47 protein-coding genes (1 of these 47 running past the window's edge) are annotated in these 57671 nt (G+C 61.0%); 28 read left to right on the forward strand and 19 right to left on the reverse strand.

Translation table 11 applies throughout. The annotated features are described in order from the left end of the window. Window positions 1–249: 249 nt before the first annotated feature. The 6 genes from HX786_RS15465 to cobA all read left to right on the forward strand — a co-directional run bounded on the left by HX786_RS15465 (window position 250) and on the right by cobA (window position 9592). Window positions 250–1461: a NarK/NasA family nitrate transporter gene (locus HX786_RS15465; protein WP_003215029.1), complete on the forward strand. Its 1212-nt coding sequence runs from the start codon at window positions 250–252 to the stop codon at window positions 1459–1461. Continuing rightward, the gene (locus tag HX786_RS15470) at window positions 1461–3131 is read left to right on the forward strand and encodes a bifunctional protein-serine/threonine kinase/phosphatase (protein WP_008432642.1); all 1671 of its coding nucleotides are present in this window, start codon (window positions 1461–1463) and stop codon (window positions 3129–3131) included. The genes HX786_RS15465 and HX786_RS15470 overlap by 1 nt, the downstream gene beginning before the upstream one ends. Window positions 3132–3363: 232 nt before the next feature. Then, window positions 3364–5817, forward strand: coding sequence for a nitrite reductase large subunit NirB (gene nirB / locus HX786_RS15475; protein ID WP_003215025.1), 2454 nt, complete (start codon window positions 3364–3366; stop codon window positions 5815–5817). Continuing rightward, the gene (gene nirD, locus HX786_RS15480; protein WP_003215022.1) at window positions 5814–6131 is read left to right on the forward strand and encodes a nitrite reductase small subunit NirD; all 318 of its coding nucleotides are present in this window, start codon (window positions 5814–5816) and stop codon (window positions 6129–6131) included. The genes nirB and nirD overlap by 4 nt, the downstream gene beginning before the upstream one ends. After that, window positions 6131–8839, forward strand: coding sequence for a nitrate reductase (locus tag HX786_RS15485; RefSeq protein WP_003215020.1), 2709 nt, complete (start codon window positions 6131–6133; stop codon window positions 8837–8839). Before nirD ends, HX786_RS15485 begins: the two co-directional genes overlap by 1 nt. Window positions 8840–8848: 9 nt before the next feature. Next, entirely contained in the window at window positions 8849–9592 is a 744-nt protein-coding gene (gene cobA / locus HX786_RS15490) for a uroporphyrinogen-III C-methyltransferase (protein WP_003215019.1), read from the forward strand. 60 nt (window positions 9593–9652) lie between these two features. On the opposite strand, the gene HX786_RS15495 is transcribed toward cobA, so the two are convergent. From HX786_RS15495 to ppsA, 8 genes are all read right to left on the reverse strand, one after another. Then, on the reverse strand, window positions 9653–10636 hold the full coding sequence (locus tag HX786_RS15495) for an OmpA family protein (RefSeq protein WP_003215016.1): 984 nt from the start codon (window positions 10634–10636) through the stop codon (window positions 9653–9655). Window positions 10637–10743: 107 nt separating this feature from the next. After that, window positions 10744–11334, reverse strand: coding sequence for an RNA polymerase sigma factor SigX (gene sigX / locus HX786_RS15500; protein ID WP_003215014.1), 591 nt, complete (start codon window positions 11332–11334; stop codon window positions 10744–10746). A gap of 87 nt (window positions 11335–11421) precedes the next feature. Then, a complete protein-coding gene (locus tag HX786_RS15505) occupies window positions 11422–12246 on the reverse strand; it encodes a mechanosensitive ion channel domain-containing protein (RefSeq protein ID WP_008432650.1) in 825 nt (274 codons plus the stop codon). Window positions 12247–12248: 2 nt separating this feature from the next. Then, window positions 12249–12494 (reverse strand): hypothetical protein, encoded by a 246-nt coding sequence (locus HX786_RS15510; protein ID WP_003215011.1) that lies wholly within the window; start codon window positions 12492–12494, stop codon window positions 12249–12251. Between the two features lie 86 nt (window positions 12495–12580). Then, window positions 12581–13576, reverse strand: coding sequence for a zinc transporter ZntB (locus HX786_RS15515; RefSeq protein ID WP_003215009.1), 996 nt, complete (start codon window positions 13574–13576; stop codon window positions 12581–12583). Window positions 13577–13601: 25 nt separating this feature from the next. Continuing rightward, on the reverse strand, window positions 13602–14093 hold the full coding sequence (rraA, locus tag HX786_RS15520) for a ribonuclease E activity regulator RraA (RefSeq protein ID WP_003215007.1): 492 nt from the start codon (window positions 14091–14093) through the stop codon (window positions 13602–13604). Window positions 14094–14315: 222 nt separating this feature from the next. Continuing rightward, window positions 14316–15305 (reverse strand): alpha/beta fold hydrolase, encoded by a 990-nt coding sequence (locus HX786_RS15525; protein WP_178912304.1) that lies wholly within the window; start codon window positions 15303–15305, stop codon window positions 14316–14318. Between the two features lie 107 nt (window positions 15306–15412). Further along, window positions 15413–17788 carry a phosphoenolpyruvate synthase gene (gene ppsA, locus HX786_RS15530; protein WP_178912305.1) on the reverse strand — a complete coding sequence of 792 codons (2376 nt, stop codon included), beginning with the start codon at window positions 17786–17788 and terminating at the stop codon, window positions 15413–15415. A gap of 178 nt (window positions 17789–17966) precedes the next feature. Between ppsA and HX786_RS15535 the strand changes: the two genes are divergently transcribed. Then, window positions 17967–18785: a pyruvate, water dikinase regulatory protein gene (locus tag HX786_RS15535; protein ID WP_003215001.1), complete on the forward strand. Its 819-nt coding sequence runs from the start codon at window positions 17967–17969 to the stop codon at window positions 18783–18785. A gap of 190 nt (window positions 18786–18975) precedes the next feature. Here the strand turns inward: HX786_RS15535 and HX786_RS15540 are convergent, their stop codons facing one another. After that, window positions 18976–20400 (reverse strand): PLP-dependent aminotransferase family protein, encoded by a 1425-nt coding sequence (locus HX786_RS15540; protein ID WP_102370226.1) that lies wholly within the window; start codon window positions 20398–20400, stop codon window positions 18976–18978. Window positions 20401–20550: 150 nt separating this feature from the next. Here HX786_RS15540 and HX786_RS15545 point away from each other — a divergent pair, with 150 nt between their 5' ends. From HX786_RS15545 to HX786_RS15575, 7 genes are all read left to right on the forward strand, one after another. Then, window positions 20551–21444 (forward strand): DMT family transporter, encoded by an 894-nt coding sequence (locus tag HX786_RS15545; RefSeq protein ID WP_178912313.1) that lies wholly within the window; start codon window positions 20551–20553, stop codon window positions 21442–21444. Between the two features lies 1 nt (window position 21445). Then, window positions 21446–23305: a molybdopterin-synthase adenylyltransferase MoeB gene (gene moeB, locus HX786_RS15550; RefSeq protein WP_178912306.1), complete on the forward strand. Its 1860-nt coding sequence runs from the start codon at window positions 21446–21448 to the stop codon at window positions 23303–23305. 24 nt (window positions 23306–23329) lie between these two features. Next, window positions 23330–24244: a PLP-dependent cysteine synthase family protein gene (locus HX786_RS15555; protein ID WP_043225528.1), complete on the forward strand. Its 915-nt coding sequence runs from the start codon at window positions 23330–23332 to the stop codon at window positions 24242–24244. Between the two features lie 22 nt (window positions 24245–24266). Beyond that, window positions 24267–25259: a serine O-acetyltransferase gene (locus HX786_RS15560; RefSeq protein ID WP_003214992.1), complete on the forward strand. Its 993-nt coding sequence runs from the start codon at window positions 24267–24269 to the stop codon at window positions 25257–25259. Between the two features lie 2 nt (window positions 25260–25261). Further along, window positions 25262–25990 carry an alanyl-tRNA editing protein gene (locus HX786_RS15565; protein ID WP_003214990.1) on the forward strand — a complete coding sequence of 243 codons (729 nt, stop codon included), beginning with the start codon at window positions 25262–25264 and terminating at the stop codon, window positions 25988–25990. Between the two features lie 227 nt (window positions 25991–26217). Further along, window positions 26218–27963 (forward strand): ABC transporter permease subunit, encoded by a 1746-nt coding sequence (locus tag HX786_RS15570; protein WP_003214988.1) that lies wholly within the window; start codon window positions 26218–26220, stop codon window positions 27961–27963. Window positions 27964–27977: 14 nt separating this feature from the next. Further along, window positions 27978–29300 (forward strand): AAA-associated domain-containing protein, encoded by a 1323-nt coding sequence (locus tag HX786_RS15575; protein ID WP_178912307.1) that lies wholly within the window; start codon window positions 27978–27980, stop codon window positions 29298–29300. 113 nt (window positions 29301–29413) lie between these two features. Here HX786_RS15575 and prpD read toward each other — a convergent pair whose 3' ends face one another. The 6 genes from prpD to HX786_RS15605 form a co-directional block, all read right to left on the reverse strand. Continuing rightward, the gene (gene prpD / locus HX786_RS15580; RefSeq protein ID WP_178912308.1) at window positions 29414–30898 is read right to left on the reverse strand and encodes a 2-methylcitrate dehydratase; all 1485 of its coding nucleotides are present in this window, start codon (window positions 30896–30898) and stop codon (window positions 29414–29416) included. Between the two features lie 161 nt (window positions 30899–31059). Beyond that, on the reverse strand, window positions 31060–32250 hold the full coding sequence (gene prpF, locus HX786_RS15585; RefSeq protein ID WP_178912309.1) for a 2-methylaconitate cis-trans isomerase PrpF: 1191 nt from the start codon (window positions 32248–32250) through the stop codon (window positions 31060–31062). Between the two features lie 42 nt (window positions 32251–32292). After that, on the reverse strand, window positions 32293–34887 hold the full coding sequence (gene acnD / locus HX786_RS15590) for a Fe/S-dependent 2-methylisocitrate dehydratase AcnD (protein ID WP_134325935.1): 2595 nt from the start codon (window positions 34885–34887) through the stop codon (window positions 32293–32295). Between the two features lie 201 nt (window positions 34888–35088). Continuing rightward, complete coding sequence (gene prpC / locus HX786_RS15595; RefSeq protein WP_008432675.1) at window positions 35089–36216, reverse strand: 2-methylcitrate synthase; 1128 nt, start codon at window positions 36214–36216, stop codon at window positions 35089–35091. A 40-nt stretch (window positions 36217–36256) separates the two neighbouring features. Then, complete coding sequence (prpB, locus tag HX786_RS15600; protein ID WP_003214976.1) at window positions 36257–37150, reverse strand: methylisocitrate lyase; 894 nt, start codon at window positions 37148–37150, stop codon at window positions 36257–36259. Then, entirely contained in the window at window positions 37147–37860 is a 714-nt protein-coding gene (locus HX786_RS15605) for a GntR family transcriptional regulator (RefSeq protein WP_008432676.1), read from the reverse strand. Before HX786_RS15605 ends, prpB begins: the two co-directional genes overlap by 4 nt. 272 nt (window positions 37861–38132) lie before the next feature. Between HX786_RS15605 and HX786_RS15610 the strand changes: the two genes are divergently transcribed. The 6 genes from HX786_RS15610 to HX786_RS15635 all read left to right on the forward strand — a co-directional run bounded on the left by HX786_RS15610 (window position 38133) and on the right by HX786_RS15635 (window position 43422). Further along, window positions 38133–38666, forward strand: a complete 534-nt coding sequence (locus HX786_RS15610) for an ATP-dependent zinc protease (protein WP_023659091.1) — start codon at window positions 38133–38135, stop codon at window positions 38664–38666. A gap of 5 nt (window positions 38667–38671) precedes the next feature. Further along, entirely contained in the window at window positions 38672–40204 is a 1533-nt protein-coding gene (locus tag HX786_RS15615) for an inactive transglutaminase family protein (protein WP_003214971.1), read from the forward strand. Continuing rightward, window positions 40204–41190 carry an alpha-L-glutamate ligase-like protein gene (locus HX786_RS15620; protein WP_003214969.1) on the forward strand — a complete coding sequence of 329 codons (987 nt, stop codon included), beginning with the start codon at window positions 40204–40206 and terminating at the stop codon, window positions 41188–41190. The genes HX786_RS15615 and HX786_RS15620 overlap by 1 nt, the downstream gene beginning before the upstream one ends. Before the next feature lie 5 nt (window positions 41191–41195). Then, window positions 41196–42536, forward strand: a complete 1341-nt coding sequence (gene pabB, locus HX786_RS15625; protein ID WP_178912310.1) for an aminodeoxychorismate synthase component I — start codon at window positions 41196–41198, stop codon at window positions 42534–42536. A 227-nt stretch (window positions 42537–42763) separates the two neighbouring features. Beyond that, window positions 42764–43066, forward strand: coding sequence for a type II toxin-antitoxin system HigB family toxin (locus tag HX786_RS15630; RefSeq protein ID WP_003214964.1), 303 nt, complete (start codon window positions 42764–42766; stop codon window positions 43064–43066). After that, window positions 43066–43422, forward strand: a complete 357-nt coding sequence (locus HX786_RS15635) for a type II toxin-antitoxin system HigA family antitoxin (protein ID WP_177080139.1) — start codon at window positions 43066–43068, stop codon at window positions 43420–43422. The genes HX786_RS15630 and HX786_RS15635 overlap by 1 nt, the downstream gene beginning before the upstream one ends. Before the next feature lie 115 nt (window positions 43423–43537). Here the strand turns inward: HX786_RS15635 and thrH are convergent, their stop codons facing one another. Further along, window positions 43538–44155, reverse strand: coding sequence for a bifunctional phosphoserine phosphatase/homoserine phosphotransferase ThrH (gene thrH / locus HX786_RS15640; RefSeq protein ID WP_010176441.1), 618 nt, complete (start codon window positions 44153–44155; stop codon window positions 43538–43540). A gap of 152 nt (window positions 44156–44307) precedes the next feature. Between thrH and HX786_RS15645 the strand changes: the two genes are divergently transcribed. The 3 genes from HX786_RS15645 to HX786_RS15655 all read left to right on the forward strand — a co-directional run bounded on the left by HX786_RS15645 (window position 44308) and on the right by HX786_RS15655 (window position 47666). Continuing rightward, the gene (locus HX786_RS15645; protein WP_003214958.1) at window positions 44308–45042 is read left to right on the forward strand and encodes a phosphoadenylyl-sulfate reductase; all 735 of its coding nucleotides are present in this window, start codon (window positions 44308–44310) and stop codon (window positions 45040–45042) included. 352 nt (window positions 45043–45394) lie between these two features. After that, window positions 45395–46924: an NCS1 family nucleobase:cation symporter-1 gene (locus HX786_RS15650; protein WP_008432689.1), complete on the forward strand. Its 1530-nt coding sequence runs from the start codon at window positions 45395–45397 to the stop codon at window positions 46922–46924. Window positions 46925–46937: 13 nt separating this feature from the next. Next, window positions 46938–47666: an aspartate/glutamate racemase family protein gene (locus HX786_RS15655; protein WP_003214954.1), complete on the forward strand. Its 729-nt coding sequence runs from the start codon at window positions 46938–46940 to the stop codon at window positions 47664–47666. A gap of 118 nt (window positions 47667–47784) precedes the next feature. Here HX786_RS15655 and HX786_RS15660 read toward each other — a convergent pair whose 3' ends face one another. Beyond that, entirely contained in the window at window positions 47785–48708 is a 924-nt protein-coding gene (locus HX786_RS15660; protein WP_102605104.1) for a LysR family transcriptional regulator, read from the reverse strand. A 114-nt stretch (window positions 48709–48822) separates the two neighbouring features. On the opposite strand from HX786_RS15660, the gene HX786_RS15665 reads away from it, so the two are divergent. Next, a complete protein-coding gene (locus HX786_RS15665) occupies window positions 48823–49569 on the forward strand; it encodes a 3-oxoacyl-ACP reductase family protein (protein WP_178912311.1) in 747 nt (248 codons plus the stop codon). Between the two features lie 120 nt (window positions 49570–49689). Then, window positions 49690–53160, forward strand: coding sequence for a PAS domain-containing hybrid sensor histidine kinase/response regulator (locus HX786_RS15670; RefSeq protein ID WP_003214948.1), 3471 nt, complete (start codon window positions 49690–49692; stop codon window positions 53158–53160). A 102-nt stretch (window positions 53161–53262) separates the two neighbouring features. On the opposite strand, the gene rmuC is transcribed toward HX786_RS15670, so the two are convergent. Both rmuC and HX786_RS15680 read right to left on the reverse strand, forming a co-directional pair. Beyond that, window positions 53263–54627, reverse strand: a complete 1365-nt coding sequence (gene rmuC / locus HX786_RS15675) for a DNA recombination protein RmuC (RefSeq protein WP_173883039.1) — start codon at window positions 54625–54627, stop codon at window positions 53263–53265. Window positions 54628–54802: 175 nt separating this feature from the next. Continuing rightward, complete coding sequence (locus HX786_RS15680) at window positions 54803–55126, reverse strand: sel1 repeat family protein (protein ID WP_023659092.1); 324 nt, start codon at window positions 55124–55126, stop codon at window positions 54803–54805. A gap of 846 nt (window positions 55127–55972) precedes the next feature. Between HX786_RS15680 and HX786_RS15685 the strand changes: the two genes are divergently transcribed. The 3 genes from HX786_RS15685 to HX786_RS15695 form a co-directional block, all read left to right on the forward strand. Further along, window positions 55973–56197: a hypothetical protein gene (locus HX786_RS15685; RefSeq protein WP_003214941.1), complete on the forward strand. Its 225-nt coding sequence runs from the start codon at window positions 55973–55975 to the stop codon at window positions 56195–56197. Window positions 56198–56462: 265 nt separating this feature from the next. After that, window positions 56463–56945: a hypothetical protein gene (locus HX786_RS15690; RefSeq protein WP_177036358.1), complete on the forward strand. Its 483-nt coding sequence runs from the start codon at window positions 56463–56465 to the stop codon at window positions 56943–56945. Between the two features lie 146 nt (window positions 56946–57091). Beyond that, window positions 57092–57671, forward strand: the 5' end (the start) of a protein-coding gene (locus tag HX786_RS15695) for an OmpP1/FadL family transporter (RefSeq protein WP_177008960.1). It continues 710 nt past the right edge of the window; the window shows 580 of its 1290 coding nt (coding positions 1–580); its start codon is at window positions 57092–57094; the stop codon falls past the right edge of the window.

Here is a 57671-nt window from a genome sequence, read left to right on the forward strand (position 1 = left end):
CGGATATGTACACCACACCACACCACAACGCCCCCACCCCCTGTTGGCCCACCTCTTGCTAAAGAATCCCCACAGGTAGCCAACGGCGGTTGCCCCCTCCACGACAAAGACGTCGCACACCCGGTTTGCCCCAGCGAACCCGGTGGCGGCGTTTTTTCGTTTTGGCCCCATAGCCCGGGGCCGATGGGGCGGCCACAGCCGTTCCATCACCAGGCCTTCTCATAAGACCCCTTACCGCTGAGGTGCGTGATGAAATCAAGCTTCTGGAAATCCGGTCACACCCCGACCCTGTTCGCCGCGTTCCTGTATTTCGACCTGAGCTTCATGGTCTGGTACCTGTTGGGCCCATTGGCGGTACAAATCGCCGCCGACCTGCACCTCACCACCCAACAACGCGGCCTGGTGGTCGCCACCCCCATCCTGGCCGGCGCAGTGCTGCGGTTCCTGATGGGCATGCTCGCCGACAAACTTTCCCCCAAGACCGCCGGCCTGATCGGCCAGGTGATTGTCATCGGCGCCTTGTTCGTCGCCTGGAAACTCGGAATCCACAGCTACGAGCAAGCCCTGCTGCTGGGCATGTTCCTCGGCATGGCGGGAGCCTCGTTCGCCGTCGCCCTGCCCCTGGCGTCCCAGTGGTACCCCGCCGAGCACCAGGGCAAGGCCATGGGCATCGCCGGCGCCGGCAACTCCGGGACGGTGTTTGCGGCCCTGCTGGCACCGGTGCTCGCCGCCGCGTTTGGCTGGAGCAATGTGTTCGGCTTCGCACTGATCCCGCTGATCCTGACGCTGATCGTCTTCGCCTGGCTCGCCCGCAACGCCCCGCAACGACCCAAGGCCAAGTCCATGGCCGACTACTTCAAAGCCCTGGGCGACCGCGACAGTTGGTGGTTCATGTTCTTCTACAGTGTGACCTTCGGTGGTTTCATCGGCCTGGCCAGCGCCCTGCCCGGCTATTTCAACGACCAATACGGCCTGAGCCCGGTCACCGCCGGCTACTACACCGCCGCCTGCGTATTCGGCGGCAGCCTGATGCGGCCTCTGGGCGGCGCCCTGGCCGACCGTTTCGGCGGGATTCGCACCCTGCTCGGCATGTACGGCGTGGCAGCGATCTGCATCGCGGCGGTGGGGTTCAACCTGCCAAGCTCCTACGCAGCACTGGCGCTTTTTGTGTGCACCATGCTCGGTTTGGGTGCCGGTAACGGTGCAGTCTTCCAACTGGTGCCCCAACGCTTTCACCGCGAGATTGGTGTGATGACCGGCCTGATCGGCATGGCCGGCGGCATCGGCGGTTTCGCCCTGGCGGCGGGCATGGGCGCGATCAAGCAAAGCACCGGCAGCTATCAGTTGGCGCTGTGGTTGTTCGCCAGCCTGGGCGTGCTGGCCTGGTTCGGCCTGTACGGCGTCAAGCGTCGCTGGAGAACCACTTGGGGCTCGGCTGCGGTGACGGCTGCACGGGTCTGATGAGCCTGCAACTGAGCTTCGCGCAGGCCAGCGCCACCGGCCCGCGGCAGGAAAACCAGGACGCCTTGCGCCTGGTCACTCCCGCCCCGGAGCTGGCCGCCAGCAAAGGCTACTTGTGTGCCATCGCCGATGGCGTCAGCCAATGCGCCGATGGCGGACTGGCTGCACGCTCGACCTTGCAAGCGCTGGCCCTGGACTATTACGCCACGCCGCAAACCTGGGGCGTGGCCCAGGCCCTGGAACGCTTGCTGGTGGCCCAGAATCGCTGGCTGCAAGCCAACGGCGGCGGCCAGCCGTTGCTGACCACCCTCAGCGCCCTGGTGTTTCGCGGCCAGCGTTTCACCCTGGCCCATGTGGGTGATTGCCGGGTGTACCGCTGGCTCGATGGCCAGTTGCAGCGCCTGAGCCAGGAGCATGTGTGGGAGCAACCGGGCATGCAGCATGTGCTCAAGCGCGCCATGGGCCTGGATCAGCATCTGGTGCTGGATTTCCTCGACGGCGAGTTGCAGGCAGGCGAGTGTTTCCTGCTGCTCAGCGACGGCGTGTGGGCGACCCTGGATGACAACAACATCAGCGCAATCCTGCGGGAACAGTCGGACCTGGACCTCGCGGTAAACACCCTGGTCAGCGCCGCGCACCTGGCCGGTAGCCAGGACAACGCCAGCGCCCTGCTGGTCCGCGTCGACCAGCTTGGCGCCGCCACCCTCGGCGATGCGCTGGTGCAGTTGCAGCAATGGCCACTGCCGCCCCCTCTGAAACCCGGCCAGCGCTTCGAAGGCTGGCACGTAGAGTCGCTGTTGGGGCAAAGCCGCCAATCCTTGCTCTATCGGGTGCGCGATGCCCATCAACAGGCGTGGCTGCTGAAGACCTTGCCGCTCAGCCACGACGATGACGTGTTCGCCGCCCAGGCATTGCTGTCAGAGGAATGGTTCCTGCGCCGGGTCGCCGGCCGCGCGTTCCCTGAAGTCCATCCAGCCAGTGGCCGTCAGCATTTGTACTACGTGATGCGTGAATACTCCGGCCAAACCCTGGCCGAACTGTTCAAGCACCAGGGCCCATTGCCCCTGGCGCAGTGGCAAACCCTGGCCGAGCGCCTGTTGCGTGCCGTCGGGCTGCTGCACCGCCGGCAGATCCTGCACCGCGACATCAAGCCGGAAAACCTGCTGCTGGGAGAGGATGGCGAATTGCGTGTGCTGGACTTCGGCCTGGCCTACTGCCCCGGGCTCTCGGAGGATCGCGCGCACCTGTTGCCTGGCACGCCAAGCTTTATCGCCCCGGAAGCCTTCAACGGCGAACGCCCTACCCCGCAACAGGACTTGTATAGCGTCGGTGTGACCTTGTATTACCTGCTCACCGGGCATTACCCCTACGGCGAAATCGAAGCTTTCCAGCGTCCCAGGTTCACTACGCTTGTCGGCGCCAGCCGCTACCGCCCCGACCTGCCCGACTGGCTGCAACAGAGCCTGGAGCGCGCAGTCGCCGCGCAACCCGAGCAACGTTATGAAACTGCCGAGGAATGGTTGCTGGTACTGGAGCAGGCGGATCGCCGCGAGTTGAGCACGCGACCAAAACCGCTGCTGGAGCGCGAACCGCTGAAGGTCTGGCAAACGTTGGCCGTGCTGTCGTTGCTGATCAATCTGGTGCTGTTGTACTGGCTGTTGCACCACTAAGAGGCGAAATTTCTTGATACATCACCGCCTCACTTAACAAAACCGGCCAAAATCCTACTTGGCACAACCGCTGCATTAGCTTTCCCATCAACACACATATAGCCGCACCTTCAACGTCGAAGGTCGGGCTTCCCGAGAGAACGGGACCAGGACAAAGGCGTCCTCGCTACTTACGTAGCGGGGACGCCTTTTTTTGTTGCGCACGATTTGTCGAGCCACTGCGGAGAACGACATGAAGAAACTCAAACTGGTGATGATCGGCAACGGCATGGCCGGGGTTCGCACCCTTGAAGAATTGCTCAAGCTGAGCAGCGACCTGTACGACATCACCGTTTTCGGCGCCGAGCCCCACACCAATTACAACCGCATTTTGCTGTCGCCGGTGCTGGCCGGTGAGCAGACCTTCGAAGAGATCGTGCTCAATGATTTGAGCTGGTACCTCGATAACAACATCAAGCTGTTGCTTAACCGCAAAGTGGTGCAGATCGACCGGGTCAAACGCAAAGTCATCGCCGAAGACGGCAGCGAGGCCGAGTACGATCGCCTGCTGATCGCCACCGGCTCCACGCCGTTTATCCTGCCGATCCCGGGCAATACGTTGCAGGGTGTGATCGGCTACCGCGACATCGCCGACACCCAGGCCATGATCGACACCGCCAAGACCCACAAGCACGCGGTCGTCATCGGCGGCGGCCTGCTGGGCCTGGAGGCCGCCAACGGCCTGATGCTGCGTGGCATGCACGTGACCGTGGTGCATATCGGCGAGTGGCTGTTGGAACGGCAACTGGACAAGACCAGCGGCCAGTTGCTGCAAACCGAACTGGAAAGCCGTGGCCTGGTGTTTCGCTTGAAGGAGCAGACCGAGGCGCTGCATGACGCCGGCAACGGCCGCGTCGGCTCGGTGCAATTCAAGAATGGCGATGTGATCCCCGCCGACCTGGTGGTGATGGCTGCGGGCATCCGCCCCAACACCGAACTCGCGGAAAAATCCGGCATCCCGTGCAACCGCGGGATTCTGGTCAACGACACCCTGCAAACCTACGACCCGCGCATCTATGCCATCGGCGAATGCGCCAGCCATCGCGGGATCGCCTATGGCCTGGTGGCGCCGCTGTTCGAACAGGCCAAGGTCTGCGCCAACCACCTCGCCCAGCTGGGTTTCGCGCGTTACCAGGGTTCGGTGACCTCCACCAAATTGAAAGTCACGGGCATCGACCTGTTCTCCGCCGGGGATTTCATGGGTGGCGAAGGCACCGAAACCATCACCCTTTCCGACCCGATTGGCGGCGTCTACAAGAAGCTGGTGATCAAGGACGACATCCTCGTCGGCGCCTGCCTGTACGGCGATACGGCTGACGGCGGCTGGTATTTCCGGCAGATCCGTGAGAACCATGCCATTGGCGAGATCCGCGATCACCTGATGTTCGGTGAAAATGCTTTGGGCGATGTAGGCCACCAAGGCCAGGACAAAGCCATGAGCATGGCCGACACCGCCGAAGTCTGCGGCTGCAACGGCGTGTGCAAGGGCACCATCGTCAAGGCGATTCAGGAACACGGGCTGTTCAGCGTCGACGATGTGAAGAAGCACACCAAGGCTGCGAGTTCCTGCGGTTCCTGCGCCGGGCTGGTGGAACAGATCCTGATCAACACCGTGGGCGGCGCGGCGGACGTCAAACCGAAAAGCGAAAAAGCCATCTGCGGCTGCAGCGACCTCAACCACGGGCAAATCCGCCAGGCCATCCGCGACCAGCACCTGCTGACCATCGCCGGCACCATGAGCTACCTGAACTGGCGCACCCCGAACGGCTGTGCCACCTGCCGCCCGGCACTCAACTACTACCTGATCTCCACTTGGCCCGGCGAGGCAAAAGACGATCCGCAATCGCGCCTGATCAACGAACGCGCCCACGCCAATATTCAGAAAGACGGCACCTATTCGGTAGTCCCGCGGATGTGGGGTGGTGTGACCAATCCGTCGGAACTGCGGCGCATCGCTGATGTGGCCGACAAGTACAACGTGCCGATGGTCAAGGTCACCGGCGGGCAGCGCATCGATTTGCTCGGCATCAAGAAGCAGGACTTGCCCGGCGTATGGAAAGACCTCGATATGCCATCCGGCCACGCCTACGGCAAATCCATCCGCACCGTGAAGACCTGCGTCGGCAGCGAGTTCTGCCGCTTTGGTACGCAGAATTCCACACAGCTGGGGATTGAGCTGGAACATGACCTGTTCAATATGTGGTCGCCCCACAAGGTCAAGCTGGCAGTGTCCGGCTGCCCGCGCAACTGCTCGGAAGCGGGGATCAAGGACGTGGGAATCATCGGCGTCGATTCCGGCTGGGAGATGTACATCGGCGGTAACGGCGGGATCAAGACCGAGGTCGCCGAGTTCTTCGTCAAGCTGAAAACCGCCGAAGAAGTGCGCGAATACAACGGCGCTTTCCTACAGCTCTACCGGGAAGAAGCCTTCTACCTGGAGCGCACCGTGCACTACCTGCAACGGGTCGGCATGGAGCACATCAAGAAGGCTGTACTGGAAGACCCCGCGCGGCGCCAGGCGTTGAATGAACGCCTGCAATTCTCCCTGTCGTTCGAGCAGGACCCATGGAAAGAACGCCTGGAACAGCCGCTGCTGAAAAAGGAATTCGACACCATCCCCGTCAAACTGCTGGAGGTGCCGGCATGAACTGGCTGGATATCTGCGCCCTCGAAGAAATCAACGCCCTGGGCTCGCGCATCATCAGCGGGCCAAAAGGCGACATCGCGATTTTTCGTACCAGTGACGACGAGGTTTTCGCCCTCGACGACCGCTGCCCGCACAAGGGTGGCCCGCTGTCCCAAGGCTTGATCTACGGCAAGCGCGTGGCCTGCCCGCTGCACAACTGGCAGATCGACCTGGAGTCCGGGGAGGCCCAGGCACCGGACGTCGGCTGCGCCCATCACCACCCGGCCCGTGTGGAAAACGGCCGGGTGATGTTGGCCCTGCGGGACGCCGGTTGATGAACCGCCAGACCACCGCGTCCACCTGCTGCTACTGCGGGGTCGGTTGCGGCGTACTGATCGAGCATGATGGCTCGCAGATCCTCGGCGTCAGTGGCGATCCGAGTCATCCGGCCAACTTCGGAAAATTGTGCAGCAAGGGCTCCAGCCTGCACCTCACCGGAGACCTCGCGGCCCGCGCGTTGTACCCGGAACTGCGGCTGGGCAAAGGCCTGGCCCGCAGCCGCACCGACTGGGATACCGCCCTGGAGCACGCGGCGAACGTGTTTGCCGAAACCATCGCTGAACACGGGCCGGACAGCGTCGCGTTCTATATTTCCGGGCAGTTGCTGACCGAGGATTACTACAGCTTCAACAAACTGGCGCGGGCGCTGGTGGGCACCAACAACATCGACAGCAACTCGCGGCTGTGCATGTCTTCGGCGGTGGTCGGCTACAAGCGCAGCCTGGGGGCCGACGCGCCACCGTGCAGCTACGAGGACCTGGAGTCGAGCGACTGCGTGATGATCGTCGGCAGTAACATGGCCTACGCGCATCCGGTGTTGTTCCGACGCCTGGAGGAAGCCAAGGCCCGCCGGCCACAGATGAAAGTGCTGGTAATTGATCCCCGGCGCACCGACACCTGCGACTTGGCGGACCTGCATCTGGCGATTCTGCCGGGTACGGATGTCGCATTGTTCCATGGGATCCTGCACTTGCTGTTGTGGGAAGACTGGATCGACCGCGACTTTATCCAGGCCCATACCGACGGCCTGGTCGAACTCAAACGCCTGGTTCACGACTACACACCGCAAATGGTCACGCAGTTGTGCGGGATCAGTGTCGAGCAACTGCGTCTGTGTGCGGAATGGGTCGGCACCTCGGCGAGTTTTCTGTCGTTGTGGTGCATGGGGCTCAATCAGTCCACCGCCGGCAGCGCGAAGAACAGCGCCTTGATTAACCTGCATTTGGCGACCGGCACCATCGGCCGCCCTGGCTGCGGACCTTTCTCCCTGACGGGTCAGCCGAATGCCATGGGTGGGCGGGAAACCGGCAGTTTGTCGAATTTACTGCCTGGCCATCGTGAGGCTGCCAACCCCGAACATCGGGCAGAAGTAGCCGCGTATTGGGGGGTCGACCAACTGCCGGCCAGCACCGGGCTGACCGCCATCGAATTGTTTGAACAGATGCAGGCCGGCAAGATTAAGGCCTTGTGGATCGCGTGCACCAACCCCGCCCAATCCCTGCCCGACCAGAACACCGTGCGCCAGGCCCTGGAAGCGTGTCCGTTCGTGGTGCTACAGGAAGCCTTTCGTACAACCGAGACGGCGCGTTACGCCGACCTGTTGCTGCCAGCCGCGAGCTGGGGCGAGAAGGAAGGCACAGTGACCAACTCTGAGCGGCGCATTTCCCACGTTCGCCGAGCCATCGCCCCACCTGGGGAAGCGCGGCCGGACTGGGCAATCACCGTGGATTTCGCCCAACGCCTGGAGCAGCGTCTTTGTCCCGGAAAACCGGGGCTTTTTGCCTTTGAGCAACCGGCACAGATCTTTGATGAATACAAGCTGCTGACCCGTGGCCGGGACCTGGACCTGTCGGGTATCAGCCACGCGCTGCTGGACCGGATAGGCCCGCAGCAATGGCCATTCCCGGCCGATGCGGTGGGCGGAACACCAAGGCTGTACACCGACGGATTTTTCCCTACGGAGACTGGCCGCGCGCACTTTGTCGCCGACCCTTATCGCGCCGCCAAGGAGCAGCGTGACGCGCGCTTCCCACTCACCCTGATCACCGGCCGCCTGCGGGACCAATGGCATGGCATGAGCCGCACCGGCACCGCTGCGCAGCTGTTCGGCCATGTCAGTGAAGCAGTGCTCAGCCTGCACCCGGACGAACTGCGTCGCCATCGCTTGAAGGAAGGTGATCTGGTCAGCCTGAAAAGCCGGCGCGGCAGCGTGATTGTGGCCGTCGGCAGCGATGACAGCGTGCGTCCCGGCCAGGCTTTCCTGCCGATGCACTGGGGCGACCGTTTTCTTAAAGGCGGCGTAAATGCGCTGACCCAGCCGGCATTCGACCCGCTGTCCAAACAGCCGGAACTCAAGCACAGCGGCGTGCGCCTGGAGGCGGTGCGGCTGCCCTGGCACTTGTTTGCGCTGATTGAAGGCGATGTGCAGCAACACTTCGAAGCGTTGCGACCGCTGTGTGACGGCTTTGCCTACGTCAGCCTGAGCCTGACCGGACGCGAGCGGCCTGCCCTGCTGATTCGTGCGGCGCATCACGAGGCGCCCGCCCTTGAACTGCTCAAGCAGATCGACCAACTGCTGGGCCTCAACGACGGCCCCGTGATGGCGTACGACGACCCGCGGCGCTCCATTGGCAAGCGGGTAAAGATTGAAAAAGGCCGTATCACCGCGATCCGCCTGGCTGGCGAAACCCTGGCTCGCCACTGGCTGCAAAGCCTGTGGCTGGAAGGTCGCACCGATGAGCAGTTACGCCGCTGGTTGTTGGCGCCATTGAGTGCGCCACCGGGGGGCGGCTCAAGCAGCAACAAGACGCTGTGCAACTGCAAGAACGTCAGCGAAAGCGCGGTCTGCGCCGGCATTGCCCGGGGCCTGGACCTGAACGGGCTGAAGCAGGAACTGGGTTGCGGCACGCAATGCGGCTCCTGTGTGCCGGAAATCAAACGGTTATTGGCGAGTGGCAAGCAGCCAATCGCGATCAGAGTGTGAGGCAAGCATATGAGCGCAAAAGTCTGGCTGGTGGGCGCAGGCCCCGGCGATCCGGAACTGCTGACACTCAAGGCGGTGAGAGCCCTGCGGGAAGCCGATGTGGTGCTGATCGATGATCTGGTCAACCCGGCGCTGCTGGAGCATTGCCCCGCTGCACGGCTGATCACCGTGGGCAAACGCGGTGGCTGCCGTTCCACCCCACAGGCATTTATCCATCGCCTGATGTTGCGTTATGCCCGGCAGGGTAAGTGCGTGGTGCGGCTCAAGGGCGGCGACCCGTGCATTTTTGGTCGCGGCGGCGAAGAGGCGGCGTGGCTCAGGCAGCAAGGGGTGGAAGTGGAGTTGGTCAACGGCATTACGGCAGGGCTGGCCGGGGCAACGAACTGCGATATCTCGCTGACGTTGCGCGGTGTCAGCCGTGGCGTCACGTTGGTCACGGCCCATACCCAGGACGACAGCAGCCTCAATTGGCGGGCCCTGGCCGAGGGCGGCACGACGCTGGTGATCTATATGGGGGTGGCGAAACTGGGGGAAATCCGCCGGCAATTGCTGGAAGGTGGCATGAGCGATGACATGCCGGTGGCGATGATTGAAAACGCTTCACTGCCACAACAGCGCGAATGCCGCAGCAGCCTCGCCCGGATGCAGGATGATGCGCACGAATTCGCGCTCAAGAGCCCGGCTATCCTGGTGATTGGCCGGGTTGCGCAAGCGACGCAGGCGCTTGCGGCCCTGGCCAGCGCCACGGCCTGAGGCAAATTGCAGGCGAAAAAAAGCCCGGCCTAAGCCGGGCTTTTTTCTACAACTCAGTAATTACTGAGCTGCTTGTGCTTCTACCGAGGCTTCTACGCGACGGTTGATAGCACGGCCAGCTTCAGTTGCGTTGTCAGCAACTGGGCGGGATTTGCCATAACCAACCGAGCTTACACGGTTAGGAGCGATACCGTCTTTGACCAGGACTTGCTTAACAGCGTCAGCACGACGCTGGGACAGCTTCTGGTTGTAAGCGTCAGGACCGACGGAGTCAGTGTGACCTTCAACAACGGTGGTGGTTTGTGGGTACTGTTTCATGAAGTCAGCGAGGTTTTTCACGTCGCCGTAGCTGTTAGGCTTAACAACAGACTTGTCGAAGTCGAACTTCACGTCCAGCTCAACACGAACAACCTGAGCAACCGGAGCTTCTGGCTCTGGGGTTGGCTCTGGAGCTGGTGCTGGGGTAGGAGCTGGAGCAGTTTTGCCAGCGTTGCCGCCGAAGTTTACGCCCAGGCCAACCAGTGCGGAGTAGTCCCACTTGCCGTTGTCGATAGCGTAGTCAGCTTCAACACCAGCACGTGCGAACAGGTTGTCGGTGAAGTAGTACTTCACACCAGCGCCAGCGATAGCCAGGGTCGATTGATCGCGACCTTTGTGACCATCAGCTTCAACGTTGGTACGGCTCTGGTGGCCGAAACCGCCCTCTACGTATGGACGCAGGGAGTCGACGCCAGCTTGACCGAAGTGGTACTGGGCAGTAACGCTGCCGGTATCACCTTTGATCTTCTGGTTGCCAGTACCGTCGTTCGAACGGGTGTGGTTGGTAGTGTCGTAGTTCAGGTTGATCGACACGTCGTCGGTCAGGAAGTAACCGATGCTGGCGCCAGGATTGAAGCCGTCTTCGATATGTTTGACGCTATCGTTGAACTGCTTTTTGTAAAACAGCTGGCCTTCAACTGCGCCTTGGCCTTGTGCCAGAGCGCCGACAGAAGTGGCAGCAATAAGAGTACCAATGGCCAAGCCCAAGGTGTTTTTCAGTTTCATCCGTTAAATCCCCATCTGGTGATTGTAAAGCAGTCCCACATACCGGGGGACAACTCGGCGACAAGTCTAACAGAACTTGCCTACACGTAAGAGATATTTGCCACGCACTAAGTTTCAGTGCTGCCCGCAAATTTCTCACGTAATTTATCAAGAGCGCGTTTGTAACGCATTTTTGTAGCACTCAAACCCATATGCATGATGTCAGCGATCTCCTGAAACTCCAGCTCTGCGACAAATCGTAGCACCAGAATTTCCCGGTCAATCGGATTCACATGCACCAACCAGCGATCGAGTCCGCCCTTTTCTTCCGGGGTAGGCGCCTTTTCCTCAGACGCTTCCTCAAGGGGGTCCAGACTCAAAGCATCCATCAAGCGACGCTTTCGCCGTTCCTTCCGATACTGCGTGATGCACTCGTTGTACGTGATGCTATAGAGCCATGTCTTGAACTTCGATTTTCCCTCGAAGTTCTTCAGGCCGTATAGCACCTTGAGCATCACTTCCTGACAGACATCATCCGCATCTCTATCGTTCCCTAAATACCTTGAACAAACGTTGAACAGAGTGCGTTGATACCTGCGCATCAATTCTTCGTACGCGCGTGTTACGTGAAACAGCTCCGTGTGCGAGCGCGCGACCAACTCCTCATCAGAGAGCTCACGGGGGTCATAGCGCGTGGACAGCGTTTGGGCTTTATTCAAAACAAGTCGTGCCGACAGTCAGGTCAATGTCCGCCATGGCCTGGATACCCAGGTTTGCGGCGGCGTACATTAGCAGGATTCGCCGGGTTAGCGGCTAGTCACATGCTGTTCCAGCAGGATCCGGTTCGAAAGCGAAACCAGTTCGCCATCGTCCGTCAGCACTGTCGTCTTGACCGTGCCGATCTCCTCGATCTGCCCTTCGACCTCGCCCACACGCACTTGTTGCCCAACCTGATATAGCTCACGCACATAGATTCCCGCAAGAATCTGCCCGGCAATTTCCCGGCTTCCCAGTCCCATGGCCAGCGCAACGGCCAGACCAACGGTAATCAAAACAATCACAATCACATGGTTCAGCAGGTCGGTCTTGACCTCCAGCTGGCTGATCGCGACCGAAATACTGATGATAATCACCAGACCCTGGGCAATTCGCCCCAGGCCGCTGGCGTAATCCAGACCCACGCCTTCAGCCGCGCCACGCACCAGGCCATTGGCCAGTTGCGCCAGCAAAACCCCTACCAGCAACACCAGCGCGCCACCGAATACTTTCGGCAAATACAGCGCCAGCATGTCGAGCGTAGCTGAAACTCGCTCAAGTCCAAGGGATTCAGCCGCAGAAACCAGAAAAATCAGCAAAACAAACCAATAAACGATCTTGCCGATCAGTGTCGAGATCGGCACTTGCAACCCGGCACGCCCCAAAATCTTGGTCAGGCCGGTGCCACCCATCAATCGATCAAGACCCAGCTTAGCCAGCAATTTGGAAAGCAGGGTGTCGAGCAGCTTGGCCACGACAAAACCCAGCAGTACCACCACCAGTGCACCAAACAGGTTGGGAATGAAATTCGCCACCTTGGTCCACAACGCAGTCATTGCAGTTACCAGACTCTGGGTCCAGAGATCGAGTTCCATATTCATTCAGCCTTATCAGCAGTGCGAGCAAGAGGTTTACGACGGGAAACCGGTGAGACATGGGCCGAACCATTGTTCAAGGCCATCATCAACGCCGGCAACCAGCGGCCAAGCAGACCGAACAGATCCCCCGCCCCGACCTGGCGGTTGGCGGTTTTCAAGACGCGACCCAGGCAAGCATCGTCGTCCCGGTTGGACGGCGAGGCATTGAGCATGTCACGCAAAGACTGTTCGAACGGATCGTGCATAAAAAACCTCTCGCAAGTGATTTAAAAGACGAGGGTAAAATTCTTCGGGTCACATGACCTCTTTCCACGTTCAGGTCACATTCAGCTCAAACCCAACGTAACCGTCGAAACAACCACCATTGCCCGACCGCCACTGTGACCATCATCAGGCAGGCAATCAGGAACCCGTAAGGGCTGGAAGAGAACGGAATTCCGCCTACATTGATGCCCAGCAAACCGGTCAGGAAACTCATCGGCAGGAAGATCCCGGTGATGATCCCGAAGCGGTACATGGTGCGGTTCATGCGCAGGCTCAAACGCCGGTCTTCGGTCTCCAGCACAAGCCCCACGCGCTCCCGGGCCAGCTCAAGCTCTTCCAGGTAGCGGGTCAGGCTGTTGTTCAATTCGTTCCAGTAGTCAGCATCGTCGTCACAGAACCAGGGCAATTTGATCCGGGTCAACTGCGCGAAAATATCCCGCTGCGGCGACAGGAAACGTTTAAGCCCGGCGGCGCGCCGACGGATCTGCAAAACGCTGCCGTGCTCCGGAGTATACCGTTCGTCGGCATCCAGTTTTTCTTCTTCGATATCGACGATTTCGGACAAGTCGCTGACCAGATCCTGAACCTTGTTGGTCAGGTACTGCGCCATATACAGGACCAGTTCCGAGGAAGTCTTCGGCCCCTTGCCGTCTGCCAGTTGCACCAGCAACTCGTCGGTGGCGCGCAATGGGCGCAAACGCAGGGAAATCACCCGCGCTGCCGAGGCAAAGATCCGCACCGAGACCATGTCTTCCGGTTCGGCGCCGGGATTGAGGTTGACCCCGCGCAAAAACAGCAGCAGTTCGGCATCCGGCAGCGGCAACAGGCGTGGGCGAGTGTTCTCCTCCAGCAGCAGGTCACAGGCGAATTCGCTGAGGCCGCTGGATTTGCGCAACCAGGTCTGGGTCTGGGGATGGCTACGGTCCCAATGCAGCCACAGGCTTTCCTGAGGCTGCAGTTGCAGCTCATCAAGCTCTGTCCGGGCAATCGAACGCGCACCACCTTTACCGTCCAGCACCAGGGCATGCACCAGCCCCCACTGCGCGTTTTCTTCCTCGAACATCCTCACCCCTGTCGGCTACTGCTGTTTATTCAGGCATCTTCAGCGGGCTGGGGGAGACGATCACACCGTTATTGTCGGCGTACACGTACTCGCCCGGGCGGAAGGTCACGCCGGCGAAGGTCACCGCCACGTTCAAATCGCCAATACCGCGCTTATCAGTCTTCATCGGGTGGCTGGCCAGGGCCTGCACGCCCAGGTCGGTCTGGGCGATTACGTCGACATCGCGGATGCAGCCGTAGATCACCAGCCCTTCCCAGCCGTTTTTCGCGGCTTTCTCGGCGATCATGTCGCCCAGCAACGCGCGGCGCAGGGAACCCCCACCATCGACCACCAGCACCTTGCCGGCCCCATTGAGTTCGGCTTGTTCCTTGACCAGGGAATTGTCTTCAAAGCACTTGATGGTCACGATCTCGCCACCAAAGGAGTCCCGGCCGCCGAAATTGCTGAACATCGGCTCAACCACCTGCACCAGCTCCGGATAGGCGTCACACAGGTCGGGGGTAAGGTAATGGTTCATCGAGAAACTCCTGTAGGTGAAAGAAGGTGTCAAACATCCCACTGTTTACTTACATCTGGAAACGCTTTGCCGTGAAGGTTCTTTAATCCGGGCCGAATAGTCAGGCCCATCGGATAGCAACGCAAGACCCACTGCGCGACTGAATATGACCAGAACCACCCAACGCGTCATATCTTAGCCTCTACGGCAAACAAGCGAAACGCCCCTGATAGAGCATCGCGCTCAAACCGCTGCCAGTTCCTGCGCCTGCGCCCCCAGCAAAGGTGTAAGCGGATTTTTCAACCAGCGCGTCACCAGCGGCCACACTTCAGCCTGGGCGGCCTTGCTGACGAGCATCTCGACATGCCCGAAATCCCCGCTGAACCCTTGCTGGCGCCCCAGGCACAGGTATTGGCGATGCTCGGAGCCGACCTGCTCAAAGAGCTTGCGACAGGCCCAGTCCGGGTCCTGGTGATCGCCGGCGGCGCTCACCGCCAACAGCGGCACGTCAACCTCGGCCAGGCCTTTCCACCAATCCTGCTTACCTTCGCCAAAGCGGCCGAACAGCCCATTCCAGCGCATGGCTTCAATCAATACACCCGCCGGCTCGTCCTCCGGGCCGCGTTTCCACCGAGCGCCGGACAATTGGCCGAAACGTTTCAAGAGCAGGCGACCGGTCCACTCCACCGGTGGCAACTTCAACGGCCAATGCGTGCGACTGACCTGGCAGCCAAACAGCGCCACCGAGGCCACTGCCGGCGCGCCAAGGTGCTGCCCACCCAGGGCCGCAGCCAGGGTTGTGCCACCCAGGGAATGCCCGATCCAGTGGGGAATCTGCCCGCTTTGCTCACGCACGAAGGCGGCAATGGCCGGCAAGTCGTAGCGAGCATAGTCGGCGACACGATTCCTGGCGTAGTCCTGATTGCGCCGGGACAGCCCGTGACCGCGCATTTCCGGGATCCAGACGTCAAACCCTCCGCGCGCCAGGTAGGCGCCCAGGCCGATCCCCTTGGGCGAGTACCAGAAGCGGCGGTTGGAAAAACTGCCATGCAACAAAACCACCGGCACGCCCCGGTTTTCCGGGACGTCAGCCAGGCCGAGGCGGGTCACGGCCAGCTCGACGGTACCGTCAGGGCTGTTGCCGGGTTTCAGCCGATACACATCTTCACTCAGGTCGCCACGACGCTCAGCGCTGATCAAGGCGACGGGAAACAGGTTGCTGCTGCTTTGCATAATGCTCTTGCACAAAAAAGGGCGGCGTCCGGAAGGAGTTCCGCCCTGTACAGAATGAGAAATGCCGGCCAACCGCAAGGTTGACCGGCACTTTTGGGTGTTGCGTATTACGCCTGGGCTTGACCTTCAGCCAGGAAGAACCAGGTTTCCAGTACGGAATCGGGGTTCAGCGAGACGCTTTCGATGCCCTGCTCCATCAGCCACTTGGCCAGATCCGGGTGATCGGAAGGGCCCTGGCCGCAGATCCCGATGTACTTGCCGGCCTTGTTGCACGCCTGGATGGCGTTGGCCAGCAGCTTCTTGACCGCAGGGTTACGCTCGTCGAACAGGTGGGCGATGATCCCGGAGTCGCGGTCCAGGCCCAGGGTCAGCTGGGTCAGGTCGTTGGAACCGATGGAGAAGCCGTCGAAGAACTCCAGGAATTCTTCAGCCAGGATGGCATTGGATGGCAGCTCGCACATCATGATGACGCGCAGGCCGTTCTCGCCACGGGACAGGCCGTTTTCAGCCAGCAGGTCCACCACCTGGCTCGCTTCACCCAGGGTGCGCACGAACGGCACCATGATTTCGACGTTGGTCAGGCCCATCTCGTTGCGCACGCGCTTGAGGGCACGGCATTCCAGCTCGAAGCAGTCGCGGAAGGCTTCGCTGATGTAGCGCGAGGCGCCACGGAAGCCGAGCATCGGGTTTTCTTCTTCCGGCTCGTAAAGCTTGCCGCCGATCAGGTTGGCGTACTCGTTGGACTTGAAGTCCGACAGGCGCACGATGACCTTTTTCGGGTAGAACGCCGCTGCCAGGGTGCTGATGCCTTCCACCAGCTTCTCGACGTAAAAGCCCACCGGGTCGTTGTAGCCGGCGATGCGCTTGTCGACGCTTTCCCTGATGTCCGGCGGCAGGCCGTCGTAGTTCAGCAGGGCCTTGGGGTGCACACCGATCATGCGGTTGATGATGAACTCCAGGCGGGCCAGGCCCACACCGGCGTTCGGCAATTGCGCGAAATCGAAGGCGCGGTCCGGGTTGCCGACGTTCATCATGATCTTGAACGGCAGGTCGGGCATGGCGTCGATGGAGTTTTGCTTGATATCGAAGCCCAGCTCACCTTCGAAGATGAAGCCGGTGTCGCCTTCAGCGCAGGACACGGTTACGCCCTGGCCGTCTTTCAACAGTTGGGTGGCGTTACCGCAACCGACCACTGCCGGAATCCCCAGCTCGCGGGCGATGATCGCCGCGTGGCAGGTACGCCCGCCACGGTTGGTGACGATGGCGCTGGCGCGCTTCATCACCGGTTCCCAGTCCGGGTCGGTCATGTCGGAGACCAGCACGTCGCCTGGCTGGACCTTGTCCATCTCGGACACGTCCTTGATGATCCGCACCTTGCCGGCGCCGATGCGCTGGCCGATGGCACGGCCTTCCACCAGCACGGTGCCGGTTTCTTTCAACAGGTAGCGTTCCATGACGTTGGCCGAGGTGCGGCTCTTCACGGTCTCAGGGCGGGCCTGGACGATGTACAGCTTGCCGTCGTCGCCGTCCTTGGCCCATTCGATGTCCATCGGGCACTTGTAGTGCTTCTCGATGATCATCGCTTGTTTGGCCAGTTCGCTGACTTCGGCGTCGGTCAGGCAGAAACGCGCGCGTTCGGCCTTGTCGACATCAACGGTTTTCACCGAGCGACCGGCCTTGGCCTCGTCGCCGTAGATCATCTTGATCGCCTTGCTGCCCAGGTTGCGGCGCAGGATGGCCGGGCGGCCGGCTTCAAGGGTGTGTTTGTGGACGTAGAATTCGTCCGGGTTCACCGCGCCTTGTACGACGGTTTCGCCGAGGCCGTAGGCGCCGGTGATGAACACCACGTCGCGGAAGCCCGATTCGGTGTCCAGGGTGAACATCACGCCGGCGGTGCCGGTTTCCGAACGCACCATGCGCTGCACACCGGCAGACAGGGCCACCAGCTTGTGGTCGAAACCCTGGTGTACGCGGTAGGAAATAGCACGGTCGTTAAAGAGGGAGGCAAACACTTCCTTGGCTGCGCGGATCACGTTTTCCACGCCGCGGATGTTCAGGAAGGTTTCTTGCTGGCCGGCAAAGGAGGCGTCCGGCAGGTCTTCGGCGGTGGCCGAGGAGCGCACGGCGACAGCCATGTCGGGGTTACCGGCCGACAGCGTGGCAAACGCGGTGCGGATCTCGGCGTTGAGCTTCTCGGGGAATTCGGCTTCCATGATCCATTGACGGATCTGGGCGCCAGTCTTGGCCAGGGCGTTGACGTCATCGACGTCCAGCGCATCGAGGGCGGCATGGATCTGATCGTTGAGGCCGCTCAACTCGAGGAAATCACGGTAAGCCTGGGCAGTGGTGGCAAAACCACCTGGCACCGATACACCGGCACCCGCAAGATTACTGATCATCTCGCCCAGGGATGCGTTCTTGCCCCCTACGTGCTCTACATCATGGACGCCGAGCTTATCGAGGGAAACTACGTACTCTACCAAGGTGATCTCTCCACTTTCTGTGTTGGAAAAGCTCAGGACGCCGGCGGCTCAGTAGGAGCAGTTACCGGCGTTTGTGGCCTGGACCTGGAAAATAAGTGAGAATGCGGCCCACTGCGGGACGGCAAAATCGCGCCTATCATATCCAAGATTCGTCATCAGCTTAAGGCCCAAGGCTCAAATGAAACGATCTGCTTTCTTTATCTCCGACGGCACCGGCATTACAGCCGAAACCCTGGGTCAAAGCCTGCTGGCGCAGTTCGAAAACATTACCTTCAGCAAATTCACGCGACCCTATATCGATAGCGTGGATAAAGCGCGAGCCATGGTACAACAAATCAATCTGGCGGCCGAAAAAGACGGATTTCGTCCGATCATTTTCGACACCATCGTCAATCAGGACATTCGTGAGATCCTCGCCACCTCCAATGGTTTCATGATCGACATCTTCTCTACCTTCCTGGCGCCGCTGGAACAAGAGTTAAGTGAACATTCGTCATACTCTGTCGGAAAATCTCACTCCATTGGCCATAACTCCAACTATATGGAGCGGATCGAGGCGGTGAACTTCGCCCTCGACAACGACGACGGCGCCCGCACCCACTACTACGACAAGGCTGATTTGATCCTGGTGGGCGTATCCCGCTGCGGCAAGACGCCGACCTGCCTTTATATGGCCATGCAGTTCGGGATTCGCGCGGCCAACTACCCACTGACCGAAGACGACATGGAGCACCTGACGCTGCCGAGCGCCCTGCGCGCGCACCAGCACAAGCTGTTCGGGCTGACCATCGACCCGGACCGCCTGACGGCGATTCGCAACGAGCGCAAGCCCAATAGCCGTTACTCCAGCTATGCGCAGTGCGAATTTGAAGTGCGGGAGGTGGAAAATCTGTTCCGCCGGGAAAATATTGCGCACATCAATTCCACGCATTTTTCGGTGGAAGAGATTTCGGCGAAGATTCTGGTGGAGAAAGGGGTGGAGCGGCGGTTCAAGTAACTCCGCGCTCTGGCCAAGGTGCTTGTGTGGCGAGGGAGCTTCTGTGGCGAGGCAGCTTGCTCCCGCTCGACTGCGCAGCAGTCGTAAACCAGACGACGGGTATTTAGTGAATGGCTTTGGGGCTGCTTCGCAGCCCAGCGGGAGCAAGCTCCCTCGCCACAGGGGTCATATTCACAACAAGCTGTTGGGTTCACAGATGAAACCGCCCCCCGCCCTGCCCCAGCGCCGTCGCCAGCGCATCGAACCCATCCAGCAGCAACTGATCATCCCCCGACGTATTGCAGATGCTCGCCCGAATGAATTGCGGCACCGCCGTCTGCCCCACGGCAAACGCTTCGGCTGTCGCGATCAGGTAATTGTTCTGCTTTAACTCCGCCTCGATTTCCGACGCGCGCCATGGCTCCGGGACTTCGATCCAGAAGTGCGGGCTGTTCAGGTGAGTGCGGTACTCCAGCCCGATCAACAAACCTTCCACCAGTGCCTTGCGGCGGCTGATTTCCTGGATCTGCTGGTGCAACAGGTGTTCCGCCGTGCCGTTTTCGATCCACTGGGTCGCCAGTTCCAGGGTGACCGGCGTGGCCATCCAGCAGGTGGAACGCAAGGCCGCAGAAATCCGGCTGACCAGCGCCGGCGGTGCATGCACGTACCCAACCCGCAAGCCTGCCGATACCGCCTTGCTCAGGCTGCTGATCAGAATCGTACGCTCCGGGGCAAAATGACTCAGGGGCGGCGGACGGTCTTCCACCAGCACACCGTGGGCCTCGTCCTCAAGAATCAGCAGGTTGTGTTCTCGACAGACCTTCACCAATGCCTCACGGCGCGGGACCGATAGCACCGCTGTCGTAGGATTCTGGATGGTCGGCGTGCAGTACAACGCCGACACCCGGTGATTGCGGCAGACTTCATCCAGCGCCCCCGGCAGCAGCCCTTCTTCATCCATTTCCAGGCCGATCAGGCGAATGCCCAGCATGCGCGCGGCGGTGATCAACCCTGGATAGGTCAACTGTTCGGTCACCACCGTATCGCCGGCTCGCAACAGCGCCATCATTGCGCAGAGCAACCCATGCTGGCCGCCGTTCACGCAAATCACCTGCTCGGGAATCGGGTGGAAATCCCGCTGCACCAGCCACTGCGCACCCGCCGCCCGGTATCGCGGCAGCCCGGCATCCGGGGTGTAGGCACTGATGTCCTGCAAGAACTTGGCGTTGTTCGCCAGCGTCTGGAAGCTCTGGGCCAGGAACGTGGTCTCCTGCCCGGGGATGTGCATGTTGCGGCTCATATCAAAGTATTGCCGCGGCTCGTCGCTGAAGTTGCGAAAGCCTTCATCCCGCTGGCGCTCCATCCCACGCTTGCGTACGAAAGTGCCGTCGCCGACCCGCGCCACTACCAGCCCCAGGCGTTCCAGCTCACCGTAGGCGCGGCTGATGGTGCCAATGGTGACCCCCAGATTGTCGGAAAGCACCCGATGAGGCGGCAGTTTTCTTCCCGGTTCAATCAAGCCTTCAAGGATGCCTCGCTCCATGACATCGGACAGGCGCTTGTACTTCACGCCCTGCCCGTTGGAGAGTCCCTCTCGCATAATTGACACCATGTCAATATTTGTTTTGACAGCCATCATTCGCCCTAATAGTGTGCTTTTACGGGTTCAATCACCGAATCATGGCACTCAATATAGAGGTCAATTCGGTCTCATGGAAGCAATGTCACGATGCCAATGTCCGCCGTTCTCGAAAATGCTGAAAAAACAAAAACTCACAAGCAGTGGTTGGCCGGGCTGATTACCAGTGTGATGTTCCTGATCGTGTGTCTCAGCTGGGGCACTACCTGGCTGGGCATCAAGATCGCTGTGGAAAGCGTGCCACCGCTGACCTCCGCCGGGCTGCGGTTCCTGATCGCATTTCCGCTGTTCCTGTGTTTCGCCTGGGTGCGCCGCGAGCCGATCCTGTTTCCCCGGGAAAGCCGCTGGTTCTTCGTGTTTGTGACGCTGTCCTACTTCAGCATTCCGTATTACCTGCTCAACTACGGCGAGATGCATGTCTCGTCCGGCCTCACCGCGCTGCTGTTCAGCTGCATGCCGGTGTTTATCCTGATTTTCTCCGCGCTGTTCCTGCGCGAGCGCATCTACTTTTCCCAGGTGATCGGTATCGCCATCGGGTTCGGCAGCCTGTACATGATCATCAAGAGCCAGGGCCTGCACCTGGACCATGCCGAGTTCTTCGGCGTGCTGGCGATCCTGGCTGCGGCGATCATGCATGCCTTGTGCTACGTGATTACCAAGAAACAAGGCAGCGCCATCAGCGTGATCACCTACAACACCCTGCCCATCGGCATCGCCGGGTTGATGCTGTTTGTCGCCGGGCTGTGGTTTGAAACCCCGACCTTTGAAGACATCACCCTGCGTTCCTGGAGTGCGCTGTTCTACCTCGGGCTGGTGGCCTCGGTGGGCGGTTTTATCGTGTATTTCATGCTGCTAAAGCGCCTGAGCCCGATCATTTTGTCCTTCGTGTTCATCATCTTCCCGGTGTTCGCGGTGATCATCGGGGCCTGGTACGAGGGCGTGCAGATTTCCAGGGACCTGATGATGTATTCGGCGATCCTGCTGGCCGGCTTTGCCATCACCAAGCTGCCCATCGAAAAGCTCCTGGCGAAGAAAAACTGAGATGAAGGTCCTGAGCCCAAGCGCACTGGAGCAGATCTACTCCCACGCCGACCGCAGCTACCCCGAGGAATGCTGCGGTTTCGTTTTCGCCGATGGCAGCGTGTACCTGGGCAGCAACATCCAGAACGAGCTGCACAGCAAGAACCCGGATATGTATTCGCGCAGCGCCGCCAACGGCTACACCTTTTCGGTGGCCGACACGCTGATGATGAACAAGGCGTTTCGCAGTGATAACCCGGTGGTGGTGATCTACCACTCCCACCCTGACGTCGGCGCGTATTTCAGCGACGAAGACCAGGACAAGGCCCTCTTCATGGGCGAGCCGATCTACCCCGTAAGTTACCTGGTGGTGGATGTTCGCCAGGGCAAGACCCAAGGTTCCAAGCTGTTTGCCTGGGATGGCAAACACTTCGCCCAAAAACCCTTCAACGACCTGCAAACGGAGTTGTGCATGAACGCTGTCTCTTTCCCCGACATCCTGGTCCGCGTGGCCAAGCTGCCAGCATCGACCCTCGAGGGTGCCGGATCGACATTGCGCGAAGTCATTGAAAACCTTTGCATCGAGCACCCGCAATTGCGGGCGCACCTGCTCTACGAGAACAACCAGCTCAAGGAACACTTCCTGTTCACCGCCGAAGAGGAACTGATCGACGCCAACGACCGGTTGCCCGAAAAAGCCAAAATCGAAGTGTTGCTGGCCACTTCCGGCGGCATGGACGTCGACCAACTGAGCAACGAAGAAGTGCAGCGCTACGTGCGCCACATCACCCTGCCCGGCGTCGGCCGCGAAGGCCAGTTGAACCTGAAGAAAGCCCGCGTGCTGATCATCGGCACCGGCGGCCTCGGTTCGCCCATCAGTCTGTACCTGGCGGCAGCCGGCATCGGCACCCTGGGGCTGGTGGATTTCGACGTGGTGGAAAGCAGCAACCTGCAACGCCAGATCGTCCACGGCAACAGCACCTTGGGCCTGCCCAAGGTCGAGTCCGCCAAGCAGCGCTTGCAGGACCTCAACAGCCACATCCGGATCAACACCTACGACACCGCCTTCAACACCGACAACGCCCTGGAACTGGTGGGCGCCTATGACCTGGTGATCGACGGCACCGACAATTTCGAAACCCGCTACCTGGTCAACGACGCTTGCGTGCAGTTGGGCAAGCCGTTGGTGTACGGCGCCATCTACCGCTTCGACGGGCAGATCAGCGTGCTCAACTATAAAGGCGGGCCGTGCTATCGCTGCCTGTTTCCCCAGGCACCACCGGCGGAACTGGCGCCCAACTGCAGCGCCGGCGGGGTCATCGGCGTATTACCCGGGGTGGTCGGGATGATCCAGGCCACCGAGGCGATCAAGCTGCTGATCGGCATTGGCGAACCACTCTCGGGCCGGCTGATGCGCTTTGATGCGCTGGCGATGAAGTTCAGCGAGATCCGCTTCAAGCGCCGCGCCGACTGCCCTTGCTGCTCGGAACTGCGCCACAGCCAAACCATCGCCCCCGCCGTCTGCGCCGACGCCCTGCCAAGCCAACCTTCCCTGGCCGAAGAACGCTACATCAGGCCGCGGGTGCTCAAGCAACTGCTCGAGCAACACAGCAAGGCCGACGTACTGCTGGATGTGCGGGACGCCAGCGAGCTGGAAGTGTGCAAGTTGCCGGGGGTGGTGCACATCCCGCTGGCCGAGCTCGACGGGCAACTCGCCAACCTCAGCCGCGACAACACGCACTACCTCATCTGCTACGCCGGGACCCGCGCGGAGCAAGCCGCCAGCACCTTGCTGGCCGCCGGATTCGCCAACACCAAAGTACTGCAAGGTGGCATGAAACACTGGGTTCGCGACGTCGAACCCGACATGCCTTTGTACTGATCAGCGGCCATGGGCTCTTACTTGATGTTGCATAACTCGATACTCGACGCCATTGGCCAAACGCCCATCGTGCGCCTGGAACAGTTTTCCGAAGACCTCGGCATCGAGGTCTACGCCAAGCTGGAATCCCTCAACCCCGGCGGTAGCCACAAGGCACGCATCGCCCTGGGCATGATCCTCGACGCCGAGCGCCGGGGCATTCTGATTCGTGGCTCAGGGCAAACCATCATTGAGCCCAGCGGCGGCAACACCGGCATCGGCCTGGTGATGGCCGGTAACGTGCTGGGCTACAAAGTGGTGCTGGTGATCCCCGACAACTACAGCCCCGAGAAGCAGAAACTGCTGCGCCTGTACGGCGCCAGGGTGGTGCTGTCGGACAGCCGCCTGGGCAACAATTCCCACGGCGAAAAGTGCATGGAGCTGCAGCTGGAAAACCCCAGCTACGTGATGCTCAACCAGCAGCGCAACGGCGCCAACCCGCAGACCCACCGTGACACCACCGCCCGGGAAATCATCCGCGCCTTCGGCGAGCTGCGTGTGGACTACTTCGTCAGCGGCATCGGCACCGGGGGCCATATCACCGGCATCGGCGAAACCCTCAAGAGCACCTGGCCGGCGATCCGCGTGATGGGGGTGGAGCCGGAAGAGTGCGACCTGCTCAGCGACCGCCATGCGCCGCACCATATCCAGGGCCTGTCGATCGGCTTGATCCCGAGCATTCTCAACGTCGCGATCATTGACGGAATGCTCAAGGTGTCGCGCCAGGAATGCCTCGACATGATCAAACGCATCATGCGCACCGACGCCATCAGCCTCGGGCTGTCGTCGGCCGCCAACATGGTAGCCATCGCCAAGCTGGCGCCGGAGCTGCCCACCGACACCGTCGTGCTGACCATGGTCTACGACAGTGCCGACAGCTATCTGCCCTGTTTTGAATAACAACTATTGCGGGGGTGCCTCCATGGGGGGCTTTATCGACATGCAACAACTGCACGATGAGTTGCTCACCCACCTCATCACCACGCTTACGCCTGCGCAGCTGAAGCAGCTGGAGGCGCATCTCGCGCCGCTGATCCAGGCGGCGGCCCAGGCGGTGGCCGAAGACCTGATCGCCTATGCCTGGCGCGACCCGGCGTCCCGTGGGCGCGGAGAGCTGATCCTGGAGTCCTACGCCTCGTTCAAGGCCGTGCTGTATTACCGCCTGGCGCACCTGGTGTGGAATTTCCCGGACAAGAACAACGGCGTGTTTTCCGCCATCGCCCTGAAGCTGAGCAACCAGGGCAAGATCCTGTCCGGCGCCGAAATTCACCCCGCGGCGCGGATCGGCCGGCGCTTTGTGCTGGACCACGGTTACGGCACGGTCATCGGTGAAACCTGCGAGATCGGCAACGACTGCTACATCCTCTGCGGCGTGACTCTCGGCGCCCGGGGCATCGCCAACAACCCGGACGGCAAGCGCCACCCGCGGCTGGGCAACAACGTGGAAGTCGGCTCCGGCGCGCGGGTGCTCGGTTACGTGCTGATCGGTGACAACGTGTTCATCAGTCCGTCCTGCGTGATCACCCAGGACGTGCCGGCCGGCACCAAGGTCAAGGTGGTCAACCAGATCCAGTTGCAGAAAAACGATGAGTCGGACCACAGCAATTACCTCGGCGCGTTTGCCCTCGACGAACGCCTGCACGTGGTGGGCGAAGTCAACGCCAGCCACAAGGTGACGGTATTGGACGCTGACTTTCATCCCCTGCCCGGCCTGCTGCTGGAGCCGACAGTCAAGGAACGTCATCACCTGCAATTCCGCCTGCGGCACATCGAAACCAACGCCTACCCGCCGCGCCTGCCGCTGAACCTGAAAGTGACCGGGCCCGAATTTGAAATCACCCTGCTATCTCCTCCTGGCTTGAGCGCGATGGTTCGTCGCCTGCTGCAAGCCAGCCCACTGATCGTCGGAGGTTGAACATGTCCGTGCACACCATGGAAACCCTCGCGCTGTTCGACAGCGCGCCTTACCAGAATGCCTTCAGTGCGCGGGTGATTGCCGTCAGCGAACAGGGAATCGCCCTGGAGCACACGCTGTTCTACCCCACCGGCGGCGGCCAACCGGGGGACACCGGTCATTTCATCCTGCCCGACGGCAGCCGCGTCGACATCACCGGCACCGTGCGTGACCCGGTGCTGCGCTCGATCATCTGGCACCAGGTAGAACACTGCCCCGAGCAACTGGCCGCCGGGATGCAGGTAGACGCCAGCCTGGACTGGGAACGTCGCTACCAGCACATGAAAATGCACACCTGCCTGCACCTCCTGTGCTCGATCATCGACGCTCCGGTGACCGGTTGCAGCATCGGCGCCGACAAGGGCCGCCTGGATTTCGACCTGCCGGAAATGACCCTCGACAAAGAGACCATCACCCGTGACCTCAATGCCTTGATCGAACAGGCTCATGGGGTGAAAACCCTGTCCATGCCCGCCTCGGAGTATTCAACCCTGCTGCAGATCACTCGCACCCAGGCGGTGGCGCCACCGGTCATCCAGGGGGCAGTACGGGTGATTGAAATCGCCGGGATCGATATCCAGCCCTGCGGCGGCACCCATGTGACCAATACCGAGGAAATCGGCCGGGTGTTCTGCGAAAAAATCGAGAAGAAGAGCAAACACAATCGCAGGGTGATCCTGCGGTTTGAATAACCGCCGAGCGACGACCGGGGCGCCGACGCCCTAGTCGCCGTTCGTACAGGAAACTGACAGCAAATTTATGCGCTTGTAACATTCAGAAACGTACAATCCCGCCAGCAACGCCTCGTTGCCCCTGACTCGCGAAAACAGCGCCCGCCCTTCTCGGTGGGTCATTCGTGCAGCAGCTAAGCTCACTCCCATCACGCCCCTGAACCTGAACGCTGCAGGAATGACTGCCTATGAAAAGAGTGTTCCGTCACTACATCCCTGCATCCACATTGCGCTTGCTACCCAACCGCTGGGATTTGGTCGCCCTGCCCCTGGTGATCGGCTTTTTACTGTTTTTCTCCATCACTGCGCGGGAAACCTGGGCGCCTATCGCCACCCTGCAGAGTGAAGTGATCTCGCTGGACCCGGCCAACCTGCCGGAATACGCGATGCGCACCACGATGCGCATGCTGGCGGCGATGGTTGCAGCGCTGGTGTTCACCCTGTTGTACGGCACCCTGGCCGCCAAAAGCCGGCGCGCCGAGAAACTGCTGGTGCCCGTGCTCGACATCCTGCAATCAGTACCAGTGCTGGGTTACATCTCGTTCACAGTGACGTTCTTCCTGCTGCTGTTCCCCGGGCGTGTGCTCGGCGCGGAGTTCGCGGCCATCTTTGCGATTTTCACCAGCCAGGCCTGGAACATGACGTTCAGCTTCTACCAGTCGCTGCGCATGCTGCCCCATGACCTGGTGGAAGTGTCGACCAACCTGCGACTTTCCGGTTGGCAGCGGTTCTGGAAGCTCGACGTGCCCTTCGCCATGCCCGGGCTGGTGTGGAACATGATGATGAGCATGTCCGGCGGCTGGTTTTTCGTGGTCGCCTCCGAGGCCATTACCGTCGGTGACAAGACCATCACCTTGCCGGGCGTGGGCTCATACCTGGCCCTGGCGATTGCCCAGAAAGACCTGCACGCCGTGGGCTACGTGATCCTGGCGATGATTGTGGTCATCCTGATGTACGACCAGTTCCTGTTCCGCCCACTGGTGGCCTGGGCCGACAAGTTCCGCATGGAAACCACCGCCTCCCAGGGTGCCGCGCCGCAATCCTGGCTGCTGAACCTGATCCAGCGCACGCGCATCGTCCAGCGCATCCTGCGGCCTGTCACCCGCGCCATCAGCCGCATTGGCAACAAGCGCTTCAGCCTCGCGGGCGGTGCACTCAAGGCGCTGCCGGCAGAAACCCCGAAAGCGTCAAAAGTGATCGACTGGGTATGGGGCGCACTCATCGCGCTGCTGGCCGCTTATGCGCTGTACCACATCGTGCAGTACGTCGGCACCGAAGTGACCCTGGCCGAAGTCGGCCATGTATTCGTGCTAGGGCTGATCACGTTGTTGCGGGTGGTCGGCCTGATCCTGATCGCCTCGCTGATCTGGGTGCCGCTGGGCGTGATGATCGGCTTGCGCCCTGCGCTTGCGGAAAAAATCCAGCCGCTGGCGCAGTTCCTTGCGGCCTTCCCGGCGAACCTGCTGTTCCCGGTGTTCGTCATCGTGATCCTGCACTACAACCTCAACCCGGATATCTGGCTGAGCCCGCTGATTGTGCTGGGCACCCAGTGGTACATCCTGTTCAACGTGATCGCCGGAGCCAGCGCGTTCCCGAATGACTTCAAGGAAGCCGCCGCCAACTTCCGCATTCGCGGCTGGTTGTGGTGGCGCAAGGTGATGCTGCCGGGGATTTTCCCGTACTACGTCACCGGCGCCATTACCGCCTCGGGCGGTGCCTGGAACGCCAGTATCGTGTCCGAGTACGTGTCCTGGGGCCACGACAACGTGGTCGCCCACGGGCTGGGCGCCTACATCGCACAAACCACCGCGGCCGGCGACTTCCCGAAGATCGCTCTGGGCGTGGTGGTGATGTCGATCTTCGTGGTGGCGTTCAACCGCGCTGTGTGGCGGCCGATGTACGCCATGGCTGAAAACAAACTTCGTCTGAATTGATGGGACTCGCTGTGATGACTACCTATACCGAGCATGCCGCCGACACTCCGGAAATCTACTCGTTGAAAAACGTGAACCGGGTGTTCGGCAAAGGTAAAGACGAGCTGCAAGTCCTCAGCGGCGTGAACTTGAGCCTGCACGAAGGCGAGATTGTCGGCATGCTCGGCCGGTCCGGCTCGGGCAAGTCGACCTTGCTGCGCATCATCGCCGGGCTGATCCAGCCGTCGTCGGGCGAAGTGCGCTACAACGGCGCGCCACTCAACGGCCCGGCCGAAGGCGTGGCCATGGTGTTCCAGACCTTCGCACTGTTCCCGTGGCTGACCGTGCTGGAAAACGTTGAAGCAGGCCTGCAAGCCTTGCAGGTCGAACGCAAGGAAACCCGCAGGCGCGCCCTGGCGGCCATCGACCTGATCGGCCTGGACGGTTTTGAAAACGCCTACCCGCGCGAACTGTCCGGCGGCATGCGCCAACGCGTGGGTTTCGCCCGCGGGCTGGTGGTGAACCCGACCCTGCTGCTGATGGACGAACCGTTCTCGGCGCTGGATGTACTCACCGCCGAAACCCTGCGCACCGACCTGCTGGATCTGTGGAGCGGCAAGCAACTGCCGATCAAGTCGATCCTGATCGTGACCCACAACATCGAAGAAGCGGTGCTGATGTGCGACCGCATCCTGGTGCTGTCGTCCAACCCTGGCCGGGTGGTGGCCGAGATCAAGGTGCCGTTTGCACACCCGCGCAACCGCCTGGACCCGACCTTCCGGCAAATGGTCGACGACATCTACGCCCTGATGACCGACCGCCGCAGCGCCGACGCGAGCAGAGGTTTGCCTGAGCTGAAAATGGGCAGCCTGTTGCCGGAAGTCTCCACCAACCTGATGGCTGGCCTGATCGAAACCCTGGCCGCCGAGCCCTACAATGGCCACGCCGGCCTGCCTACCGTGGCTGAACGGCGTTTGCTGGAAGTCGACGATCTGTTCCCGGTGGCGGAGATGCTTGAGCATTTGGGCTTCGCCGAACTCAAGGGTGCCGATATCACCCTGACCGATGCCGGCAAACTGTTCGCCGACTACGGCACCCAGGAGCGTAAAACCCTGTTCGCCGAACACTTGATCCGCCACGTGCCATTGGCCGCGCGCATTCACCAGGTGTTGCTTGAGCGCAGCGGCCACCGGGCGCCACGGGTGCGCTTCGAGCAGGAACTGGAAGACTCGATGACGGAAGCCTTTGTGGAGAAAACCCTGGAAAGCGTGGTGGCCTGGGGGCGGTATGCGGAGATCTTCTCCTATGACGACCATACCGAGACGTTCAGCCTGGATGATGTGGAAGGCAGCATGTAGGTTTAATGTGGGAGCGGGCTTGCTCGCGAATGCGGTGGATCAGCCATATATGTATTGGCTGACACTCCGCATTCGCGAGCAAGCCCGCTCCCACATTTGACCAGTGGTGTTCTTCAGATGACGAACAGGTCCACAAACCGGTTTACCGGAGTGGCCTCAAGCCGTGCCTGATCCTTGCACAGCGCAAAAATCTCGGCACTGCGCTGCGCGGTAAACCGGGTCGCCAGGTTGGCCTTGAACTTGTCTTCCAGCAACGGAATGCCATCCACCCGACGGCGACGGTGGCCAATCGGGTATTCCACGGCCACCTGTTCGGTGCTGGAACCATCCTTGAAGAACACCTGCACCGCATTGGCGATGGAGCGCTTGTCGGCCTCCAGGTATTCGCGGCTGTAGCGCGGCTCCTCGACGATGACCATCTTTTCGCGCAGCTCATCGATGATCGGATGGGCCGCGTGGAATTCATCTTCGTATTGCTCGGCCACCAGGTTGCCAAACGCCAGCGGTACAGCGGTCATGTACTGGAGGCAATGATCGCGGTCCGCCGCGTTGGCCAACTGCCCGACCTTGGAGATGATCCGGATCGCCGACTCGTGGGTGGTGATGACAATCCTGTCGATCTCATGCAGGCGGTGCTTCACCTGTGGGTGCAGGGTGACTGCTGCCTCGCAGGCGGTTTGTGCGTGGAACTCGGCGGGGAAGCTGATCTTGAACAGTACGTTCTCCATCACATACGTGCCGTAGGGCTGCGACAGGCTGAAGGCGCGCTTGTCTTCGGGCTTGAGCGCCAGGTCCTTGTTGGTGTGGCTGAACAGCACGTCATAGAAGCCCCACTGCGGCGCGCTCAACACACCGGGAATGCCCATCTCGTCGCGCATGGCGATATCCGCCAGGCGCACCCCGCGACTCGACGCGTCCCCCGCCGCCCACGACTTGCGCGAACCGGCGTTCGGCGCATGACGGTAAGTACGCAATGCCTGGCCATCGACAAACGCCTGGGACAGGGCCGACAGCAGTTGCTCACGGTTGGCGCCCATCAGCTTGGCGGTGACGGCGGTGGAGGCGACTTTCACCAGCAGCACGTGGTCAAGGCCGACACGGTTGAAGGAGTTTTCCAGGGCAATCACACCCTGGATTTCGTGGGCCATGATCATCGCCTCAAGCACTGCCCGCACGGTCAGCGGTGCGTCGCCGTTGGCCACGCGTTTTTGCGAGAGATGGTCGGCGACCGCGAGGATGCCACCGAGGTTATCGGAAGGGTGACCCCATTCGGCGGCAAGCCAGGTGTCGTTGTAGTCGAGCCAGCGCACGATGCAGCCGATGTCCCATGCGGCCTTGACCGGGTCCAGGCGGAACGAGGTGCCCGGCACCCGTGCGCCGAACGGCACCACCGTGCCTTCGACGATCGGCCCCAGGTGCTTGGTGCACTCCGGGAAACGCAGGGCCAGCAGGCCGCAACCGAGGGTATCCATCAGGCAGTTGCGGGCGGTGTCGAGGGCATCGCGGGATTCGATCCTGAAACTCAGTACGTAGTCGGCGATGTCCTGCAGGACCTGGTCGTAGTCGGGGCGGTTGTTCTGGTCGACGTTGGCGCTCATGGCAGTACTCCAAAGTGGGTTAGGTGTGGTCCATCCTCAGGGTCAGGGTGATCGTTCCCACGCTCTGCGTGGGAACGCCGCCTTGGACGCTCTGCGTCCCGTAAAAGGGTGACGCAGAGCGTCACGGGATGCATTCCCACGCAGAGCGTGGGAATGATCGGTTAGAAAGAGTCGCCGGGGACGCGTACGAACCCTTCCATCAACACTCGCGCACTGCGGCTCATGATGGCTTTTTTCACGACCCATTCACCGTCGACCTGGCTGGCCTCGGCGCCTACGCGCAACGTCCCGGAGGGATGCCCGAACCGCACTGCATTACGCTCCACGCCGCCCGCCGCCAAATTCACCAGCGTGCCGGAAATCGCCGCCGCCGTGCCAATCGCCACCGCCGCCGTGCCCATCATCGCGTGGTGCAACTTGCCCATGGACAGCGCCCGCACCAGCAGGTCGACATCACCCGCCCTGATCGCCTTGCCGCTGGACGCCACGTAGTCCGCAGGCCGCGCCACAAACGCCACCTTCGGCGTGTGCTGACGCTGGGCCGCTTCGTCCAGGTGTTTGATCAAGCCCATGCGCAGCGCACCATGGGCGCGGATGGTTTCAAACATCGCCAGGGCCTTGGGGTCGCCATTGATCGCGCCCTGCAACTCGGTGCCGGTGTAACCCAGGTCCTGGGCGTTGATGAAGATGGTGGGAATCCCGGCGTTGATCAGCGTCGCCTTGAATGTGCCGACACCCGGCACTTCCAGGTCATCCACCAGATTGCCGGTAGGGAACATCGAGCCACCGCCGCCCTCTTCTTCCGCCGCCGGGTCCATGAATTCCAACTGCACCTCGGCGGCCGGGAAGGTCACGCCGTCGAGTTCGAAGTCGCCGGTTTCCTGCACCGCACCGTCGGTGATCGGTACGTGAGCGATGATGGTCTTGGCGATATTCGCCTGCCACACCCGCACCACGGCCACGCCGTTGTGCGGAATGCGCGCGGCATCTACCAGGCCGGCGCTGATGGCGAACGAACCCACCGCCGCCGACAGGTTGCCGCAGTTGCCGCTCCAGTCCACGAACGGTTTGTCGATGGACACCTGGCCGAACAGGTAATCCACGTCGTGATCGGCGCGGGTGCTTTTGGCCAGGATCACGGTTTTGCTGGTGCTGGAAGTCGCGCCGCCCATGCCGTCGATTTGCTTGTCATACGGGTCGGGGCTGCCGATCACCCGCAACAACAACGCATCCCGCGCCGTGCCCGGCACCTGGGCCGACTCGGGCAAATCCTTGAGGCTGAAAAACACGCCTTTACTGGTGCCGCCACGCATGTAGGTGGCGGGAATCTTGATCTGCGGTACGTGTGCCATGGTGGTCCTCATGGGCCGGGGCGTTGACCCCGGCCGCAGTTATCAGGCAGTTACAGCCGATTCCAGGAAGTCCTGGGCAAAACGTTGCAACACGCCGCCCGCCTCGTAGATCGACACTTCTTCAGCCGTGTCCAGCCGGCAGGTCACCGGCACCTCGACACGCTCGCCGTTCTTGCGGTTGATCAGCAACGTCAGTTGCGCACGCGGGGTGCGTTCGCCGATCACGTCGTAGGTTTCCGTGCCGTCGATCTTCAGGGTCTTGCGGTCGGTGCCCGGCAGGAACTCCAGCGGCAGCACGCCCATGCCCACCAGGTTGGTGCGGTGGATGCGCTCGAAACCTTCGGCGGCAATCGCTTCAACACCGGCCAGGCGTACGCCCTTGGCCGCCCAGTCCCGGGACGAACCCTGGCCGTAGTCGGCGCCGGCAATGATGATCAGCGGCTGCTTGCGCTCCATGTAGGTTTCGATGGCTTCCCACATGCGCGTGACCTTGCCTTCCGGCTCCAGGCGCGCCAGCGAACCCTGTTTGACCTTGCCGTCTTCAACCACCATTTCATTGAACAGTTTCGGGTTGGCGAAGGTGGCGCGCTGCGCGGTCAAGTGGTCGCCACGATGGGTCGCGTAAGAGTTGAAGTCGACTTCCGGCAGGCCCATTTTCGCCAGGTATTCGCCGGCGGCGCTGCCCGGCATGATCGCGTTGGACGGCGACAGGTGATCGGTAGTGATGTTGTCCGGCAGCACCGCCAGCGGGCGCATGCCCTTGAGCGGACGTGCACCGGCCAGGGCACCTTCCCAGTACGGCGGGCGACGGATGTAGGTGCTCTGCGGGCGCCAGTCGTACAGCGGCGTGACCTTCGGGCCGGTGTCTTCGTGGATCGCGAACATCGGGATGTACACCTGGCGAAACTGCTCCGGCTTGACCGACGCCTTGACCACCGCGTCGATTTCTTCGTCGCTTGGCCAGATGTCCTTGAGGCGGATTTCCTTGCCGTTGGCGTCCAGGCCCAGCACGTCTTTTTCGATGTCGAAACGGATGGTGCCGGCAATCGCATAGGCCACCACCAGCGGCGGCGACGCGAGGAACGCTTGCTTGGCGTACGGGTGGATACGGCCGTCGAAGTTGCGGTTACCCGAAAGCACGGCGGTGGCGTACAGGTCGCGGTCGATGATCTCTTGCTGGATCACCGGGTCGAGTGCGCCGGACATGCCGTTGCAGGTGGTGCAGGCGAACGCCACGACACCAAAACCGAGTTGCTCCAGTTCGGTGGTCAGCCCGGCTTCGTCGAGGTACATCGCGACGGTTTTCGAACCCGGTGCCAGGGACGACTTGACCCACGGCTTGCGGGCCAGGCCGAGCTTGTTGGCATTGCGTGCCAGCAGGCCGGCGGCAATCACGTTGCGCGGGTTGCTGGTGTTGGTGCAACTGGTGATGGCCGCGATGATCACCGCGCCGTCGGGCATTTGCCCCGGCACGTCATCCCACTGGCCGGAGATGCCCTTGGCCGCCAGGTCGCTGGTGGCGACGCGGGCGTGGGGGTTGCTCGGGCCGGCCATGTTGCGCACCACCGAGGACAAATCGAAGCTCAGGCCACGCTCGTATTGCGCGCCCTTGAGGTCGTCCGCCCACAGGCCGGTGTGGCGAGCGTACTGCTCCACCAGGGTGACTTGCTCGTCTTCACGGCCGGTGAGCTTGAGGTAGGCGATGGTCTGTTGGTCGATGTAAAACATCGCGGCGGTGGCGCCATATTCCGGGGCCATGTTGGAGATGGTGGCACGGTCGCCCAGAGTCAGCGCCGAAGCACCTTCACCGAAGAACTCCAGCCACGCACCGACAACTTTCTGCTTGCGCAGGAACTCGGTCAGCGCCAGCACCATGTCGGTGGCGGTGATGCCCGGTTGCAGCTTGCCCGTCAGCTCCACGCCAACACTTTCCGGCAGGCGCATCCACGAAGCGCGGCCGAGCATCACGCTCTCTGCTTCAAGGCCGCCAACGCCGATGGCGATCACGCCCAAGGCATCAACGTGAGGCGTGTGGCTGTCGGTGCCGACGCAGGTATCCGGGAAGGCCACGCCGTCACGTACCTGGATCACCGGAGACATTTTCTCCAGGTTGATCTGGTGCATGATGCCGTTGCCCGGCGGGATCACGTCGACGTTCTTGAAAGCCTTTTTGGTCCACTCGATAAAGTGGAAACGGTCTTCGTTGCGACGGTCTTCGATGGCGCGATTTTTCTCGAACGCCTGCGGGTCAAAACCACCGGCTTCGACGGCCAGGGAGTGGTCGACGATCAGTTGGGTCGGCACCACCGGGTTGACCTGGGCCGGGTCACCGCCTTGCAGGGCGATGGCGTCGCGCAGGCCGGCAAGGTCCACCAGGGCGGTCTGGCCGAGGATGTCGTGGCATACCACGCGGGCCGGGAACCATGGGAAATCGAGGTCGCGCTTGCGTTCGATCAGTTGGCTCAAGGAGGCATTGAGGGTTGCGGGGTCGCAGCGACGCACCAGGTTTTCCGCGAGTACGCGGGAGGTGTACGGCAGTGTGGCGTAGGCGCCGGGGGTGATTGCATCGACCGCCGCGCGGGCGTCAAAGAAATCAAGGCGGCTGCCGGGGAGCGGTTTGCGGTGTTCAGTGTTCATCGTCAGGACTCGGTCACGGTAGTTGCAAAAGGAAGAACCGGTGCTGATCCAAGGTGGAATGCGATCAAAATGTGGGAGCGGGCTTGCTCGCGAAAGCGGTGTGTCATGCAACACACATGGCGACTGTCACACCGCCTTCGCGAGCAAGCCCGCTCCCACATTTTTGATCCGGTTTCACCCCAAGATCAGCGGTTTCTCCACTCAGCGACGTTCGATTGGCACGAACTTGCGCTGCTCAACGCCGATGTACTCGGCGCTCGGACGGATGATGCGGTTGTTGGCTCGCTGCTCGAACACGTGAGCTGCCCATCCTGTAAGCCGCGAGCAGACGAAAATCGGGGTGAACAGCTTCGTCGGGATGCCCATGAAGTGGTACGCCGAGGCATGGTAGAAGTCGGCGTTGGGGAACAGTTTCTTCTGCTCCCACATGGTCTTGTCGATGGCTTCGGAAACCGGGAACAGCACGGTGTCGCCCACTTCGTCCGCGAGTTTTTTCGACCAGGCCTTGATCACTTCATTACGCGGGTCGCTGTCTTTATAGATCGCGTGGCCAAAGCCCATGATCTTGTCCTTGCGCGCCAGCATGCCGAGGGTGCCTTCCACCGCTTCCTGGGCGGAAGAGAAACGCTCGATCATCTCCATCGCCGCTTCGTTGGCACCACCGTGCAACGGGCCACGCAGGGAGCCGATGGCGGCGGTGACGCAGGAATACAGGTCCGACAGGGTCGACGCACACACGCGGGCGGTGAAGGTCGAGGCGTTGAATTCGTGCTCGGCGTAGAGAATCAGCGACACGTTCATCACCTTGACGTGCAAGTCGCTGGGCTTCTTGTCGTGCAGCAGGTGCAGGAAGTGCCCGCCGATGGACGGCTCGTCGGTCACGCAGTTGATGCGCTGGCCGTCGTGGCTGAAGCGGTACCAGTAGCACATGATCGCCGGGAACGCGGCCAGCAGGCGGTCGGTCACGTCGCGCTGCACGGAGAAGTCTTTCTCCGGCTCGATGTTGCCCAGGAACGAGCAGCCGGTGCGCATCACGTCCATCGGGTGCGCGTCGGCGGGGATGCGTTCCAGCACTTCTTTCAGCGCCTGGGGCAGGTCGCGCAGTTTGCCGAGCTTGGCGGTGTAGGCGGCCAGTTCGGCTTTGGTCGGCAGTTCGCCGTAGAGCAGCAGGTAGGCGACTTCTTCAAACTGGGCATCGGCGGCGAGTTCGCGCACGTCGTAGCCGCGATAGGTCAAGCCGGCACCGGCCTGGCCCACGGTGGACAGTGCGGTTTGCCCGGCAACCTGGCCACGCAGGCCAGCTCCACTGAGTACTTTTGCTTCGGCCATGGTTATCTCCAATCTTGTAGTTATTAGTGAGGCGCTCGCGTTACTTCTTGGCGGCGAACAGCGCGTCGAGCTTCTGCTCGAAGGTGTGGTAGTCGATGCGATCGTAAAGCTCCATGCGGGTTTGCATGGTGTCGATCACGTTCTGCTGGGTGCCGTCGCGACGGATCGCGGTGTAGACGTTCTCGGCCGCCTTGTTCATGGCGCGGAAGGCCGAGAGCGGGTACAGGACGATGGAAACATCCGCAGATTTCAGTTGATCGACGGTATAGAGAGGTGTCGCACCGAATTCGGTGATGTTGGCCAGGATCGGTGCTTTCACCCGGGAGGCGAACAGCTTGTACATCTCAAGCTCAGTGATGGCTTCCGGGAAGACCATGTCGGCGCCGGCCTCGATGCAGGCGGCGGCACGTTCCAGGGCGGATTCCAAACCTTCCACGGCCAGTGCGTCGGTGCGGGCCATGATCACGAAACTGTCATCGGTACGCGCATCCACCGCAGCCTTGATGCGGTCGACCATTTCCTGCTGGGACACGATTTCTTTGTTCGGGCGATGGCCGCAACGCTTGGCGCCCACCTGGTCTTCGATATGGATCGCCGCCGCGCCGAACTTGATCATCGACTTGACGGTGCGCGCCACGTTGAACGCGGAGGAGCCGAAACCGGTGTCCACGTCCACCAGCAGCGGCAGGTCGCACACGTCGGTGATGCGGCGCACGTCCGTCAGCACGTCATCCAGGCCGGTGATGCCCAGGTCCGGCACACCGAGGGAGCCGGCAGCCACCCCGCCACCCGACAGGTAGATCGCCTTGAAGCCGGCGCGCTTGGCCAGCAGCGCATGGTTGGCGTTGATCGCGCCGACTACCTGCAACGGGTGCTCGCTGGCAACCGCGTCACGGAAACGCTGGCCTGGAGTGGTGTTGTTATTGGAACTCATGACTCACCTCGTGATTGGGGAGCGCCGTCCGGGAAGTGACGGGCAATGTTGCGTTTGGAGGCGCCGATATGCCGGCGCATCAACAACTCGGCCAGTTCACCGTCGCGATCGGCAATCGCGTCAAGAATGCGGTGATGCTCGGCAAAGGCCTGGCGTGGACGATTGGGGGTGGCGGAGAACTGGATGCGGTACATGCGCACCAACTGATACAGCTCGCCGCACAACATTTGGGTCAGGGTGCGATTACCGGCGCCTTGAATTATCCGGTAATGAAAATCGAAGTCGCCTTCCTGCTGGTAGTAGCCGACACCGGCCTGGAAGGCCGCATCGCGCTCGTGGGTGTGCAACACCTGGCGCAGCTCTTCGATCTCGGCGTCGGTCATGCGCTCGGCGGCCAGGCGGCAGGCCATGCCTTCCAGGGATTCGCGGATTTCGTAGAGTTCGATCAGTTCTTCATGGCTCAACGAGACCACTCGCGCGCCCACATGGGGGATGCGCACCAGCAGGCGCTGGCCTTCCAGGCGATGAATCGCCTCGCGCAGCGGGCCACGGCTGATGCCATAGGTGCGCGCCAGTTCCGGCTCGGAGATCTTGCTGCCGGGGGCGATTTCGCCCTTGACGATGGCGGCCTGGATACGCCGGAAGACGTTCTCGGACATGGTCTGGGAATCGTCTTGGGCCATCACTGGGGTTTCCAGTTGATCCAGCATATTGTCGACACCCTTAAAAGCAATGCCGCAAAAACTAGCCAATCAGCCCCGGATAGTCAAAGAATAAATACACATTGTCGACAATCGTCTAATAACCCGCCTTGCACTCTATCGGGGCATGGCCGGCTGCCAGCGCTGGCGCCAGAAAACCTTCATGTTAGAATGCCGGCCACTTTTGCCTCACATCCCTGGATGAAAAGGCGCACGAGGGAGCTTGCGCAGCAATGCCAGTCGCCTTGAATTGAACATCGCACTGCACCGCGTCAGGATTTATGAGACTCAAGCCCTTCCCCCTTTTGCTTCTACTGTTTATCCCGGGCCTTGGCGTTGCTGCCGAGAAGACCGTTTATGGACTCAATGAATACGCCAAGTTGGCCGGCATTGACCTGGAAGTGGCCGCCAAGCTCGACACCGGGGCCAAGACCGCGTCCTTGAGCGCCCGCGACATCAAGCGCTTCAAGCGCAACGGCGAGTCCTGGGTGCGCTTCTACCTGGCCATTGACACCGCACACTCCCACCCCATCGAGCGTCCCCTGGCCCGCGTGAGCAAGATCAAGCGCCGCGCCGGTGACTACGACCCCGATGAAGACAAGAACTACACCGCCCGTCCAGTCATCGCCCTGGACATCTGCATGGGCACCGCTTTACGCAGTATCGAAGTGAACTTGACTGACCGCAGCGCCTTCCAATACCCGCTGCTGATCGGCTCCGAAGCGCTGAAACGCTTTGATGCGCTGGTCGACCCCAGTCTTAAATACGCGGCGGGCAAACCTGCCTGCGCCTCCGACGCTCATACCGCTGAGTAATTTGAATGCGCTCTCTTAATCTGCACCTGAAAATCCTGATCGCCGTTTTGGTGGTCTTGGGCATTTCGGTCACCGCCTATCAGATTTTCGTGCTGGGGATTCCCGTCACCGAGGACGCCACCGACGACCTGTGGAACATCGACGCCAAGGTCGAGTTCGTCGCCAGCGCCAAGGACCCGGTGAAAATCCAGATGTTCGTGCCGCCCCTGAGCCGCGACTTCGTCAGCCTGAATGAAAGCTTTATCTCGAATAACTACGGCGTCAGCGTCAATCGCCTCGACGGCAACCGCAAGGTCACCTGGTCGGCACGCCGGGCCAAGGGCAACCAGACCCTCTACTACCGCCTGGTGCTGACCAAGCGTTACAGCGGTGAAAAGGTCAAGGTCAAGGGCCCGACCTTCCGCGACAGCATCGCCGTCGAAGGCCCGGAAAAAATCGCCGCCGAAGCCCTGCTGGCGCCGATCCGCCAGCACTCGGCCGACGTCGAGACCTTTATCAGCGAAGCCATCAAGCGCACCAACAACCTCAACGACGACAACGTGAAGCTGCTGCTGGCGGGCGACCCGTCGACGCCGCACAAGGCCAAGATCGTCGAGTTGCTGCTGTCCATCGCCCATGTGCCGGTGGAAAAGGTTCACACCATCCGCCTGGTGGCCGACCAGCCGCAAACCCCGGAACTCTGGCTGCGCAGTTTCAATGGCAACGACTGGCTGTACTTCAACCCCGACACCGGCGAACAAGGGCTGCCAGCCGACCGCCTGCTGTGGTGGACCGGTGATGAAAACCTGATCACTGTCGACGGCGGCAAGAAGGCCATGGTGACCTTCAGCCTCAACAACAGCGAAATGAACGCGATTCGCCTGGCCAAGCTGACGGACGAAAACACCGACGCCAACTTCCTCGAATACTCGCTGTACGGCCTGCCGCTGCAAACCCAGCAGACCTTCATGATCATGGTGATGATCCCGATTGGCGTGCTGGTGATCCTGATCCTGCGCAACCTGATCGGCCTGCAGACCCTTGGCACGTTTACCCCGGTGCTGATTGCCCTGGCGTTCCGAGAGACACAGCTGGGCTTCGGGATTGTGCTGTTCACCATTATTACGGCGCTGGGGCTGTCGCTTCGGTCTTACCTGGAACACTTGAAGCTGCAGATGCTGCCGAGGCTCTCGGTGGTGCTGACCTTCGTGGTGGTGCTGATCGCCGCCATCAGTCTGTTCAGCCACAAGCTCGGCCTGGAACGCGGGCTGTCGGTGGCACTGTTCCCGATGGTGATCCTGACCATGACCATCGAACGCCTGTCGATCACCTGGGAAGAACGCGGTGGCGGCCATGCGATGAAAGTCGCGATCGGCACGCTGTTCGCCGCTTCCCTGGCGCACATCATCATGAGCGTGCCGGAACTGATCTACTTCGTGTTCACCTTCCCGGCGATCCTGTTGATCCTGGTGGGCTTCATGCTGGCCATGGGTCGTTATCGCGGCTACCGCCTGACCGAACTGGTGCGTTTCAAGGCCTTCCTCAAGGCTGACTCGTAATGTTCGGCTTCTGGAAGACCTGGAAGGCCCTGGAAGCGCGGGGGATCATGGGCATCAACCGGCGAAATGCCGACTACGTGCTCAAGTACAACAAGCGCAGCCTGTATCCGATCGTCGATGACAAGATCATCACCAAGGAACGGGCCATGGCCGCCGGCATCCACGTGCCGGAAATGTACGGGGTCATTTCCACCGAGAAGGAAATCGACAAGCTCGACGAGATCATCGGCGGGCGCAGCGACTTCGTGATCAAGCCGGCCCAGGGCGCCGGTGGTGACGGTATCCTGGTGATCGCCGACCGTTTTGAAGGGCGCTACCGGACCGTCTCCGGCAAGATCATCAGCCATGAAGAAATCGAGCATCAGATTTCCAGCATCCTCACCGGCCTGTATTCCCTCGGCGGCCACCGTGACCGCGCGCTGATCGAATACCGGGTGGTGCCTGACCAGATCTTCAAAAGCATCAGCTACGAAGGCGTACCGGACATCCGCATCATTGTGCTGATGGGTTACCCGGTGATGGCCATGCTGCGCTTGCCCACCCGCCAGTCCGGCGGCAAGGCCAACCTGCACCAGGGCGCGATTGGCGTGGGTGTCGACCTCGCCACCGGCCTGACCCTGCGCGGCACCTGGCTGAACAACATCATCACCAAGCACCCCGACACCACCAATGCGGTGGACGGCGTGCAACTGCCCAACTGGGACGGTTTCATGAAGCTCGCCGCCGGCTGCTACGAACTGTGCGGCCTGGGCTATATCGGCGTGGACATGGTGCTGGACCAGGAAAAGGGTCCGTTGATCCTTGAACTTAACGCTCGCCCGGGGCTGAACATCCAGATTGCCAACGACTGCGGCCTGACCTTGCGCACCCATGCCGTGGAGGCTCGACTGGAAGAGCTGAAGGCGGCGGGCGTAACGGAAACACCGGAGGAACGGGTTAAGTTTGTGCAGGAAATGTTTGGGCATATTCCGGCGGTCGAGGGATAAACCCAGTGACCTGCTCCGTACACCCGCTGCCCTACCGGGCCAACCCTGCCGAATACTTTGCAGCAATCCGCCATGCGCCCGGCGCGGTGCTGCTGGACAGTGGCCGACCGGCGGCCGAGCGCGGCCGTTATGACCTGCTGAGCGCCTGGCCCGAGACGACCCTGGCGGTACTGCCCGACGAAAGCGGCAGTGATTTCCTGCAGCGCCTGCGGGAAAACCTGACGTTGCTGGGTGAAGCCACGATCCCCGCGCCCTACGAACTGCCGTTTGCCGGCGGCCTCATCGGCTACCTGAGCTACGACTTCGGTCGTCATCTTGAGCACCTGCCGCACGTGGCGGTGGACGACCTGCACCTGCCGGATGCACGCTTTGGCCTGTACGCCTGGGCCTTGATCAGCGATCACCAGGCGCAGACCAGCCAACTGGTGTTCCACCCCAAACTGGCGGAAAGCGAACGGCAACGCCTGATTACCTTGTTCGGTCAGCCGACCATCAGCGCATCGGCCACCTTCAAGCTGCAAGGCCCAATGGCCCCGGACGTGACCGCCGACACCTACCAGCACGCCCTCGCCCGTATCCAGGACTACATCCAGGCCGGTGACTGCTACCAGGTCAACTTTGCCCAACGTTTCCGTGCTCCGTGCAGTGGCGATCCGTGGGTGGCCTACTGCGCCTTGCGCGAAGCCTGCCCAACACCGTTTTCCGGGTTCCAAAGCTTGCCGGATGATGGCGCGGTATTGAGTTTATCGCCGGAGCGCTTCGTCAAAATCAGCCAGCGCCAGGTGGAAACCCGCCCGATCAAGGGCACCCGGCCAAGGGGTGCGACGCCTGAGGAAGATGCAGCCAACGCCGCTGAATTGCTGGCCAGCCCCAAGGATCGTGCCGAAAACCTGATGATCGTCGACCTGCTGCGCAACGACCTGGGCCGCACCTGCCGCACCGGCTCGGTGAGGGTCCCGGAGTTGTTCAGCCTGGAAAGCTATCCAAATGTGCATCATCTGGTGAGCAGCGTGACCGGCGAATTGGCCGACGATAAAGACGCCCTCGACCTGATCGCCGGCAGCTTCCCCGGCGGCTCCATCACCGGCGCACCGAAGATTCGCGCGATGCAGATCATCGACGAGCTGGAGCCGACCCGGCGCGGGTTGTATTGCGGTTCGCTGGTGTATCTGGACGTGCGCGGCGAGATGGACAGCTCCATCGCCATTCGCAGCCTGTTGGTCAAGGATGGTCAGGTGTGCTGCTGGGGCGGCGGCGGGATTGTCGCGGACTCGGAGTGGCAGGCGGAGTATCAGGAGTCGATGACCAAGGTGCGGGTGTTGTTACAAACCTTGGAAAGCCTGTAGCACGCAGCCCTCCCTGGCTCTGCGACGCGGAGCCAGGCAGCGGAAAAGACCTGAATCAGTACCGAAGTAGACGGGGTCGAAGCCGGAGGATAGCGTCCGGTTTCAACCGTCCACCAGCCGTCTGTGAAGGATCACATGAAACGACTGCCTACTTGTCAGGAAAGATTTCCGAGATTGCATCTGCCCTCAACCGCACCTATCATCTCCCAAATTGGGAGGTTGCAGCGATGCGGATAATCGCTCTGTCTGCCCTACGAATATTCTGGGAAAACCACCCTGGTTGCATGGATGCCAAAACGCCGCTGGTCGAGCTGTATCGCCATATGGAAAAAGCTGTTTACCCAACCCCTCAGGCCCTCAAGGCAGAGCTAAGGACAGCGAGCATTCTCAAAGGGGGCAGGGTTGTGTTCAACATAGGCGGCAACAAGTATCGAGTGATCATGGCGATCAATTATCAGCGACAGCTTGCGTTCATTCGCTTCGTGGGGACCCACGCGCAATACGATCAGATCAATGCGGAGACCGTGTGATGAACATCAAACCCATTCATTCCCAGGAAGACCTGACCGCTGCGCTCGCGCGCGTCGAACAGCTATGGGAAGCGGAAATCGGCTCGCCCGAGGGTGACGAGCTGGAAATTCTCGCGATACTTATCGAAAAGTACGAAGCGGAGCATTTCCCAATGCCGCCTTCGGATCCCGTCGAAGCGATTAAATTTCGAATGGAGCAACTAGGCCTGACCGCCCGTGACCTAGAGCCTTTCATAGGTCCGAGCGGGCGGGTTTCCGAAGTGTTGAATCATAAGCGCAAGCTGAGCTTGTCGATGATCAAACGCCTGCATAAAGGCTTGCGCATTCCTTATGAGAGTTTGCTGGCAGGGGTCTAGGCAGTGCAGTGGCTGGACCGGCCCCATCGCGGGAAAGCCCGGCTCCCACATGGGAGCGCGGTCAACATGTGGGAGCTGGCTTGCCTGCGATGAGGCGTCAGCCACACCCAATAACTTACAGGCTCAACTGCCGATTCGACGCCTTGATGAACTCTTTCTTCAAGTCCTCAAACGTATGCACCGCCGGGAACTGCGGGAACTCGCGAATCACGTTCTCCGGCGCGTGGAACAGAATCCCACGGTCGGCCTCACCCAGCATGGTGGTGTCGTTGTAGGAATCACCAGCGGCAATCACGCGGTAGTACAGGGTTTTGAAGGCCAGCACCGACTGACGCTTGGGATCTTTCTGACGCAGCTGGTAGCTCACCACCCGGTCATTTTCGTCGGTGATCAACCGGTGGCACAGCAAGGTCGGAAAACCCAGTTGGCGCATCAGCGGCTGGGAGAACTCATAGAAGGTGTCAGACAGGATCACCACCTGGAAGCGCTCGCGCAGCCAATTGACGAACTCGATGGCGCCGTCCAGCGGCTTGAGGGTGGCGATCACTTCCTGGATGTCCGAGAGCTTCAGCCCATGCTCATCAAGAATGCGCAGGCGCTGTTTCATCAGCACGTCGTAGTCGGGGATGTCCCGGGTGGTGGCCCGCAAGGATTCAATACCGGTTTTTTCGGCGAAGGCGATCCAGATTTCCGGAACCAGCACCCCTTCCAGGTCGAGACAGGCAATTTCCACAAGACACTCCCATTTAAAGTTATTGAGTTGAGCGAGCAAAAGGACTGCCGAACTCTAGCGATTCACGCTGGCCGCCGCAACGCAGGCGGGATTTTGTTACCATCGCCCCCCTATAGAGCGCTCAGCGCCACTGACCTGTAGGAACCGTCCTGATGAACCAAGCCTTCGACGTCGCTGAACTCGCCGCGACTTACGCCAACAAATCCGCCCAGGACATTCTCAAGCTGGCCTTCAGCCAGTTTGGCGACGACCTGTGGATCTCTTTCAGCGGTGCCGAGGACGTGGTGCTGGTAGACATGGCCTGGAAGCTGAACAAGAACGTCAAGGTGTTCAGCCTCGACACCGGTCGCCTGCACCCGGAGACCTACCGGTTTATCGAGCAGGTGCGTGAGTTCTACAAGATCGACATCGAACTGATCTCGCCGGACCAGAGCAAGCTGGAACCCTTCGTCAAGGAAAAGGGCCTGTTCAGTTTCTACAAGGACGGCCATGGCGAGTGCTGTGGCGTGCGCAAGATCGAACCGCTGCGCCGCAAGCTGTCCGGTGTGAGCGCCTGGGCCACCGGCCAGCGCCGCGACCAGAGCCCCGGCACCCGCAGCCAGGTGGCCGCGTTGGAAATCGATACGGCTTTTTCCACCCCGGAACGCACCCTGTACAAGTTCAACCCGCTGGCGCAGATGACCAGTGAGGAAGTATGGGGTTACATCCGCATGCTGGAGTTGCCGTACAACAGCCTGCACGAGCGCGGTTTTATCAGCATCGGCTGTGAGCCGTGCACCCGTCCGGTACTGCCGAACCAGCACGAACGCGAAGGCCGTTGGTGGTGGGAAGAAGCAACCCAAAAAGAATGCGGGTTGCACGCCGGGAACATCATCAGCAAGGCGTAACGCCTGAGCCAGAATCCTGTACACAGAAATGTCACCATCGGTGCCATTTTTGTGTGCACTTATAAGATCCTGCACCGAAAAGTTACATCCTCCCTCGTCACACCTCTTCTAAAATCCCCGCCCCTCTCTGCGCTACAAAATAAATAGCTGTTCAAACGGTCAATTTATATCGCTTTAAATTCAGCCGGTTATTTCCAATCACGCTAAAAACCAAATCGCCGTGTATTTCACCCGGCGAAAATCTGGCACGCATGTGGCTTAAGGCAAAACACACTTTGTATACAATTAATAAAAAAGATACATACACTTTGACATCAGCCGCTCTCCTGCTGATGTCCAGGAGCCTGCCGGAATGCGTACAAGTCTCTCCAATAACATCGCACTGGATCTGCCCTCCTCCACCCTGAACCCCGAGGCCACGAGCCCCGGCCCGTTGGTCCTCAGCCCGCGCCTGCACAACAAGGACCTGGCGCCTACCAAGGCCGAAGGCCGGCGCTGGGGCCGCTACAGCATCTTTGCCTTGTGGACCAACGATGTGCACAACATCGCCAACTACTCCTTCGCCATCGGCCTGTATGCGCTGGGCCTGGGTGGCTGGCAGATTCTGCTGTCCCTGGGGATCGGCGCGGCGCTGGTGTACTTCTTCATGAACCTGTCGGGCTATATGGGGCAGAAGACCGGCGTACCGTTTCCAGTGATCAGCCGTATCAGTTTTGGCATCCATGGTGCGCAGATCCCGGCACTGATTCGTGCGGTGATCGCGATTGCCTGGTTCGGGATACAGACCTACCTGGCCTCGGTGGTTTTCCGCGTGCTGTTGACGGCGGTTCACCCAGGTTTTGCCGACTACGACCACAACTCGATCCTCGGCCTGTCCACCCTGGGCTGGGCGTGTTTTGTGGCGATCTGGTTTGTGCAGCTCGCCATCCTCGCCTATGGGATGGAGATGGTGCGCCGCTATGAAGCCTTCGCCGGGCCGGTGATTCTGCTGACAGTAGCGTCCCTGGCCGGCTGGATGTATTTCCAGGCCGGCGGCCAGATCGCCTGGTCGATCCGCGAGCCGCTGACCGGTGGTGAGATGTGGCGCAATATCTTTGCCGGCGGCGCGCTGTGGCTGGCGATCTACGGCACGCTGATCCTGAATTTCTGCGACTTCGCCCGCTCCTCGCCGTGCCGCAAGACCATCAAGGTCGGCAACTTCTGGGGCCTGCCGGTGAATATCCTGGTGTTCGCGGCCATCACCGTGCTGCTGTGCGGCGGGCAGTTCCACCTCAATGGCCGGGTGATCGAGAGCCCCACGGAAATCATTGCGGCGATACCCAACACATTCTTCCTGGTGCTGGGCTGCCTGGCGTTCCTGATTGTGACCGTGGCGGTGAATATCATGGCCAACTTCGTCGCGCCGGCCTTTGTGCTGAGCAACCTGGCGCCCAAGTACCTGAACTTCCGCCGCGCCGGGCTGATCAGCGCCACCGTGGCGGTGCTGATCCTGCCGTGGAACCTCTACAACAGCCCGCTGGTGATCGTGTATTTCCTCTCGGGGCTGGGCGCTCTGCTGGGGCCGTTGTACGGGGTGATCATGGTCGACTACTGGTTGATCCGTAAAAGCCAGGTGGACGTGCCGCAGTTGTATAGCGAAGACCCGAATGGCGCTTATTACTACAGCCGCGGGATCAATTTGCGCGCCGTGGCGGCCTTCATTCCTGCCGCGGTGATCGCCATTCTCCTGGCCCTGCTGCCCGGTTTCGCCCTCGTCTCGCCCTTCTCCTGGCTGATTGGCGCCGGTATTGCAGGGCTGCTGTACCTGCTGTTCGCCAAGCGCCAGCCGTACTACGCCGATGTGAGCGGCGAAAGCATTGCAGTCGATAACGTCAGTCATTAAGTAAGGACATTCCATGCGCATCCTTGTGGTCAACGTCAACACCACCGAGTCCATCACCGAGGCCATCGCCAAACAGGCACGGGCGGTGGCGTCCCCCGGCACCGAGATCGTCGGCCTGACTCCGTTTTTCGGTGCCGAATCGGTGGAAGGCAATTTCGAAAGCTACCTGGCGGCCATCGCGGTGATGGACCGGGTGATGGCCTACGACCAGCCGTTCGATGCGGTGATTCAGGCGGGTTACGGCGAACATGGCCGCGAAGGCTTGCAGGAGTTGCTCAACGTGCCGGTGGTGGACATCACCGAAGCGGCCGCCAGCACCGCGATGTTCCTCGGACATGCCTACTCCGTGGTGACGACTCTGGACCGCACCGTGCCGCTGATCGAGGACCGGCTGAAACTGGCCGGCTTATATCAGCGGTGCGCGTCGGTACGGGCCAGCGGCATGGCGGTATTGGAACTGGAGGAAGACCCGCTGCGGGCCATGGAGGCCATCGTGCGCCAGGCTGAATTGGCGATCAGCGAAGACAAGGCCGAAGTGATCTGCCTGGGCTGCGGCGGCATGGCCGGGCTGGATGAGCAGATTCGCTACCGCACGGGTGTGCCGGTGGTGGACGGTGTGACCTCGGCTGTCACCATTGCCGAAGGCCTGGTGCGGTTGGGACTGTCGACCTCGAAGATCCGCACGTATGCGACGCCGAGGCCGAAGAAAGTGATCGGCTGGCCCGGAAAGTTCGGACATTGAAGATCCAAAATGTGGGAGCGGGCTTGCTCGCGAAAGCGGTGGATCAGTCGATGCATGTGGTGACTGTCACACCGCCTTCGCGAGCAAGCCCGCTCCCACACTTTGATCCCCACAAGGATCAAATGGCGCTGAACCGCCGCCCCAACTCGCGTTCGACAAACTGCTCCAGGATGAAATCCACAAACGCCCGGGTCTTGCCGGGCAGCAGCTTGTGTTCGGCGTAGTACAGCGAGATGTTGCCGTCGTCGACATACCAGTCGGGCAGCACTCGCACCAGTTGGCCGCTGTCCAGATACGGCACCGCCATCGGCATGCTGACCAGCGCAATCCCCAGGCCCTGGGCACTGGCGCAGCAGGCAGCGCCCGAGTCGCTCATGGTCATGCGCGGCTTGAGCACCAGCGGGCGTTGTTCGCGCGTGCGGTGGGTGAGTTGCCACGAACGCACGCGCCCGGTTTGCGGTGAGCGGATCAGGATGCCGTTGCACACAGACAAGTCCTCGGGCGCGACCACCGGCTTGCGTTTGGCGAGGTATTCCGGTGAGGCCAGCAGGATCCGGTGCGCCGGCGCCAGCTTGCGCGCGACCACGCCCTGGGGCAGCTCAAAACCACCGCCGATCGCGGCATCGAAGCCCTGGCCGATCAGGTCCACCTGGCGGTTATCAAAATGCCAGTCGGGGTTGATATCAGGAAAGCGCTTTAGAAACTCCCCCAGCAACGGCACCACATAACGGTTGCCGAACACCGTGCCCATGCTCACTTTCAGCGTGCCCACTGGCCGCCCTTCGGCACTGGCCAGGTTAGCCACGGCGTTTTGAATGGTGGTGAGGCTGCCGCTGACTTCTTCGAGGAAGAGCTTGCCGGCCTCAGTCAGCGTCAGGCGCCGGGTACTGCGCTGGAACAGCCTTACACCCAGGCGCGCCTCCAGCTTGGCCACACTTTTGCCCACGGCCGCCGGGGTCAGGCTCAGGTGCCGGGCAGCTTCGGCAAAACTGCCGCCTTCGGCGCTGCGCACGAAGCATTCGATACTGCCAAAGCTTTCCATATCGCCCCACTCTAAACTTTTGGTTTACACAGACTATAGCAATCACGGTCTACCGAGGACGCCACACGAGGTCGATACTCGACTCCAACCTCAACACACCTTTTGGAGAACGACATGACCATACAAAACCTCAGCGGCAAAGTCGCCTTGATCCAGGGCGGTTCCCGCGGTATCGGCGCCGCCATCGTCAAGCGCCTGGCCGCACAGGGCGCTGCCGTCGCCTTTACCTACGTCAGTTCGGCTGCCAAGGCTGAAGAGTTGCAGAACAGCGTGATCAGCCAAGGCGGCAAAGCCCTGGCGATTCATGCCGACAGCGCCGACGCAGACGCCATCCGCAGCGCCGTCAACGCCACCGTCGAAGCGTTCGGGCGCCTGGATATCCTGGTCAACAACGCAGGCGTGCTGGCCGTCGGCCCGCTGGAAGATTTCAAGCTGGAAGACTTCGACCGCACCCTCGCCATCAACGTACGCAGCGTATTTGTCGCCACCCAGGAAGCCGCGCGGCACATGGGCGAAGGTGGCCGCATCATCAACATCGGCAGCACCAATGCCGATCGCATGCCGTTTGCCGGTGGCGGCCCGTACGCCATGAGCAAATCGGCGCTGGTCGGCCTGACCAAAGGCCTGGCCCGCGACCTGGGCCCACGGGGCATCACCATCAATAACGTGCAGCCAGGCCCGGTGGACACCGACATGAACCCGGCAAGCGGTGATTTCGCCGAAAGCCTGATCGGCTTCATGGCCGTGGGCCGTTATGGCCATGTAGAAGAGATCGCCAGTTTCGTCGCCTATCTGGCAGGCCCTGAGGCCGGCTACATCACCGGCGCCAGCCTGACCATCGACGGTGGTTTCGGCGCCTGAACCAACGCTGCGACATCACACCACGCTCCGACCTTGGTCGACACTGACTAACGCCAAGCATCATGCGAGACTGTTCGCCCGGGCCGGGAATGCCCGGGCGTTCTTATGTCTGGAGTTCTCATGACGCTGTCCAGCGGGCTGATCGCCGCCGTTGCCCTGGCCTATATGGCCATTATGTTTGCCATCGCCTTTTACGGTGACCGTCGCCATGCGCCGCTGCCGCCGCGGATGCGTGCCTGGGTGTATAGCCTGTCGCTGGCGGTGTATTGCACCAGCTGGACATTCTTTGGTGCCGTAGGCCAGGCGGCCGAACAGTTGTGGGCGTTTTTACCGATCTACCTGGGACCGGTGCTGCTGTTGGTGCTCGCGCCGTGGGTCCTGCAGAAGATGGTGCTGATCAGCAAGCAGGAAAACATCACCTCCATCGCCGACTTTATCGCCGCCCGTTACGGCAAATCCCAATCCCTGGCGGTAGTGGTGGCGCTGATCTGTCTGGTGGGCGTCCTGCCTTATATAGCCTTGCAACTCAAAGGCATCGTGCTGGGGGTGAACCTGCTGATCGGCGCCAGCGCCGACACCACGGGCACCCGCTCCCAGGACACGGCGCTGATCGTGTCGCTGGTATTGGCGTTGTTCACCATTGTGTTCGGTACCCGCAACCTGGACGCCACGGAACACCACCGCGGCATGGTGCTGGCGATTGCCTTTGAATCGTTGGTCAAGCTGTTCGCGTTTCTCGCCGTCGGTGCGTTTGTGACCTACGGCCTGTACGACGGTTTCGACGATTTGTTCAGCCAGGCGATGCTCGCGCCACGGCTGGAGGAATACTGGAAAGAGACCGTCAACTGGCCCTCGATGGTGGTGCAGACCGGCGTCGCGATGATGGCGATCATCTGCCTGCCCCGGCAATTCCATGTCACCGTGGTGGAAAATATCGACCCCCAGGACCTGCGCCTGGCCAAGTGGGTATTCCCGGCCTATTTGATCCTGGCCGCCCTGTTTGTGATCCCGATTGCCCTCGGCGGGAAGATGCTGCTGCCGGGCTCGGTATTGCCGGATTCCTACGTGATCAGCCTGCCGTTGGCCGAAGCCCATCCGGCGCTCGCCGTGCTGGCGTTTATCGGCGGCGCCTCGGCGGCTACGGGCATGGTGATCGTCGCGAGCATCGCCCTGTCGACCATGGTCTCCAACGACATGCTGCTGCCCTGGCTGCTGCGCCGTTCCAGTGCCGAGCGGCCGTTCGAAGTGTTCCGTCACTGGATGCTGTCGGTACGCCGGGTGAGCATTGTCATCATCCTGCTGCTGGCTTACGTCAGTTACCGGCTGCTGGGGTCCTCCGCCAGCCTTGCAACCATTGGCCAGATTGCGTTCGCCGCCGTGACCCAGCTGGCACCGGCGATGCTGGGTGCGCTGTACTGGAAACAGGCCAACCGGCGCGGCGTGTTTGCCGGATTGGCGGCGGGTACGTTCCTGTGGTTCTACACCTTGGTCCTGCCGGTCACCGCGAAAAGTCTGGGCTGGTCGTTCAGCCTTTTCCCGGGCATGACGTGGCTGCATTCGCACCCGCTGGGCTTGTCTGTAACTTCTCTGACGCTGGGCACCGTATTTTCCCTGGCGGGTAACTTCACGTTGTTCGTGTGGGTCTCGATGCTGTCCCGCACGCGCGTGTCGGAACATTGGCAGGCCGGGCGTTTTATCGGCCAGGAAATCAGCCAGCGGGCCAGCGCTCGCTCGATGCTTTCGGTGCAGATCAACGACTTGCTCAGTCTGGCAGCGCGGTTTGTCGGTGAAGAACGGGCTCACCAGAGTTTTGTGCGCTTCGCCTATCGCCAAGGCAAAGGGTTTAACCCCAACCAGAACGCCGACAATGACTGGATTGCCCACACCGAACGCCTGTTGGCCGGCGTGCTCGGTGCGTCGTCGACCCGGGCGGTGGTGAAAGCCGCCATTGAAGGCCGGGAAATGCAGTTGGAGGACGTAGTTCGCATCGCCGACGAAGCGTCGGAAGTACTGCAGTTCAACCGGGCACTGCTGCAAGGCGCCATCGAAAACATCACCCAGGGCATCAGCGTGGTCGACCAGTCCCTACGGCTGGTGGCGTGGAACCGGCGGTACCTGGAGCTGTTCAATTACCCCGAAGGCCTGATCAGTGTGGGCCGGCCGATAGCCGACATCATTCGCTACAACGCCGAGCGCGGGCTGTGCGGCCCGGGCGAGGCCGAAGTGCACGTGGCGCGCCGCCTGCACTGGATGCGCCAGGGCCGTGCGCATACCTCCGAGCGGCTGTTTCCCAATGGCCGGGTGATCGAACTGATCGGCAACCCGATGCCGGGTGGCGGGTTTGTGATGAGCTTCACCGACATCACCGCGTTCCGCGAAGCCGAGCAGGCGTTGACCGAGGCCAATGAAGGCCTGGAACAGCGGGTGACCGAGCGAACCCACGAACTGTCGCAACTCAACGTCGCGCTGACCGATGCCAAGGGCGTGGCCGAGACCGCCAGCCAGTCGAAAACCCGGTTCCTCGCAGCGGTCAGTCACGACTTGATGCAACCGTTGAACGCCGCAAGATTGTTCTCTGCTGCCCTCTCCCATCAGAACGACGGCATGTCGCCAGATGCCCGGCAGTTGGTGCAGCATCTGGACAGCTCGTTGCGTTCGGCGGAAGACCTGATCAGCGACCTGCTGGATATTTCCCGCCTGGAAAACGGCAAGATCAATCCGCAGCGCCAGCCCTTCGTGCTCAATGAACTGTTCGATACGCTGGGCGCCGAGTTCAAGGCGCTGGCTCAGGAGCAGGGTTTGCGCTTCCGCCTGCGGGGCAGTCGTTTGCGGGTGGACAGCGACATCAAGTTGCTGCGGCGGGTGTTGCAGAATTTCCTCACCAACGCATTCCGGTACGCCGACGGGCCGGTGCTATTGGGTGTGCGGCGCCGTCGCGGCGAGTTGTGCCTGGAAGTGTGGGACCGTGGTCCCGGGATTCCCCAGGACAAGCAAAAAGTCATCTTCGAGGAATTCAAACGCCTGGACAGTCACCAGACCCGTGCCGAGAAAGGCCTGGGACTGGGCCTGGCGATTGCCGATGGCCTGTGCCGCGTGCTCGGGCACCGCCTGAGCGTGCGTTCATGGCCGGGCAAAGGCAGCGTGTTCAGCGTGCGTGTGCCGTTGGCGCGCACTCAGGTCAGCGCGCCTGCCAAGCCGGCGCAGGAAAGCGGCCAGCCGTTGAGCGGTGCGCAGGTGCTGTGTGTGGATAACGAAGAAAGCATCCTGATCGGCATGCGCAGTTTGCTCACGCGCTGGGGCTGTGAAGTCTGGACCGCCCGCGACCAGGCGCAATGTGCCGCGTTGCTGGCCGAGGGTGTGCGGCCGCAACTGGCCCTGGTGGATTACCACCTCGACCACGGCGAGACCGGCACCGAGTTGATGGGCTGGCTGCGGGCACAACTGGCAGAGCCGATTCCGGGTGTGGTGATCAGTGCCGACGGGCGGCCGGAGATGGTGGCCCAGGTGCATGCGGCAGGGTTGGATTACCTGGCCAAGCCGGTGAAGCCGGCGGCGTTGCGGGCCTTGTTGAGCCGGCACCTGCCGCTTTAGCCCATGTGGGAGCTGGCTTGCCTGCGATGGCATCGCCTCGGTGTATCTGGAGGAACGAGGTGTCTGCATCGCAGGCAAGCCAGCTCCCACAGAGACCGGTGACTATTCTGGCAACTGCGCCACGCCGTCTTCATCGGTCATCGCCCGTTCCAGCAAGTCGGCCGGCAGGCTTTTGCTGGCGCGGGCGCCGAGCAGCTTCAGTTGCTCGGTACGGCTCACCAGGTTTCCGCGTCCGTCGGTCAGCTTGTTGCGCGCCGCACTGTAGGCTTTATCCAGCTGCTGCAGGCGGTTGCCTACCTCGTCCAGGTCCTGGATAAACAGCACGAACTTGTCGTACAGCCAACCGGCGCGCTCGGCAATTTCCCGGGCGTTCTGGCTTTGCCGTTCCTGTTTCCACAGGCTGTCGATCACCCGCAAGGTGGCCAACAACGTGGTCGGGCTGACAATCACGATGTTGCGGTCGAAGGCTTCCTGGAACAGGTTCGGCTCGGCTTGAAGCGCCGCCGAAAATGCGGCTTCAATGGGCACGAACAGCAGCACGAAATCCAGGCTGTGCAGGCCTTCCAGACGTTTGTAGTCCTTGCCGGCCAGGCCTTTGACGTGGTTGCGCAAGGACAGTACGTGCTGCTTGAGGGCTGCCTGGCCGATCGCCTGGTCGTCCTCCGCGACGTACTGTTGATAGGCGGTCAGGCTGACCTTGGAGTCCACCACTACCTGCTTGTCCCCCGGCAGCATGATCAACACGTCGGGCTGGAAGCGTTCGCCGTCCGGGCCCTTGAGGTTGACCTGGGTCTGGTACTCGCGGCCCTTTTCCAGACCGGCATGTTCCAGCACCCGCTCCAGGATCAGCTCGCCCCAGTTGCCCTGGGTTTTCTGGCCCTTGAGGGCGCGTGTCAGGTTGGTGGCTTCATCGGACAGGCGCAGGTTCAGCTGTTGCAGGCGCTCCAGCTCCTTGGCCAGGGAGAACCGCTCGCGGGCTTCGCTCTGGTAGCTTTCTTCGACGCGCTTTTCGAACGACTGGATGCGCTCCTTGAGCGGGTCGAGCAATTGGCCGAGGCGCTGCTGGCTGGTTTCGGCGAAGCGTTGCTCGCGCTCGTCGAAGATCTTCCCGGCGAGTTCAGCGAACTGCGCGCGCAGCTCATCACGGGAACCTTGCAGGTCACTGAGGCGTTGCTGATGGCTTTCCTGTTGCTCGCGAAGTTCGGCGCGCAGGGACGCGGACAAGGCATCCAGGCGGCGCAGTTCGGCTTCTTTGGCGGAACGGTCGAGGTTCCAGGCGTGGGCGGCGTCGCGGGCGTTGTCACGGTCGATCTGCAGCAGTTCGACTTCCCGGCGCACGGCGGCCAGATCAGCCTGTTTGGCAGCGTTGGCCTGGCTCAGGTCGCTGATTTCGTCACGGCTGGCGTCCAACTGCGCGGCGAGCCCTTCCTGGGCCAGTTGCGCGGTGGCCAGGCGCTCTTCGAGCAATTCCCAGCCGGCCATTCGCGCGCTCAGTCGGCGCTGAATCTGCCAGCACAGGCCCAACAGCGGCAATCCAGCAGCGGCGAGACCCAGCACAACACTGGTCCAGTCAAAAGCCATAGCGATTCCTGCCGTCACCCGAAAAGAAGAAGGTTAACCAAGCCAGCGCATTGAGGACAGCTCAGTCTTCGATCTGGCCCAGTTCACGCTGGGCGATGCGGTCGCCGGCGCGGGCGGCCTGGCGCAGCAGTTCGTGGCCGATACGGCGGTCGCGGGCATTGCCGCACTCGCGGCACATCAACTGGCCCAGACGGCTTTGCGCCACCACCACGCCAGCACGAGCCGGTTGCTTGAGCAAATGCCCTGCAAAATGTTTGACGTTGGGGCTGTGGCCCAGGCGCGGGCTGTCGAGCAACCACAAGGCAACTTTCAGGGAAAAACGCTTGGGTGCGGTAACAACCTGAGGGCTGTCGGTAACAGAAGGTGATACTGAGCGAAACTTCATAAAGCACTGTGGGACAGAACGGAAGGCGCGCCACTCTACTCTTTTTTTCGTACAGGTAAAGCTGAAAAAAGCCTGCACGCCCGTTCTAGAGCAAGCGCTTGGGACAATCCACAGAAGCTGTGGATAACTCAGTGGACAACCGTTCTGTAAGTCCCGCAAAGGCCCATGGAACGGGGGCCGCAGTCAAACTGACGATTTTTTCACCAATAAAAAAAAGCTCGATTTTTCATTGACTTAAATTTTAGTTGCAGGCACCCGGGCGCTTTGCGGGGCGTATGTCAGTTCAGTTACACAGGGCGCCACCAATGTGCACAACTACCCACTCGCCGGTTATATCAACCGCGTTTTTTGCTCAGGCAGCGGCTAAGGAATGTTACCGCAGGCCCAGGACCCGAAAAGTTTTTTGCCTATCACACTTCCTTTCATCGTTTCAATCCGTTACTATCCGCGGCGTTAGTACCAAGCTGAAAGTCAATTCTGGTCGAACAACTCCCTCACGGCACCGCCGACAAAAAGGGATCGACCACCTCGATGGTTTCCAGGTATCACTTGCGACGACACGGCCTTTGAACAATGCAAAGGGTGTCGCGAAGTTTCCATACTCTGTCCGAACCAACCTGCAAATTGATCAGGATCTTCACCCCGGGCCCAGAACCTTTGCCCCTGTTGTGTTGCCTGCCCTCCTAAGTACCTACCTGCCAGCCCAAGCGCGCCAACTTAATAGCGCTTCAAACTGGCTGCTTTGTTCCAGTCGGGTTCTTCGTTCGATCAATGGTGATCAACGTCACTGGAACGTTTTAACGTTGCACGGTTCTTAACCGTGTCATTTGTAGGAACACCAATAATATGTCCACTCAAATCCACACTCAGGATGCCATTCGCACCCTCACCAACGCTTTTGCACCAATGAACTGCCTGATCATGGCCGCTCGCAAAGGCTGCTTCAGCTTTACCCTGGTCAACGAACACGGCATCGCTCGTCACAGCGAACGCCTGTACCCCGATCAATACTCCAGCGCAGAACCGCTGCAGGCCGTGATCGATCGTACTCGCCAGGCACTGGTTGCCTGATCGACCCGAATCGCTGAAACACAAAAACCCCGGTTAAAACCCGGGGTTTTTTATTGCCTGAAATTCAGGCGCGCTAAGTTTAAATTGATATAAACGATATAACTAAATGATGAAAATATTTTAAAAACAGTCCTTTACATCGTAAATATGACACTACACTTCAACTCAAGCGGCATGATCCGCTTCCGGCGGACCTGAGATCCGATTCACCGCTGCCAAGCCCTCGCTCAGGTATCGCCGATTAATTTCATGGATTGAGGCATTTATGGGCATCGCCGCCAGCGAATTGTGTCGTTATGTGATCCGGCCCACCCTGCTTTACCTGGGTCGCCATAACCAGACGGCTGAATCCCTGCTGCTGGGCATCGCCGCCAGCCAGTCGGCACTCGGTTCAGCCCTGCACGACCGCCGCGGCCACGGCCTCTACAGCATCACCGAGCCGCGTCATCGCGCGCTGTGGGATAACTACCTGGCGCTGGACCCCGAGCGCGCCAGCCTGGTACGCGGACTCGCCAGCCAGCATGCCTTCCTCAGCGGGCCGCAGCTTGAGCTGACGGTCAACCTGCGTTACGCCACCGCCATCGCCTGGCTGCTGGTGGAACAACACCGCCCACACCTGCCACCGGCCGACGACGTATTGGCGATGGCGCGTATCTGGAAAGAAATATTTCACCCTCAAGGCCGGCTCCGGGATTTCACCCAGGCCTGGCAAACCTGTGTTTCACCCATGAATCACGTCGCCTGTTGACCGGGCGATTTGCAAGATTCGGCTAAAAACGTTGATTTTGGTCGGATTGTCCTACAAAACCGCTCTATCTCCTGTGTTTGAGCCTATAGCGCAAACATAAATTTATTGTTACTTTCCGCAGCGGTGATCACCACGGAGTTCTAATAATGAAAAAAGTAATGCTCAAGACGACACTTAGCCTCGCCGTTGCAATGGCATCCTCCCACGTGTTCGCGAGCGGCTTCGCCCTCAACGAACAAGACGTTGCCGGGATGGGTACCGGTTTTGCGGGACGTTCTTCATCTGCCGAAAACGCAAGCACTGTTTATGGCAACCCTGCCGGTATGGCTCGCCTTGAAGGCCAGCAAGTTACAGGTGGTGTTGCAGCGATTGATGCTTCCACCAACATCAAAGATGTCAGTGGTCGCTCCAGCGGTAGCAATAAAGGCGACATGGTCCCTTTCACTGCCGTTCCTTTCGGTTTCTACACCAATAAACTCAATGAGCAATGGGCTGTCGGTTTCGGCGTCTATGCACCCTTTGGCCTGGTGACTGACTACGAAAGCGGCTTCCAGGGCAAAGCATTCGGCAGTAAGAGCGAAGTGAAGGTCATTACCTTCCAGCCAACCGTCAGCTATGCCTTCAACGACCGGGTGTCGATTGGTTTTGGTCCGACTATCAACCGTATCGCCGGTACGCTTGAGTCCGATATCAACCTGCCAATCGCCGGGACCGGCTCCAACAACG

Origin of the sequence: Pseudomonas sp. 21615526, assembly GCF_013386245.1 — a bacterium.
In the GTDB taxonomy this organism is placed as follows: Bacteria; Pseudomonadota; Gammaproteobacteria; order Pseudomonadales; family Pseudomonadaceae; genus Aquipseudomonas.

What these genes read in the sequence shown, in the direction of transcription:
- HX786_RS15465 (WP_003215029.1), top strand. Translation starts at nt 250, where the DNA reads ATGAAATCAAGCTTCTGGAAATCCGGTCACACCCCGACCCTGTTCGCC.
- HX786_RS15470 (WP_008432642.1), top strand. Translation starts at nt 1,461, where the DNA reads ATGAGCCTGCAACTGAGCTTCGCGCAGGCCAGCGCCACCGGCCCGCGG.
- nirB (WP_003215025.1), top strand. Translation starts at nt 3,364, where the DNA reads ATGAAGAAACTCAAACTGGTGATGATCGGCAACGGCATGGCCGGGGTT.
- nirD (WP_003215022.1), top strand. Translation starts at nt 5,814, where the DNA reads ATGAACTGGCTGGATATCTGCGCCCTCGAAGAAATCAACGCCCTGGGC.
- HX786_RS15485 (WP_003215020.1), top strand. Translation starts at nt 6,131, where the DNA reads ATGAACCGCCAGACCACCGCGTCCACCTGCTGCTACTGCGGGGTCGGT.
- cobA (WP_003215019.1), top strand. Translation starts at nt 8,849, where the DNA reads ATGAGCGCAAAAGTCTGGCTGGTGGGCGCAGGCCCCGGCGATCCGGAA.
- HX786_RS15495 (WP_003215016.1), bottom strand. Translation starts at nt 10,636, where the DNA reads ATGAAACTGAAAAACACCTTGGGCTTGGCCATTGGTACTCTTATTGCT.
- HX786_RS15505 (WP_008432650.1), bottom strand. Translation starts at nt 12,246, where the DNA reads ATGGAACTCGATCTCTGGACCCAGAGTCTGGTAACTGCAATGACTGCG.
- HX786_RS15510 (WP_003215011.1), bottom strand. Translation starts at nt 12,494, where the DNA reads ATGCACGATCCGTTCGAACAGTCTTTGCGTGACATGCTCAATGCCTCG.
- HX786_RS15515 (WP_003215009.1), bottom strand. Translation starts at nt 13,576, where the DNA reads ATGTTCGAGGAAGAAAACGCGCAGTGGGGGCTGGTGCATGCCCTGGTG.
- rraA (WP_003215007.1), bottom strand. Translation starts at nt 14,093, where the DNA reads ATGAACCATTACCTTACCCCCGACCTGTGTGACGCCTATCCGGAGCTG.
- HX786_RS15525 (WP_178912304.1), bottom strand. Translation starts at nt 15,305, where the DNA reads ATGCAAAGCAGCAGCAACCTGTTTCCCGTCGCCTTGATCAGCGCTGAG.
- HX786_RS15535 (WP_003215001.1), top strand. Translation starts at nt 17,967, where the DNA reads ATGAAACGATCTGCTTTCTTTATCTCCGACGGCACCGGCATTACAGCC.
- HX786_RS15540 (WP_102370226.1), bottom strand. Translation starts at nt 20,400, where the DNA reads ATGGCTGTCAAAACAAATATTGACATGGTGTCAATTATGCGAGAGGGA.
- moeB (WP_178912306.1), top strand. Translation starts at nt 21,446, where the DNA reads ATGAAGGTCCTGAGCCCAAGCGCACTGGAGCAGATCTACTCCCACGCC.
- HX786_RS15555 (WP_043225528.1), top strand. Translation starts at nt 23,330, where the DNA reads ATGTTGCATAACTCGATACTCGACGCCATTGGCCAAACGCCCATCGTG.
- HX786_RS15560 (WP_003214992.1), top strand. Translation starts at nt 24,267, where the DNA reads ATGGGGGGCTTTATCGACATGCAACAACTGCACGATGAGTTGCTCACC.
- HX786_RS15565 (WP_003214990.1), top strand. Translation starts at nt 25,262, where the DNA reads ATGTCCGTGCACACCATGGAAACCCTCGCGCTGTTCGACAGCGCGCCT.
- HX786_RS15570 (WP_003214988.1), top strand. Translation starts at nt 26,218, where the DNA reads ATGAAAAGAGTGTTCCGTCACTACATCCCTGCATCCACATTGCGCTTG.
- HX786_RS15575 (WP_178912307.1), top strand. Translation starts at nt 27,978, where the DNA reads ATGACTACCTATACCGAGCATGCCGCCGACACTCCGGAAATCTACTCG.
- prpD (WP_178912308.1), bottom strand. Translation starts at nt 30,898, where the DNA reads ATGAGCGCCAACGTCGACCAGAACAACCGCCCCGACTACGACCAGGTC.
- prpF (WP_178912309.1), bottom strand. Translation starts at nt 32,250, where the DNA reads ATGGCACACGTACCGCAGATCAAGATTCCCGCCACCTACATGCGTGGC.
- acnD (WP_134325935.1), bottom strand. Translation starts at nt 34,887, where the DNA reads ATGAACACTGAACACCGCAAACCGCTCCCCGGCAGCCGCCTTGATTTC.
- prpC (WP_008432675.1), bottom strand. Translation starts at nt 36,216, where the DNA reads ATGGCCGAAGCAAAAGTACTCAGTGGAGCTGGCCTGCGTGGCCAGGTT.
- prpB (WP_003214976.1), bottom strand. Translation starts at nt 37,150, where the DNA reads ATGAGTTCCAATAACAACACCACTCCAGGCCAGCGTTTCCGTGACGCG.
- HX786_RS15605 (WP_008432676.1), bottom strand. Translation starts at nt 37,860, where the DNA reads ATGCTGGATCAACTGGAAACCCCAGTGATGGCCCAAGACGATTCCCAG.
- HX786_RS15610 (WP_023659091.1), top strand. Translation starts at nt 38,133, where the DNA reads ATGAGACTCAAGCCCTTCCCCCTTTTGCTTCTACTGTTTATCCCGGGC.
- HX786_RS15615 (WP_003214971.1), top strand. Translation starts at nt 38,672, where the DNA reads ATGCGCTCTCTTAATCTGCACCTGAAAATCCTGATCGCCGTTTTGGTG.
- HX786_RS15620 (WP_003214969.1), top strand. Translation starts at nt 40,204, where the DNA reads ATGTTCGGCTTCTGGAAGACCTGGAAGGCCCTGGAAGCGCGGGGGATC.
- HX786_RS15630 (WP_003214964.1), top strand. Translation starts at nt 42,764, where the DNA reads ATGCGGATAATCGCTCTGTCTGCCCTACGAATATTCTGGGAAAACCAC.
- HX786_RS15635 (WP_177080139.1), top strand. Translation starts at nt 43,066, where the DNA reads ATGAACATCAAACCCATTCATTCCCAGGAAGACCTGACCGCTGCGCTC.
- HX786_RS15645 (WP_003214958.1), top strand. Translation starts at nt 44,308, where the DNA reads ATGAACCAAGCCTTCGACGTCGCTGAACTCGCCGCGACTTACGCCAAC.
- HX786_RS15650 (WP_008432689.1), top strand. Translation starts at nt 45,395, where the DNA reads ATGCGTACAAGTCTCTCCAATAACATCGCACTGGATCTGCCCTCCTCC.
- HX786_RS15655 (WP_003214954.1), top strand. Translation starts at nt 46,938, where the DNA reads ATGCGCATCCTTGTGGTCAACGTCAACACCACCGAGTCCATCACCGAG.
- HX786_RS15660 (WP_102605104.1), bottom strand. Translation starts at nt 48,708, where the DNA reads ATGGAAAGCTTTGGCAGTATCGAATGCTTCGTGCGCAGCGCCGAAGGC.
- HX786_RS15665 (WP_178912311.1), top strand. Translation starts at nt 48,823, where the DNA reads ATGACCATACAAAACCTCAGCGGCAAAGTCGCCTTGATCCAGGGCGGT.
- HX786_RS15670 (WP_003214948.1), top strand. Translation starts at nt 49,690, where the DNA reads ATGACGCTGTCCAGCGGGCTGATCGCCGCCGTTGCCCTGGCCTATATG.
- HX786_RS15680 (WP_023659092.1), bottom strand. Translation starts at nt 55,126, where the DNA reads ATGAAGTTTCGCTCAGTATCACCTTCTGTTACCGACAGCCCTCAGGTT.
- HX786_RS15685 (WP_003214941.1), top strand. Translation starts at nt 55,973, where the DNA reads ATGTCCACTCAAATCCACACTCAGGATGCCATTCGCACCCTCACCAAC.
- HX786_RS15690 (WP_177036358.1), top strand. Translation starts at nt 56,463, where the DNA reads ATGGGCATCGCCGCCAGCGAATTGTGTCGTTATGTGATCCGGCCCACC.